At 66.0% G+C, this 56254-nt stretch carries 54 protein-coding genes (1 of these 54 cut by a window edge); 18 read left to right on the top strand and 36 right to left on the bottom strand.

Annotated elements, in window-relative coordinates; genetic code table 11:
• A protein-coding gene (locus ACN0WF_RS07660; protein WP_417772218.1) for a DNA recombination protein RmuC crosses the window boundary here: on the top strand, positions 1 to 557 show its 3' portion. 661 nt of this gene lie to the left of the window's left edge; only the last 557 of its 1218 coding nucleotides appear in the window; its start codon lies beyond the left edge, outside the window; its stop codon occupies positions 555 to 557.
• Positions 558 to 593: 36 nt separating this feature from the next.
• Here the strand turns inward: ACN0WF_RS07660 and ACN0WF_RS07655 are convergent, their stop codons facing one another.
• Positions 594 to 914, bottom strand: coding sequence for a hypothetical protein (locus ACN0WF_RS07655; RefSeq protein ID WP_417772217.1), 321 nt, complete (start codon positions 912 to 914; stop codon positions 594 to 596).
• 180 nt (positions 915 to 1094) lie between these two features.
• Here ACN0WF_RS07655 and ACN0WF_RS07650 point away from each other — a divergent pair, with 180 nt between their 5' ends.
• Positions 1095 to 2039 (top strand): 2-hydroxyacid dehydrogenase, encoded by a 945-nt coding sequence (locus ACN0WF_RS07650; RefSeq protein WP_417772216.1) that lies wholly within the window; start codon positions 1095 to 1097, stop codon positions 2037 to 2039.
• A gap of 20 nt (positions 2040 to 2059) precedes the next feature.
• Here ACN0WF_RS07650 and ACN0WF_RS07645 read toward each other — a convergent pair whose 3' ends face one another.
• The 4 genes from ACN0WF_RS07645 to ACN0WF_RS07630 form a co-directional block, all read right to left on the bottom strand.
• A complete protein-coding gene (locus tag ACN0WF_RS07645; RefSeq protein ID WP_417772215.1) occupies positions 2060 to 2488 on the bottom strand; it encodes a response regulator in 429 nt (142 codons plus the stop codon).
• A 354-nt stretch (positions 2489 to 2842) separates the two neighbouring features.
• Positions 2843 to 3739 carry a C40 family peptidase gene (locus ACN0WF_RS07640; RefSeq protein ID WP_417772214.1) on the bottom strand — a complete coding sequence of 299 codons (897 nt, stop codon included), beginning with the start codon at positions 3737 to 3739 and terminating at the stop codon, positions 2843 to 2845.
• A gap of 17 nt (positions 3740 to 3756) precedes the next feature.
• The gene (locus ACN0WF_RS07635) at positions 3757 to 4107 is read right to left on the bottom strand and encodes a MarR family winged helix-turn-helix transcriptional regulator (RefSeq protein ID WP_417772213.1); all 351 of its coding nucleotides are present in this window, start codon (positions 4105 to 4107) and stop codon (positions 3757 to 3759) included.
• 113 nt (positions 4108 to 4220) lie between these two features.
• Positions 4221 to 5624 (bottom strand): leucyl aminopeptidase family protein, encoded by a 1404-nt coding sequence (locus ACN0WF_RS07630; RefSeq protein ID WP_417772212.1) that lies wholly within the window; start codon positions 5622 to 5624, stop codon positions 4221 to 4223.
• 213 nt (positions 5625 to 5837) lie between these two features.
• Here ACN0WF_RS07630 and ACN0WF_RS07625 point away from each other — a divergent pair, with 213 nt between their 5' ends.
• Entirely contained in the window at positions 5838 to 6665 is an 828-nt protein-coding gene (locus ACN0WF_RS07625; protein ID WP_417772211.1) for a tetratricopeptide repeat protein, read from the top strand.
• Between the two features lie 133 nt (positions 6666 to 6798).
• Here the strand turns inward: ACN0WF_RS07625 and ACN0WF_RS07620 are convergent, their stop codons facing one another.
• From ACN0WF_RS07620 to ACN0WF_RS07580, 9 genes are all read right to left on the bottom strand, one after another.
• On the bottom strand, positions 6799 to 7776 hold the full coding sequence (locus ACN0WF_RS07620; protein WP_417772210.1) for a type II secretion system F family protein: 978 nt from the start codon (positions 7774 to 7776) through the stop codon (positions 6799 to 6801).
• A 13-nt stretch (positions 7777 to 7789) separates the two neighbouring features.
• Positions 7790 to 8809 carry a type II secretion system F family protein gene (locus ACN0WF_RS07615; RefSeq protein WP_417772209.1) on the bottom strand — a complete coding sequence of 340 codons (1020 nt, stop codon included), beginning with the start codon at positions 8807 to 8809 and terminating at the stop codon, positions 7790 to 7792.
• A complete protein-coding gene (locus ACN0WF_RS07610) occupies positions 8802 to 10307 on the bottom strand; it encodes a CpaF family protein (RefSeq protein WP_417772208.1) in 1506 nt (501 codons plus the stop codon). The genes ACN0WF_RS07615 and ACN0WF_RS07610 overlap by 8 nt, the downstream gene beginning before the upstream one ends.
• Positions 10308 to 10359: 52 nt before the next feature.
• Positions 10360 to 11679: an AAA family ATPase gene (locus ACN0WF_RS07605; protein ID WP_417772207.1), complete on the bottom strand. Its 1320-nt coding sequence runs from the start codon at positions 11677 to 11679 to the stop codon at positions 10360 to 10362.
• A gap of 20 nt (positions 11680 to 11699) precedes the next feature.
• Positions 11700 to 12476, bottom strand: a complete 777-nt coding sequence (locus tag ACN0WF_RS07600) for a CpaD family pilus assembly protein (RefSeq protein ID WP_417772206.1) — start codon at positions 12474 to 12476, stop codon at positions 11700 to 11702.
• Between the two features lie 11 nt (positions 12477 to 12487).
• Positions 12488 to 13957, bottom strand: coding sequence for a type II and III secretion system protein family protein (locus ACN0WF_RS07595; protein ID WP_417772205.1), 1470 nt, complete (start codon positions 13955 to 13957; stop codon positions 12488 to 12490).
• Positions 13958 to 13998: 41 nt separating this feature from the next.
• Positions 13999 to 14775: a Flp pilus assembly protein CpaB gene (gene cpaB, locus ACN0WF_RS07590; protein ID WP_417772204.1), complete on the bottom strand. Its 777-nt coding sequence runs from the start codon at positions 14773 to 14775 to the stop codon at positions 13999 to 14001.
• A gap of 253 nt (positions 14776 to 15028) precedes the next feature.
• A complete protein-coding gene (locus tag ACN0WF_RS07585; RefSeq protein ID WP_417772203.1) occupies positions 15029 to 15535 on the bottom strand; it encodes an A24 family peptidase in 507 nt (168 codons plus the stop codon).
• 239 nt (positions 15536 to 15774) lie between these two features.
• Positions 15775 to 15960 carry a Flp family type IVb pilin gene (locus ACN0WF_RS07580; protein ID WP_417772202.1) on the bottom strand — a complete coding sequence of 62 codons (186 nt, stop codon included), beginning with the start codon at positions 15958 to 15960 and terminating at the stop codon, positions 15775 to 15777.
• 408 nt (positions 15961 to 16368) lie between these two features.
• Between ACN0WF_RS07580 and ACN0WF_RS07575 the strand changes: the two genes are divergently transcribed.
• From ACN0WF_RS07575 to ACN0WF_RS07555, 5 genes are all read left to right on the top strand, one after another.
• Complete coding sequence (locus ACN0WF_RS07575) at positions 16369 to 16854, top strand: pilus assembly protein N-terminal domain-containing protein (protein ID WP_417772201.1); 486 nt, start codon at positions 16369 to 16371, stop codon at positions 16852 to 16854.
• Positions 16855 to 16910: 56 nt separating this feature from the next.
• Positions 16911 to 17477 (top strand): TadE/TadG family type IV pilus assembly protein, encoded by a 567-nt coding sequence (locus ACN0WF_RS07570; RefSeq protein WP_417772200.1) that lies wholly within the window; start codon positions 16911 to 16913, stop codon positions 17475 to 17477.
• 9 nt (positions 17478 to 17486) lie between these two features.
• Positions 17487 to 18140, top strand: a complete 654-nt coding sequence (locus tag ACN0WF_RS07565; RefSeq protein ID WP_417772199.1) for a TadE/TadG family type IV pilus assembly protein — start codon at positions 17487 to 17489, stop codon at positions 18138 to 18140.
• A gap of 175 nt (positions 18141 to 18315) precedes the next feature.
• Positions 18316 to 19827: a bifunctional enoyl-CoA hydratase/phosphate acetyltransferase gene (locus ACN0WF_RS07560; RefSeq protein ID WP_417772198.1), complete on the top strand. Its 1512-nt coding sequence runs from the start codon at positions 18316 to 18318 to the stop codon at positions 19825 to 19827.
• The gene (locus tag ACN0WF_RS07555; protein ID WP_417772197.1) at positions 19824 to 20996 is read left to right on the top strand and encodes an acetate/propionate family kinase; all 1173 of its coding nucleotides are present in this window, start codon (positions 19824 to 19826) and stop codon (positions 20994 to 20996) included. Before ACN0WF_RS07560 ends, ACN0WF_RS07555 begins: the two co-directional genes overlap by 4 nt.
• Before the next feature lie 18 nt (positions 20997 to 21014).
• Here the strand turns inward: ACN0WF_RS07555 and ACN0WF_RS07550 are convergent, their stop codons facing one another.
• On the bottom strand, positions 21015 to 22004 hold the full coding sequence (locus ACN0WF_RS07550; RefSeq protein ID WP_417772196.1) for a phosphate/phosphite/phosphonate ABC transporter substrate-binding protein: 990 nt from the start codon (positions 22002 to 22004) through the stop codon (positions 21015 to 21017).
• 279 nt (positions 22005 to 22283) lie between these two features.
• On the opposite strand from ACN0WF_RS07550, the gene ACN0WF_RS07545 reads away from it, so the two are divergent.
• Positions 22284 to 22901, top strand: coding sequence for an HAD family hydrolase (locus ACN0WF_RS07545; RefSeq protein ID WP_417772195.1), 618 nt, complete (start codon positions 22284 to 22286; stop codon positions 22899 to 22901).
• 24 nt (positions 22902 to 22925) lie between these two features.
• On the opposite strand, the gene ACN0WF_RS07540 is transcribed toward ACN0WF_RS07545, so the two are convergent.
• The 18 genes from ACN0WF_RS07540 to ACN0WF_RS07455 form a co-directional block, all read right to left on the bottom strand.
• The gene (locus ACN0WF_RS07540) at positions 22926 to 23957 is read right to left on the bottom strand and encodes a histone deacetylase family protein (RefSeq protein ID WP_417772194.1); all 1032 of its coding nucleotides are present in this window, start codon (positions 23955 to 23957) and stop codon (positions 22926 to 22928) included.
• A 30-nt stretch (positions 23958 to 23987) separates the two neighbouring features.
• The gene (locus tag ACN0WF_RS07535; protein WP_417772193.1) at positions 23988 to 24983 is read right to left on the bottom strand and encodes an aldose epimerase family protein; all 996 of its coding nucleotides are present in this window, start codon (positions 24981 to 24983) and stop codon (positions 23988 to 23990) included.
• A 76-nt stretch (positions 24984 to 25059) separates the two neighbouring features.
• Entirely contained in the window at positions 25060 to 25590 is a 531-nt protein-coding gene (locus ACN0WF_RS07530; protein WP_417772192.1) for a retropepsin-like aspartic protease family protein, read from the bottom strand.
• A gap of 116 nt (positions 25591 to 25706) precedes the next feature.
• Complete coding sequence (locus ACN0WF_RS07525; protein ID WP_417772191.1) at positions 25707 to 26633, bottom strand: ribokinase; 927 nt, start codon at positions 26631 to 26633, stop codon at positions 25707 to 25709.
• A 53-nt stretch (positions 26634 to 26686) separates the two neighbouring features.
• Entirely contained in the window at positions 26687 to 27460 is a 774-nt protein-coding gene (locus ACN0WF_RS07520; protein ID WP_417772190.1) for an SDR family NAD(P)-dependent oxidoreductase, read from the bottom strand.
• Between the two features lie 47 nt (positions 27461 to 27507).
• A complete protein-coding gene (gene upp, locus ACN0WF_RS07515; protein ID WP_417772189.1) occupies positions 27508 to 28137 on the bottom strand; it encodes a uracil phosphoribosyltransferase in 630 nt (209 codons plus the stop codon).
• Positions 28138 to 28331: 194 nt separating this feature from the next.
• Entirely contained in the window at positions 28332 to 29348 is a 1017-nt protein-coding gene (locus ACN0WF_RS07510) for an adenosine deaminase (protein ID WP_417772188.1), read from the bottom strand.
• 48 nt (positions 29349 to 29396) lie between these two features.
• Complete coding sequence (locus tag ACN0WF_RS07505) at positions 29397 to 30617, bottom strand: phosphopentomutase (protein ID WP_417772187.1); 1221 nt, start codon at positions 30615 to 30617, stop codon at positions 29397 to 29399.
• A gap of 65 nt (positions 30618 to 30682) precedes the next feature.
• Positions 30683 to 32005, bottom strand: a complete 1323-nt coding sequence (gene deoA, locus ACN0WF_RS07500) for a thymidine phosphorylase (RefSeq protein ID WP_417772186.1) — start codon at positions 32003 to 32005, stop codon at positions 30683 to 30685.
• Positions 32006 to 32010: 5 nt separating this feature from the next.
• Entirely contained in the window at positions 32011 to 32787 is a 777-nt protein-coding gene (deoC, locus tag ACN0WF_RS07495; protein WP_417772185.1) for a deoxyribose-phosphate aldolase, read from the bottom strand.
• Positions 32780 to 33592 (bottom strand): purine-nucleoside phosphorylase, encoded by an 813-nt coding sequence (locus ACN0WF_RS07490; protein WP_417772184.1) that lies wholly within the window; start codon positions 33590 to 33592, stop codon positions 32780 to 32782. Before ACN0WF_RS07490 ends, deoC begins: the two co-directional genes overlap by 8 nt.
• Positions 33589 to 34014 carry a cytidine deaminase gene (cdd, locus tag ACN0WF_RS07485; RefSeq protein WP_417772183.1) on the bottom strand — a complete coding sequence of 142 codons (426 nt, stop codon included), beginning with the start codon at positions 34012 to 34014 and terminating at the stop codon, positions 33589 to 33591. The genes ACN0WF_RS07490 and cdd overlap by 4 nt, the downstream gene beginning before the upstream one ends.
• A complete protein-coding gene (locus ACN0WF_RS07480) occupies positions 34011 to 34979 on the bottom strand; it encodes an ABC transporter permease (protein ID WP_417772182.1) in 969 nt (322 codons plus the stop codon). The genes cdd and ACN0WF_RS07480 overlap by 4 nt, the downstream gene beginning before the upstream one ends.
• A gap of 10 nt (positions 34980 to 34989) precedes the next feature.
• Positions 34990 to 36096: an ABC transporter permease gene (locus ACN0WF_RS07475; RefSeq protein ID WP_417772181.1), complete on the bottom strand. Its 1107-nt coding sequence runs from the start codon at positions 36094 to 36096 to the stop codon at positions 34990 to 34992.
• Positions 36093 to 37628 (bottom strand): ABC transporter ATP-binding protein, encoded by a 1536-nt coding sequence (locus ACN0WF_RS07470; RefSeq protein ID WP_417772180.1) that lies wholly within the window; start codon positions 37626 to 37628, stop codon positions 36093 to 36095. Before ACN0WF_RS07470 ends, ACN0WF_RS07475 begins: the two co-directional genes overlap by 4 nt.
• Entirely contained in the window at positions 37625 to 38647 is a 1023-nt protein-coding gene (locus ACN0WF_RS07465; protein ID WP_417772179.1) for a BMP family lipoprotein, read from the bottom strand. The genes ACN0WF_RS07470 and ACN0WF_RS07465 overlap by 4 nt, the downstream gene beginning before the upstream one ends.
• Positions 38648 to 38726: 79 nt before the next feature.
• The gene (locus tag ACN0WF_RS07460; RefSeq protein ID WP_417772550.1) at positions 38727 to 39707 is read right to left on the bottom strand and encodes a BMP family lipoprotein; all 981 of its coding nucleotides are present in this window, start codon (positions 39705 to 39707) and stop codon (positions 38727 to 38729) included.
• A gap of 49 nt (positions 39708 to 39756) precedes the next feature.
• A complete protein-coding gene (locus tag ACN0WF_RS07455) occupies positions 39757 to 40734 on the bottom strand; it encodes a sugar-binding transcriptional regulator (protein ID WP_417772178.1) in 978 nt (325 codons plus the stop codon).
• Between the two features lie 591 nt (positions 40735 to 41325).
• Between ACN0WF_RS07455 and ACN0WF_RS07450 the strand changes: the two genes are divergently transcribed.
• The 4 genes from ACN0WF_RS07450 (at position 41326) to hrpB (ending at position 46365) form a co-directional block, all read left to right on the top strand.
• Positions 41326 to 42186: a DUF1194 domain-containing protein gene (locus ACN0WF_RS07450; protein ID WP_417772177.1), complete on the top strand. Its 861-nt coding sequence runs from the start codon at positions 41326 to 41328 to the stop codon at positions 42184 to 42186.
• A gap of 194 nt (positions 42187 to 42380) precedes the next feature.
• Positions 42381 to 42827 carry a methylglyoxal synthase gene (locus ACN0WF_RS07445; RefSeq protein WP_417772176.1) on the top strand — a complete coding sequence of 149 codons (447 nt, stop codon included), beginning with the start codon at positions 42381 to 42383 and terminating at the stop codon, positions 42825 to 42827.
• Positions 42824 to 43882, top strand: coding sequence for a glucokinase (gene glk / locus ACN0WF_RS07440; RefSeq protein WP_417772175.1), 1059 nt, complete (start codon positions 42824 to 42826; stop codon positions 43880 to 43882). The genes ACN0WF_RS07445 and glk overlap by 4 nt, the downstream gene beginning before the upstream one ends.
• Entirely contained in the window at positions 43879 to 46365 is a 2487-nt protein-coding gene (gene hrpB, locus ACN0WF_RS07435) for an ATP-dependent helicase HrpB (RefSeq protein WP_417772174.1), read from the top strand. The genes glk and hrpB overlap by 4 nt, the downstream gene beginning before the upstream one ends.
• Before the next feature lie 7 nt (positions 46366 to 46372).
• Here the strand turns inward: hrpB and putA are convergent, their stop codons facing one another.
• Positions 46373 to 49519, bottom strand: a complete 3147-nt coding sequence (gene putA, locus ACN0WF_RS07430; RefSeq protein ID WP_417772173.1) for a bifunctional proline dehydrogenase/L-glutamate gamma-semialdehyde dehydrogenase PutA — start codon at positions 49517 to 49519, stop codon at positions 46373 to 46375.
• 181 nt (positions 49520 to 49700) lie between these two features.
• Here putA and ACN0WF_RS07425 point away from each other — a divergent pair, with 181 nt between their 5' ends.
• The 4 genes from ACN0WF_RS07425 (at position 49701) to ACN0WF_RS07410 (ending at position 54004) form a co-directional block, all read left to right on the top strand.
• Positions 49701 to 50213 carry an Lrp/AsnC ligand binding domain-containing protein gene (locus tag ACN0WF_RS07425; protein WP_417772172.1) on the top strand — a complete coding sequence of 171 codons (513 nt, stop codon included), beginning with the start codon at positions 49701 to 49703 and terminating at the stop codon, positions 50211 to 50213.
• A gap of 104 nt (positions 50214 to 50317) precedes the next feature.
• Entirely contained in the window at positions 50318 to 51568 is a 1251-nt protein-coding gene (locus ACN0WF_RS07420; protein ID WP_417772171.1) for an ABC transporter substrate-binding protein, read from the top strand.
• A 34-nt stretch (positions 51569 to 51602) separates the two neighbouring features.
• Positions 51603 to 53333 (top strand): ABC transporter permease, encoded by a 1731-nt coding sequence (locus tag ACN0WF_RS07415; RefSeq protein WP_417772170.1) that lies wholly within the window; start codon positions 51603 to 51605, stop codon positions 53331 to 53333.
• Complete coding sequence (locus ACN0WF_RS07410; protein WP_417772169.1) at positions 53330 to 54004, top strand: ATP-binding cassette domain-containing protein; 675 nt, start codon at positions 53330 to 53332, stop codon at positions 54002 to 54004. Before ACN0WF_RS07415 ends, ACN0WF_RS07410 begins: the two co-directional genes overlap by 4 nt.
• Here the strand turns inward: ACN0WF_RS07410 and bfr are convergent.
• Both bfr and ACN0WF_RS07400 read right to left on the bottom strand, forming a co-directional pair.
• Positions 54001 to 54486 (bottom strand): bacterioferritin, encoded by a 486-nt coding sequence (gene bfr / locus ACN0WF_RS07405; RefSeq protein ID WP_417772168.1) that lies wholly within the window; start codon positions 54484 to 54486, stop codon positions 54001 to 54003. The genes ACN0WF_RS07410 and bfr overlap by 4 nt on opposite strands.
• Positions 54476 to 54736 carry a (2Fe-2S)-binding protein gene (locus ACN0WF_RS07400; protein WP_417772167.1) on the bottom strand — a complete coding sequence of 87 codons (261 nt, stop codon included), beginning with the start codon at positions 54734 to 54736 and terminating at the stop codon, positions 54476 to 54478. The genes bfr and ACN0WF_RS07400 overlap by 11 nt, the downstream gene beginning before the upstream one ends.
• 334 nt (positions 54737 to 55070) lie before the next feature.
• Between ACN0WF_RS07400 and ACN0WF_RS07395 the strand changes: the two genes are divergently transcribed.
• Positions 55071 to 56254: Cache 3/Cache 2 fusion domain-containing protein (locus tag ACN0WF_RS07395; protein WP_417772166.1), on the top strand; the 1184-nt coding region annotated here is incomplete at its 3' end.

The following is a 56254-nucleotide window of genomic DNA, read 5'->3' as shown; positions in this document are numbered from 1 at the left end:
GCGATGCCGAGGCGACGAAACAGGCCCAGGCCCGGTTCCGGCGCGACATCGGCAAGCACCTGTCAGATATCCGCGAACGCTATCTCGTGCCGGGTGAGACGCTCGACACAGCTTTCATGTTCGTTCCCTCGGAGAGCGTCTTTGCCGAGATCCATGAGCAGTTCGACGATCTTGTCCAGCGGGCGCATCGCCTGCGGGTGGTGATCGTCTCCCCGTCCCTGCTGCTGCTCTCCATCCAGGTGATCCAGTCGGTGCTGCGCGACGCGCGGATGCGCGAGGAGGCCCACCGCATCCAGGCGGAGGTCGGCCATCTGGTGCAGGACGTGACGCGCCTCGACGAGCGCGTTCGCAAGCTCCAGTCTCATTTCGGCCAGGCGGAACGGGATATCGAGCAAATCCTGATTTCCAGCGAAAAGATCACCAAACGCGGTCGTGGCATCGGCGAGCTGGATCTGGCACCGGAGGCAGCACCTGTCGCCTCCAGCCCCGACACCGGGCTGCGCCCGAACGGGTCCGGTCTTCCGCCGCTCCGCGACCACCCGGGGCATCAGGGCTGACGTCGGCCCCGCCGTCGCCTCGACGACAGGCCCGGATCAGCTCACCTCTTCGATATCGACAAGCAGGCTGTCCTTTTCCGAGATCACCCTGACCTGCCGCGCGTCATCGGCATAGTTCTCGAGGACGAAGCGAAAGTCGATGGCATGCAGCACCTGCAGGCATCGCCCCGGAAGCGGATGCACGGTCACCTTCACCACATAGACAGGCGGGTTCGATTTCTCGATCGCATCAAGCACGGCTTTCGCCTCGTGACAGGGCGTCGGCGCGACGACCCGACCAATGACGACGAGCCTGCCCGGCCTCGGAGGCATGGTATCCACCCATGCCTTGACCTTCTCCAGATCTCCAACACCCATGACAACCTCCTTTTTGGAAAACACCCGATTTGCTATCGGCCGCGGCCAGAAAGCTGACAGGTCGACACACACCATAAATTGCATTTTTATTTAAAAGCAACTCAATCGCCGCCTCCCTCCCCTTTGCTTGCGCTGGCGCAAGCGGTTAAGAGGGAGATCCCACCCAAGCGGAGCTGCCCGATGTCCCTCCTGATCGCCGTCGCCGGATGGAATTCCCTGCCCTGGGTCGAGAGGCTGTCGTCGCGGCTGCCAGGCCATACGGTGCGCAGCTATCCCGATGACCTTGGGGACCTGTCGGAAATCCGCTATGCACTCGCCTGGAAGCCGGAAGCGGGCTTGCTGGCGCGCTGCCCCAATCTGGAAGTGATCTTCTCGCTGGGAGCCGGCGTCGACCATCTGCTCGCGCAGCCGGATCTACCCGCAGCGCCGCTCGTGCGAGTGGTGGATCCCGATCTGACGGCTCGCATGAGCGAATGGGTGGCGCTGCAGGTGTTGCTCCATCATCGCCAGCAACTGACCTATCTCGCCCAGCAGAAGGCACGGCTCTGGAAGAGCCTGGACCAGCCTGCTGCACGGCGCGTGCGGGTGGGCATCCTCGGTCTTGGCGTTCTGGGGACGGATGCGGCGCGCGTGCTCGCGACGCTCGGCTTCGAGGTCGCCGGCTGGGCGCGCAGCCGCAAGACACTCGACGGGATTGCCTGTTTCGCGGGATCCGACGAACTCGATACCTTCCTCGGACGAACCGACATTCTGGTGAACCTGTTGCCGCTGACACCAGACACCCGGCACCTCATCGATCACGCCCTGCTGTCGAAACTCGCTCGCGACGGGGCGCTCGGCGGTCCGGTCTTCATCAACGCCGGCCGCGGCGGCAGCCAGGTCGAGGCGGACCTGGTGCGCGCGCTGACGGACGGCACGCTCACGGGGGCAAGCCTTGACGTGTTCGAGACCGAGCCGCTGTCGCCGGACAGCCCGTTGTGGGGACTTGAGAATGTCGTGGTGACACCGCATGTGGCGGCCGACAGCGATCCGGAGACGATCTCGGACTATATCGCCGCGCAGATTGCCGCGCATGAGCGCGGCGAGAAGCTCGAGAATGTGGTTGACCGGACGGTCGGCTACTAGGAGCAGCGACGCTCCGCTGCTCAGCAATGGTAGCGGCGGGCCTTGGTGAACCAGAGATCTACAATCGCCTGGACGACGGGGCGCAGGCCCCGCGACGTATCCGGCTTCTGGAAGAGCGCATCGAACCAACCGGCACTGGCTTCGTTTACCGGCGCATCGCGCGTCAGTCCGATGATCGGAAGCGATGCGGCATCGAACCGCTGACGCAGCCGTCGTGCCAGGTCTCCGCCATTCAGCCCCGGAAGGCGAACCGCGGTCACCACGCAATCGAACGGCGGACCATCCGCCTCATCTGTATCCGCCAGCAGATCAAGCGCCGTTTCCGCCAGGCTCACCCTGCGGATGCGCACATTCCCGGTCAGGGCTTCAAGCGTTTCGCGAAACAGACGCGCGTCGTCCGTGTTGTCCTCCACATGAAGGAAAACGGCATGGGGTATCGCATGCAGCATTCAGAGCTGTCCGTCCGAGGCTGGAACGCCAAATATCCCGTCGTGCCAAAGGCAGGAAGCGGGTATCGGGGTCCGGAAATGCAAGAGGGCAGCGGACGGGATGAGGCAGGAGCCACCGGAGACCGACCGCGCAAGCCGACTGGCACGCGAAGATACGTGCGTCGAATTTGCGCGGAAACTATCCCCATCAATATGTAACTACAAATGCAATTCGTGCATATCTGGTGACGACTTGGAGCATAAAACAAACAACAAGAATGAATACTTATTCAATTTATAAATTTCGCAGCGGGAGTTTTTTCGAGCGTTTTATTTCGCTTCCCAAAAAAATAGACAATCACGGCGACCACGACGTCAGGCGAAGCGCCTCCAGCCGGTCAGGCGTCCCCACTCGCTGCGTGCAATACGGGCGAGCGCTGTCTCCACCGGCTCACGCGCGACGGTCATCGTGAACCCGTTGGCGTGAAGCAGTGTGGCCGGGTCGCAGATGATACCGACGTGCCCCTTCCAGAACAGCAGATCGCCCCGGCGCAGATCGGACGGAACGCCATCGCCCGGCTCAAGGGCGACGCCCGCCTCGACTTCCAGCATGTCGCTGTCCCTCGGCAGGGCGATCCCCGCCTGCTGGGCGGCAAGCTGGACAAGAGCCGAGCAATCGAGGCCAAGCGAGGTCCGACCTCCCCAGAGATAGGGCGTTCCCAACAAACTTTCGGCAACCGCAACCCAGTCCCCAGCGATATGGTCGAGCCGCTCCAGATGACGGGCCACCATGGCCGAGCCATCCTCGAGAACGGCATAGTCGAGGCCGCGCGTCGTTGCGTTCCCCGTGACACGAACACGGGCGCCGAGCGACAGAAGGCCGACCGGCGGCAGCTTCAGTTCCGCCCCGGGATAGCGATAGCTGCGCGGCACGGCCACCCGATGCGTGGCCGGAGCACCCGCTTCCGACACCGCCTCTGCCGGCAGATATCCGACGTATCCGTCGGTCTCGAGCTGCCCCCAGGCCCAGCCGTCATCGCGGATCTCGTAGACGGTGAAAGTCTCCCCGAAAAGCGCCTGGGTGTCGATCGGTCGCGCCTGATCGGCAACCGGGCGAATGTCGGCGAAGTCGGCGGAAATCCGCATCGCGCGTCCCTCGACGAACTGCCTGGCCGACACACTTCCAGCGTAGCTTGCAGCGGCGAGATCGGCGCGCACGGGATGGCGGCGCCTGTCGAGGGACGAGGCAGGAATGGAAGAGGAAGCGGCCATGTCATTCTCCACACGGCCTAGCGCGTGATCGCGGCCGCCTTTTCGGTGATCGTATCGCCGATCCGCTCCAGGTAAAGCGCACCGGCAACCGTGCGCGTCACGACGACATTGCGGCGGTCCGCCTCGTCGCGGCGACGCGAGAGAAGCTTCATCGCCCCCAGCGTGTCGAGCGCGCGGGTGATCACCGGCTTGGTGACATCGAGCCGCGCGGCCAGGCCGCGCACCGTGTGCGGCGGCGGCTCCAGATAGACCGTCAGCAGGATCGCCATCTGGCGAGATGTCAGGTCCTGGTCGCCGTCGGTGACCAGGGACATGGTGACGTCGTGCCAGAGCCGGAGCGCCTGTGCCGGCCGGATCTCGATCCCCATCCCTTCGAAACCTTCGCTCTTCACCCGGACCGCGTGCCCAGGACCTCGGATGAGGGCACTCTAGGGCGATATCGTTTCGGATCCGTTATACGCGAGGCGACAGATCCGCTTCCTTACGCAGGCGGGTAGCGGTCCTTCAGACAGGCGAACAGGGCCCGCACCGTCTGAGCCTCTCCGCCGGCCGGGCGTCCCGGCCGATCGGACGGGTTCCAGCCATAGATGTCGAGATGCGCCCAGGTCTTCGCCTTCCCGACAAACCGCGACAGGAACAGGGCTGCCGTGATGGAGCCAGCAAAACCAGCGCCACTCGTGTTGATGTGGTTGATGTCCGCGATACGGCTGTCGAGATAGCTCTCGTAGGGACGCCACAATGGCAGGCGCCAGAGCGGATCGTTCACCGCCTCGGCGCTTGCTGCAAGGTCATCGGCGAAGGCATCGTCATCGGTGTAGAGCGGCGGCAGTTCGGGGCCGAGCGCGACACGGGCCGCACCCGTCAGCGTCGCCATGTCGATCAGTAGCTCCGGTTCCTCCTCATCGGCAAGCGCCAGTGCGTCTGCGAGCACCAGCCGGCCTTCCGCGTCGGTGTTCCCGATCTCGACGCTCAGGCCCTTGCGGCTTGCCAGCACATCGCCCGGACGGAAGGCATCGCCGGAAATCGCATTCTCCACCGCGGGAACGATGACGCGCAGGCGAACCGGAAGGCGCGCCTCCATGATCATCGCGGCAAGGCCGAGCACGTTGGCGGCCCCACCCATATCCTTCTTCATCAGCGCCATGCCGCTTGCCGGCTTGATGTCGAGGCCGCCGGTGTCGAACACGACGCCCTTGCCAACGAGAGTGACCTTGGGATGCGCCATCTCTCCCCAGGTGGCGTCGACCAGTCTCGGAGCGCGCGCGCTGGCGCGGCCGACGGCGTGAACCATGGGAAAATTCGCTGACAGCAGAGCATCGCCCTCGATGACGTTGCCCTGGCCGCCGTTGCGGGAAAAGAGCGCGAGCATCGCGTCCGCCAGTTCGGCCGGCCCAAGGTCGTTGGCCGGCGTGTTGATGAGATCGCGGGCGATCTGCACGCCGGAAAGGATCACTCCGATTGCCTCCAGGTCGACCCCGGCGCCAACCATCAGGCGTGGCCGCGGCTTGTCGGAAGGCTTGCTGTAGCGCTCGAAGCGGTAGGCCCCGAGCGCGAAGGCCAGTGCGGCCTCATCCTCGGCTCCCGCCGCTCCGCCATCACCGAGATCGAGACGATAGTCGCCAGGCGCGAGTTTCTTCGGCAGGTCACCTGCCGCAAACCCCGGCCTTCCCGGCGAGGCGACGCCGTAGAGCACCGCCTTGAACGATCCATCCGGCGCGGGAACGGCCAGCAATTGGCCCGCCCCCCCGTCGAAGCCACTCGCCTCGGCGAAACGCACGGCAGCCGGGCCAAGGTCCGCAAGCCGGCTCGCTGCCCTGTCCTTGTCGACAAGACAGACGGTGACGGTGGATGCCGAAACATCATGGGCGAGAAGCGAGGTGAGCAAGGGAGGCTCCTTCCGAAGAAAACGGGACGGATTTGCCATAGCTTAAACCACGTTCACCGAAAGACGGCAAACCTCCGGAACGCGCATCGCCGACCCACCTGGGCGGTCGCGGCGGTTCCTCCGCCGACGATTTAACGAAGCATTAGGGTTAACGCCCTATTGCTTGATGCAAGCAATTTGCGAATCCCACAGGCGCTTCGAGGAGCCCCTTTCATGGCCGCCACACGTCGCTCCACCTCCCGTCCGGTCGCGCTGCGTCTCACCCTCGCGGTGTCGCTGGCGGCAATGCTGGCGGTCAGCGGTTGCGCCTCGTCGAAGCGCAGCATCGGCACCCATGCCAGTGCCACACAGGGCTATGTGACACCCGGGTCCGATGCCGCCCGCCAGGCGGTTGGCTACTGGGGGCAGGCTTACGAGCGGGACCCGGCCAACCGCGACAACATCCTCAACTACGCCGCGGCACTTCGCCGAAACGGCCAGGTCGAGCAGGCGGAGGCCGTGCTCCGCAAGGCGGTGATCTCGCATCAGTCCGACCGCGATGTCGCGGCCGCCTATGGCAAGGTGCTGGCGATGGGCGGCAAGCTGCCGGAAGCGCTTCAGGTCATCAACGGTGCCCAGACCCCCACCAATCCGGACTGGCGCCTGATGTCGGCCGCCGCCGCAATCAACGACCAGATGGGCAACACCGCGGAAGCCCGCGATCTCTACAATCAGGCCCTGAAGATTGCCCCGGGCGAGCCGAGCCTGCTGAACAATCTCGCCATGTCCTACCTCCTGTCCGGCGACGTGAAGGAGGCGGAAAAGGTGCTGCGCGGCGCGGCCGCCAGCCCCAAGGCCGACAGCCGCATCCGCCAGAACCTGGCGCTCGCCATCGGGCTTCAGGGCCGCTTCGAGGAAGCCGAGACGGTCGCCCGCGCGGAAATAGATCCGCGTCAGGCCAACGAGAACATCGCCTACCTGAAGTCGATGCTGGCCCAGCGCAACTCCTGGGCGGAAATCTCCGCGGCCGACAAGAAGGGCAAGAAGAAGAGCGGCGGCTGATCCGGCTGCTTTTCCGCTCTGCGCGTCCCCTGGCTTGGTTCATGCACGTCATTTGAAAAACGAAAAGCCCCGGCCGATGCGGCCGGGGCTTTTTCGTATCCGCAATCCGCAGACGGGCGGCGCGGACCCGCAGCTATCGGAAGGTTGCCATCGCCTGGATGATCACCGGTCCGATGATGACGGCAAGCAGCACCGGCAGGAAGAACACGATCATCGGCACGGTCAATTTCGGCGGCAGGGCGGCCGCCTTCTTCTCCGCCGCCTGCATGCGCTGAGAGCGGCTCTCGTCGGCCATGACACGTAGCGCCTGCGAGACCGGCGTGCCGTAGCGTTCAGCCTGGATCAGGGCGAGCGAGACGTTCTTGACGTTCTCCAGCCCGGTCCGCTTCGAGAGATTCTCGTAGGCCAGGCGACGATCGCCGAGATAGGACAGCTCGGCATTGGTCAGCGTCAGTTCCTCGGCAAGCGCGACCGACTGAACGCCAATCTCTTCCGCCACCTTGCGGAAAGCGACCTCGATCGACATGCCCGATTCCACGCAGATCAGCATCAGGTCGAGCGCATCGGGCCAGGCTCGGTTGATGGAGGTCTGCCGGTTCTGGATCCTGTTCTTCACGTAGAGGTCTGGCGCGTAGTAGCCGATGAAGGCGATGACGCTGGCGATCAGCACCTTGACCATCGGCGGCTGCTCGAGCTGCAGCACAACGAAGGTGTAGAACAGCGCCACGACGAAGAGGATCACCGGCATCACCAGCCGGGCGAACAGGAAGGTGTAGAGCGGCCGGGGACCGCGAAAGCCCGCCTGCACCAGATGGAACGCGGTCTTCTCGTCCGACATCAGGTTTCGCAGGTTCAGCCGATCGACAAAGGTCTGCAGTCGCTTCTTGGGCTGATTTCGCAGCGAAACACGCGAGTTCTGCTTCTCGTTGGCAAGGCGTGCGCGCTCGCGGGCGCGCAGCTTGTCGCGCTCCAGAGCCACGGTCTTCATCCGCGTCTTCAGCCGATCGCCCTCGATCAACGGCATCACCAGGGCAAAGACCGTTCCGCCGACAGCGAGTGCGGTCAGCCCCATGATGATGTTCTGCTGGGAGAGTAGACTTGTGAAATTCATGCCCGTCTCCCGCTCAGAAGTCGAAGTTGATCATCTTCTTCATGATCACCATCCCGGACACCATCCACACTCCGCTGAAGGCGAGGATCATGTTGCCGGCCGGATCGGTGAAAAGAAGCATGATGTAGGACGGGCTGGTCAGCGACAGGATGCCGACGACGATGAACGGCAGCGAACCGATGATGGCGGCGGAGGACTTGGCCTCCTGGCTCATCGCCTTGATCTTGCCCTTCATCGCGCGGCGCTCGCGCAGCACCTTGGAAAGGTTGCCGAGCGCCTCGGACATCGATCCGCCCGCCTGCGACTGGATGGCGACGACGATGGCGAAGAAATTCGCCTCCGGCACAGGCATGCGTTGCGGCAGCTTGGCGACTGCTTCCGACAGGGTGACGCCCATGGACTGCGCCTCGATGATACGGCGGAACTCGGTCTTGATCGGCTCGCGCGCCTCCTGGGCAACGATCGAGATGCACTCGGCCAGCGGAAGGCCGGCCTTGGTGCCGCGCACGATCACATCGACGGCGTTCGGCAGTTCTGCCAGGAAGGCCTCGACCCGGCGCTTGCGGAGAAACGACAAGAGATAGCGCGGCAGGCCGAAGAACCCGACGAATGCAAGACACCCGAGCAACAGGATCGAGGAGGTGATGAAAAGCCCGACAAGCAGAAGCACAACGCCGCTGACGATCGAGAAAACATAGAAGGTGCGCTTGCTCCACGACAGGCCGGCCTGCTCAAACCGCTCCTCGAGCGAGGGGTTCGACGCCTTCTGCACCTTCTTTCGTTCCCGCAGCTCGAACTCGCGGAGCTGGTCCTGCACGGACTTGCGGCGCTTGTCCGCATCCTTGATCTTTCGGACACCGTCAACCGTCGCCGGACGGGAGGCGACCGTCTTCAATCGCTTGTCGCTGCGCGACCCACCGCTCATCAGCGGCTGGAACACCGCGTAGACGACGCCGACGACCGCGAACATCGCCAGCACGGCGGCGGCGAGGCGTGTCATCTCCGGTGTCAGGAAAGCCTGGAGGTCAACCACGCGCCTCCTCCATCACTTCCGCCGCATCGAGAGCGGTCGCAAGGCGCTGTTCCTCTCCGAAATAGCGGGCCTTTTCCCAGAATTTCGGCCGGCCGATACCGGTGGAGCGATGACGGCCAATCAGGCGGCCGTTCGCGTCCTCGCCGAGGATGTCGTAGAGGAACACGTCCTGGGTGATGACAACATCGCCTTCCATGCCAACGATTTCAGTGACATGGGTGATACGGCGCGAGCCGTCGCGCAGGCGCTGAGCCTGGACGATGACGTCGATCGAGGACACGATCATCTCGCGCAACGTCTTCGACGGCAGCGAGAAGCCACCCATGGTAATCATCGATTCAAGACGCGACAGCGCCTCGCGCGGGCTGTTGGCGTGCAGCGTTCCCATCGATCCGTCGTGGCCGGTGTTCATCGCCTGCAACAGGTCGAAGGCCTCCGGGCCGCGCACCTCGCCGACGATGATGCGTTCGGGCCGCATACGCAGGCAGTTCTTGACCAGATCGCGCATGGTCACCTCGCCCTCTCCCTCAAGATTGGGCGGGCGGGTCTCGAGGCGAACCACATGGGGCTGCTGGAGCTGCAGCTCGGCCGCATCCTCGCAGGTGATGATCCGCTCAGTGGAATCGATATAGGCGGTCAGGCAGTTGAGCAGCGTCGTCTTGCCCGAGCCGGTGCCGCCGGAAATGAGGATGTTGCAACGGGAGCGGCCGATGATCTCGAGGACGGTCGCGCCCTCCGGGGAGACAGAGCCGAACTGGACAAGCTGCTTCAGTGTCAGCTTGTCCTTCTTGAACTTACGAATGGTGAGCGTCGGGCCGTCGATGGCGAGTGGCGGCGCGATGACGTTGACGCGCGAACCGTCGGCGAGGCGTGCGTCGCAGATCGGGCTCGATTCATCGACGCGCCGGCCGACCTGGCTGACAATGCGCTGGCAGATGTTCATGAGCTGCCGGTTGTCGCGGAAACGCACACCGGTTCGCTGCATCCTGCCCTCGGTCTCGATGTAGACCGTGTCGGCGCCATTCACCATGATGTCGGCGATGTCGTCTCGTGCCAGCAGCGGCTCGAGCGGGCCGAATCCGAGCACATCGTTGCAGATGTCCTCGAGCAGGTCTTCCTGCTCGGAAATCGACATGACGACATTCTTGAGCGCGATAATGTCGTTGACGACATCGCGAATTTCCTCGCGCGCCTCTTCGGCAGAAAGTCGCGTCAGCAGCGAGAGATCGATTGCCTCGACCAGCGCATTGAAGATCGAGGCCTTGGTCGCATAATACTCGGGTGAGCGCTCACGCTCCTTCGCCGCCGCAGGCGCGGCCTGCGGACGGGAGGCGGCGGGCGGCGGAGACGGTGGCGCAACGGGAGGCGCGACAGGGGCGGCCGGCTGGGATGAAACCGCCGGAGGCGGCGTCGGCGCAACAGCCGGCGTGGCCGGCGAAGGCGGTGCCTTCGGGCTGGAAATCGGCGTTCCGGATGTTGCCCCACGTCGACCGAACATCGTTACCTGCTCTCGGTTCGTCTATACGGGCGCTCTCGACACAAGCTCACGCTCACGCCGCGCCCTTCTTCAGGAAACGGTTGACCAGCGCACCGAGCGCCAGTCCTTTCCGCCTCTGCACCTCACCCCGTCCGGTCACCACCTGCGAGATCCTGTCGAACATTTCCGCGGTGGCATGGCGCTCGTCCTGCTCGCCGATCATCTGACCGTTGTTGGCCGCGACCCCGAAGAGCTGCGGCTCGAACGGGATGGCGACGACGGCCTCAACGCCAAGCGCATCGGCGAATTCCGCCGCCTTGATCTCCGGCCGCTTGGGAACGCCGACCCGATTGAGAACCAGCCTGGGAGGAGCGTCGTTCGGACGGAGCTGGCGCAGCGTATCGATCATGTTCTTGGCATTGCGCAGGTTGGCGAGGTCCGGCTCGGCGACGATGACCACGTCGTCGGCGGAGGAAAGCACCCGCCGCACCCAGCCCGCCCAGCTGTGCGGAACGTCAAGAACCACAGAGGGCGCACCCTGGCGCATCACGTCGACCAGTCCGTCGAAGCCCGTCTCGCCGTAATCGTATGTGCGCTCCAGCGAGGCTGGCGCGGCCAGGAGGCTCAGCTTGTCGGCGCATTTGGACAGGAGCCGGTCGAGCATGGTCTCGTCGAGACGCTCAGGCGTGGAAATGGCTTCGTAGACGCCCTGAAGCGGATCCTGGTTGAAGTCGAGGCCAGCGGTGCCGAAGGCAAGATCGAGATCCGCGAGCAGCACGTCCTTCTCGAACAGCCGGGCAATCGACCAGGCAACATTGTGCGCCACCGTCGAGGCTCCAACGCCGCCCTTGGCACCAACAAAGGCAACCGCGCGGCCAAGCGGATCCGTATCCGGGTTCGCATAGAGCTCGCCAATCGCACCGATCACATGGAACAGGCTTACCGGGGCGACAAGATAGTCGCTGATGCCGCGGTGAATGAGCTCGCGATAAAGCAGCACGTCATTGACGTGGCCGATGATCATCACCTTGGTGCCCGCATCGCAGACTTCCGCAAGGCGCTCCAGTTCCTGCAGCAGGCGCGCCGTCTCCAGACGGGTCTCGATCAGGATCAGGTTCGGCGTCGGGGCGGAACCATAGAAATCGACCGCAGCCGAAATCCCGCCGCGGTGAACCTTCACATGCGCCTTGGCCATGCGGCGGTCCTGCGACGCATCCTCGATGGCGCGGGCAACTCCGTCGGTCTCGCAAAACGCCTGGACGGCGATGCGCGGGACCGCCTTCAGATCGAGCGTGTCGATCGGCGCGGTCACTTCCGGAGCGGTGTGGTGCGACACCTCCTCCCGGATGCCCCCTTCCTCCGGGGGTTCGCTTCCATATGAAAGGCTGCTCATCCTTTAAACTCCCAAGAGGATCAGTTGCCCACCGCGTCGGACACCTTGGCGCCAACGCCTTCCTTGTACTCGGACGACGTCTTCTCGCCCTTGCGGTACTTCTCGTACACGGTGCCACGGCGGTTCTGGTCAGCCGGCGTGGAGGCGCGCGGATAAAGAAGGTCGGTCGGATTCTCGACCATCGCCGCCAGGTTCGCCTGGCTGGAACAGCCGAAATTATAATATTGCGTGTTGTTCAGCTCCGGCTGGTGGTAACGGCCATTGCCACCGCCGGCGATGTTGTCCGGCCATTGTCCGCACGGTCCGGCACTCGCCTGGATGCCCGAATAGGCAAGGCGGACCGGGGCGGAAACATTGGGATCGGAGACGGGATAGCTGCGGGTCACAATGCGCTTGGACGAGATGCCCCCCCTGGCGATGGCCGAGCGGATCTGCGGCAGAACCGCATGGACGGCCGCCTCGTTTCCAGAGCCGGACGGCACGACCACCTCAACGGCGTCGCCGCCGCGCGAGCGGGCCTCGCCGGCAAAGCTCGACACCACGGCGGCGAGTTGCGGCGACAGCTTTCGAGTGCCGCTTCCAATCGGCAGGTCGAGCGTCTTGGTGCCTTCCGCGACAACAATCGGGTGACGCAGACGATAGTCGTTCAGCGCCAGAACATCGGTCGTCGGGCGCTGGGTCTGACAGCCGGCGGCAAGCAGTGCCGAGGCAAGGGCGAGCGCCAGCGGAGCGGCGCGGACGACCTGCCGCATCTGCCCCTTGGGGGCGGGACGGCGAATGGCGGGACGGGGCGGCATGGCTGCGTACCTCACTCGTAGATGTAGCCGACCTGGCCGTGATAGGAGCCTTCACCCCGCGCACCGGAAACCCGATACATGCGGTTGAGGCGGTTCAGGAAAATGGTATCGCCGTCCGTCGCGGGAGCGAGATTCTTGGTGGGTGCGACCAGCTCGGAGCGGGCGACCGGACGGACCGTATAGGGCGTCACGAAGACCACCAGCTCGGTTTCCTGGCGCAGGAAGTCGCGGCTCTTGAACAGCGCGCCGAGGATCGGCACCTGCATCAGACCGGGGACGCCGTTGAGGTCCTGCTTGTAGGTTTCCTTGAGCAGGCCGGCCATCACCAGCGTTCCGCCGGACGGCAACTCGACGGTCGATTCCGCGCGGCGCACCTTCAGCGCCGGGATCGTCAGAGTACCGATATTGACAGCGCCTTCCTGGGTGATCTCGCTGACCTCGGTCTTCACGCGAAGCGAGATCCGCCCGGAGCCGAGCACCACCGGAGTGAAGTCCAGACCGACGCCGAACTTCTTGAACTGCACGGTGACCTTGTTGTTTTCCTCGGCAATCGGGATCGGGAACTCGCCACCGGCCAGGAAGCTGGCGTTCTCGCCGGAAATCGCCGTCAGCGTCGGCTCGGCAAGCGTGCGGATCACGCCGTCGCGCTGCAATGCCTCGATGTTGGCCTTGAGCTGGGTGCTGCCCGCGATGAACCCCGAGGTGCTGTTCGGATTGGTCGGGTCGAACAGACCGCCGGCGGCACGGTTCACGACGTTCGAGTTCACCGTGTAGCTGGGAGAATTGTTGAAACCGACGTTGTAGTTGCCGATGCCGATGTTGCCAGCGAGGTTGACGCCGAGCTGCTTGATGATCGAGCGCTCGACCTCGGCCACGGTCACCTTCAGGTGCACCTGGTCGGAGCCGCTGACGGAAATCATGTTGAGGACCGGCTTTGCCCCCTCCCCGGACGTCTGCGAGAAGCGCGCCGCAAGATCGGCGGCACGCTGCGCCATTTCCGTACTGGAGGCCGTTCCGCTCAGCACGATATTGCCGTTGACCGATTCCGCCCGGATCTCGGCGCCGGGAATGGCTCGGCGCATCATGGCGTTGAGGTCGGTGGTGTCCGTCTCGACGGCAAGGTCGTAGCTGGCGATCTGGTTGCCGGCGCGCCCGAACAGGAAGAGGCTCGCCTGTCCGGCCTTGTTGCCCATGATGAACACGCGGCGGGAATTGCGCACGACCGCGTCTGCGACCGCCGGGCTGGAGACGATGACGTCGCTCACCTCCTCGCCGAGGTTGATCACGACGGAGCGACCGAGGCCGACGCGAAGCAGGCGTCCGGCGACCCGCTCTCCAGCGGAGACCGTCACCGATTTCGGAAAGCCGTCAGCCATCGCCCTCGACGACCCGCCAAGCCCGCCACCCAGGGCAAGGCCGATGGCAAGCGCCAGGCCAAGGGCGCAGCGTGCGCCAGTGCCTTGAAAACGTTGAGCCAACATCAGACTTCTCCTTGCCGTCGTCTCCGGACCCACATGCAGTCTCACTTCTGGGTCTGCATCTGCCCGGACACGCCGAACTTCACGAAATTCACACCGCCGCCGACTTCTTCCGTCTCGGCATTGTCCGCGGAATCCTCGGCGGAGCGGAGCACCAGCGAGATCGTCCCGAGCTGCGAGGCCTGGGCAACGACCTCCGCCTGCGACGGCAACAGTTCCAGCGTCGCGGTCTGGCCGGGCGGAAGCGACTTCTCGTTCTGTTCGCCCGCCGTCGTGGTGTCGATGGCCAGGACGCGGACGTTCTGAAGGATCGTTTCGCTGAGGAACGAGTTGCTGCCCCGATTGCCCGACTGGCGGGTCAGGATCACATCGACCTTGTCGCCAGGAAGAATGAAGCCACCGGCGGCGGTCAGCGCCTCGACCGACACGGCAATGGCCCGCTTGCCCTTGGGCAGGATCGACGACATGAAACCGCGGTCGCTGTTGATCAGGCGCTCCTCGCGCAGCGGCTCGCCCTCGTAGACAGGCGCCTTGGCGATGCGACCGACGAGTTCATCAAGCGCCCCGGGACGCTCCGACCGGAGGATGGCGCTCTGTGGCGCAAGTTCCTTCGGCCATTCGGTCCAGCGCAGATCTCCGCTGCTGACCGACGAGCCCAGAGCGATGTCGCGATCGGCGACGAGCACCTCATCCTTCGGCGTCTCGGAGACGACGGCGACAGGCTCGGCCACGGGCTCGGGCCCGGTGTTCATCACCATGCGCGCCACCAGCAGGCCTGCCGCGAGCGAGATACCCAGAATGGCCAATCGTGCGATCTTCATTACCAATACCCGTAGAGATCGAGACGGGACCGGATTCAGTGAACTGACCCGATCATGTTGCGCCTACTGTTGCGGGTAAATGGTCAAGACATGGTTAATCAGGGGTGAGCAACTTTGATGAATATACGTTAACCTTCTTGCATTTCGGGGAATGAACCGAGTCCTTTACCATCCGTTAACGCAAGAATGCCGGAGAGCACATCCGGCCTCCGGCAAGCAAACGACAGAAGGGAAATGAGGAATGCGCGAAGGCTCAGCTCAGCGCATGAAACCAGACCGACTGCGGATAGATCTCCAGTGCGGCCAGCGACAAAGCGATCCCGTAAGGAATGCCCGTCACCCGATCATGCAGACGCAAGATCCATTCGCCCCGCCCGGCCGGTAGCGGCAGGAAGGGCACCTGCCGGAAGAACAGGATCGCGAGCGTCAACACGCCGCCATAGATCCCCGCGAGCGCCAGAAACGCCACGGAGGCCTGGCTAAAGCCGAACCACAGGGCGATCACCGTCGCGATCTTGGCATCGCCGCCGCCCATCCAGCCGAAAGCGAAGAAAGAGAAACAGACGCACAAGGTGAGACCGGCGGCCAGCAGATGCCAGCCGATATCGGCGATGCCGATGCCGATCATCGGGGCGAGCACGGCAAAGCCCGCCACAAGCAACAGCGAAACCCGGTTGGGGATCGTCATGGTGAAGAGGTCGGAGGCGCCGGCGAAGGCGACCAGCGTCGGAAACACGACCAGAAGTGCGGCGTCGAGCATATCCCATGTCCTCTTCCCCGGGGCACCGGGCAATCGGCATCCCGCTTCGGCGCGCCATGCCGCGTGAACGCGAACGGCAACGCGGCCCAGTCTTGCCGCAGACGCTTAAGACCGGGTTGACGCCGGCAGAAGAAGCCGGCGCAAAAGAATACGGGCGGCCGAAGCCGCCCGATCATCGGAAGGGGTCTCCGCAACGCGGTTGCGTGCCGGAGACCCTGTCCCTCGTGTCGCGTTGCGACTTACTTGACGGCAGAGTTGGCCGTGGTCAGCTTCGTCGAAACGGTCGTGAAGATCGCGGAGATCTGCGTACCGGCCGTGGTCACGGCGGTGACGATGCCGATGGAGATCAGGCCAGCGATCAGGCCATACTCGATCGCGGTCGCGCCGGATTCGTCCTTGGCAAAACGAGCAAGAATATTCTTCATGATTGGCTCCTAGCTTCCACTTTATTTGACTGCGCCATCTCGGCGACCTTTGTTTTCTAAATGTTGGCCGCTCGAAGATGAGATCACTATAGGAAGCACACCTTGCTACAAGGTTAAGCCGATCATAGAGCGACATACCGTTTTCACTCGGAGGAGTTATTGGTTAACAACTAGCAAATACATTCACTCCAACTTTAGCTGCAACAGGCTCAAGACGGCACCGCGCTGCGGCCGCAACCCGCTGGAACCACCGATACATCCTGAATCCGCTACGTCAGGTGTTCAGGCAACCCGCGCGGCCCAGGTGGATCGCCTCTTCCAGCGCAACTGCATCCTGACGACCGTTAGCGCTTCCTTCACCAATGTCGTTCACCTTCGGGTAGCCATTCTCGTAGGGAGCCGTATGTCATGCCGCCCTTTCGCGCGTTCACAAGCGCCGCTCTTTCCATCGCAGCGCTGCTTTTTTCGATGATCGCGGCCGGCGATGCCGTTGCATCCGAAGACGGCCCCGTGCACGTGATGACCGATCGCGCCAAGGTTTTTCGCATCGACGCACCGGCTGACACCGTCATTGTCGGCAATCCGGCCATTGCCGACGTGACGATGTACGACCGCCAGACGGTCGTCGTCACCGGCAAGCTCTACGGCACCACCAACCTCGTGATCCTCGACAAGAAGGGGGAGCCGATCATCGATGAGGTGATCACGGTCGGCTCCGCGCCATCCGATGTCGTCACGGTCATGCGCAACACCGCGCGCAGCTCCTATTCCTGCTCTCCGGTCTGCGAGCCCGTACTCAGGGTCGGCGATGTCGAGGCCTCCTACGACGCGACGGCCAAGCAGGCTCAGGCGCACACAGAGATGTCCGAGAAGGCAGCCGGCCTGAACAATTGACCGGCCAGGGGCCGGGCAAGGTTTCTCAATGGCGAGGACGGGCGGAAAGCCGCGACATGTCGAAAGCATTCAAATTCCTCCCGACGGTCATCAGACGGCGGGGCCGCGAGATCGCCGCCAATCGCGAGGGAACGGCTGCAATCGAGTTCGCTTTCGTCGCGATCCCCTTCATGCTTCTTCTTTTCGGCATCATCGAAATCGGCCTCGCCTTCTTCGCGAACCAGATCCTCGGCAACGCCGTGATGGACGCCGCACGCCTCATCCGCACCGGCCAGGCCCAGGCGGAAGGCTTCAACGCGGCGGAGTTCAAGAAGGTCATCCTCGAGAATATGAGCGGCTTTCCCGTCTCCGCCGACAGGCTGACGATCGACGTCGAGAAGCTCGACAATTTCTCCAGCTACAAGCCCAAGCAGCTTATCGACGACGGCAAGCTGACCAACGACGTGGGCTACAACCACGGCGAGGCCAACCAGATCGTCATCGTGCGGGCCATGTATCGCTGGCCGATGTTTTCCTCGCTGATGCAGACCAACTTCGGCGACCTGGCCTCCGGCGACCGCCTGCTTGTGGCCACCGCCGTGTTCCGAAACGAGCCCTTCCCCTGGTCGACAAAGACTAACTAGGTCCCCACGATGCAACGCCCGACCGCGGAAACGCGCGCTCACGCACCGGAACGCTCCAACGACAATGCATCGCCCTCCGGCGAGACAGGTCGTGCGCGCCCGGCCGCCTTCGGGAGGCTCATCAACCGCCTGGGGCGCGAGACCCGCGCTGTCGCGGCGGTGGAGTTTGCGCTCGTGCTGCCCTTCATGCTGCTGCTTCTTCTCGGCATGATCGAATTGGACCAGGCCATGACGGTCGATCGCAAGGTGAGCCAGGTGGCAAGCTCCATCGCCGATCTCGTCGCCCAGACCGACAAGCTGAAGGAAAGCGACATCGCGGACCTGCTCAAGATCTCCGGAGCGATCCTCGAGCCCTACCCCGAAAACAACCTGAAGCTCGTCGTCGCCAGCATCTGGATCAAGGACGTGAACCAACCCCGGGTGGTGTGGAGCCGGGCGCTCAATACGTCGCGGTGGAACGCGAACAACACGCCACCGATCCAGATCCCCGAAGGGCTGACACAAGACAAGGACACCTATCTGATCGTCACCCGGGCAGTCTATTCGCACCGGCCGACCTTCGCGGCGCTGCTCAAGGATGTCTTCAGCACGGATACGATCGAGCTGTCCGACACCTATTACATGCGCCCGCGGGTCAGCAGCGAGGTCGAGTGCTGCTCCTGACCCCTGTCATTGCAATCCGGTACGTGGCAAAGTGGCGCATCCGTGCCCCAACGGATAGAGCTAACTCCTTCTCCTATTTCATTTTCCGTTCCGGTTGACGGTGTATTCGCGCCGTCGCCCGACGCAAAATCGCGACGGGAAAACGGAGCTGGAAAGCAGGGAACAGGCGAGATCGATGGCAAGCAACCGCACATTCGACGAGATCGAAATCGGCGAAAGCGCCGAGGTGGAGCGCACCCTGACGGCGGATGACCTTTTCGTCTTCGCCCATGCCTCCGGAAACATCAATCCAACTCATCTCCCCGATATCGACTGGAGTGGCGACGGTGTGATCGATGCACCGGTGGCCCCGTTCATGTGGGTCGGCTCGCTGATTTCGGCCGTGCTCGGCAATCAGCTCCCCGGACCGGGAACCGCCTACAAGAGCCAGACCTTCCGTTTTCTCGAGCCCGTCGAGGTCGGTGACCGGCTGACCGTGCGCGCCACCGTCACGGCCAAGGAGGACGGCCGCGTCCTTCGCCTTTCCACAAGGGTGACCCGAGCTGATGGCGTCTGCGTGACCGAGGGAGAAGCCATCGTGGTCGCGCCCGACCGGCGCATCACCTTCGACGCCAGCGCGCTTCCCGGCATCCTCGTCGAGCGCCACCAGCACTTCGACCGGCTCGTCGGCTTTGCCGCCGGCCTGCCGCCGTTGCCGGTCGCTGTCGTTTCTCCCGACGACGCAAATTCCCTTGGCGGAGCGCTGATGGCGGCCAGCCACGGGCTGATCACGCCGATCCTCATCGGGCGCGCCGAGGCCATCGCGCACACTGCCGCCGAAATCGGCGGCGTCCTCGACGGGATCGAGATCATCGACCTGCCGACCGACGACCAGGCCGCACGGCGCGCGGTCGAGCTCGTCCACGAAGGTCGGGTGCGGGCGTTGATGAAGGGGCATCTCCATACCGACACGCTGCTTCACCACGTCGTCAAGCGCGACGGCGGGCTACGCACGGGCAAACGACTGACCCACTGCTTCGTGATGGACATTTCCGGCCGGCCGACCCCGGTGATCATCTCTGATGCGGCGATCAACATCGCCCCCGACCTGACCGCCAAGGTCGATATCGTGCAAAACGCCATCGACCTGGCCCGCGCCATCGGCACCGAGGTTCCCAAGGTCGGCGTGTTGTCTGCGGTGGAAACAGTCAATCCGGCCATGGCGTCGAGCATCGACGCGGCCGTTCTTTCCAAGATGGCAGAACGCGGCCAGATCACCGGCGGCATCGTCGATGGCCCGCTGGCGATGGACAATGCCATCGACATCAGGGCAGCCCGCAGCAAGGGCATCTCGTCGCTGGTGGCCGGTCAGGCGGATGTGCTCATCGCCCCGAACCTGGAGGCCGGCAACATGCTGGCCAAGGAGCTCACCTTCGTTGCCCATGCGGAAGCTGCCGGACTGGTGGTCGGCGCCAGCGTGCCAATCATCCTGACCAGCCGGGCGGACCATGCGCGGTCGCGGCTCGTCTCCTGCGCGCTTGCCCTACTGCACGACCACTGGCTCAAGACCGGCGCTTCCGTTGTCGTCCCCCATGAGGACGGCGAGGCGGCGGAGGAACGCGGCAAGCAGATCGCCCGGGAAACGGCTACGGACGCGAGCGGCAAACCCGCGCAGAGTGCCCGCGACGCATCGGGGTCCAACGCATGACGGCCGCCGCTCCCGTTCTGGTAATCAATGCCGGCTCGTCCTCGATCAAGTTCCAGCTCTTCGACGGCGAAACCTCGCGCCTGCGCGGCAAGGTCGACGGGCTCGGTGCCCATCCCCGGCTGACCATCGACGCGGTCGGCGGCCAGGAACGTGCGACGCGCGCGCTTTCTCCCGCGGAGGCCGCCTGTCACGACAGCGCGCTTGCCGTCGTCGTCGCCTGGCTCGACACGCACATGCCGCAGCTTGCCCTTTCCGCCGTCGGGCACCGCGTCGTCCACGGTGGCGCGGAGCATACCGAGCCGCTCGTCATCGACGACGCGGCCCTGGAGGAACTGGCCGGACTGATCCCGCTGGCGCCGCTGCATCAACCGCACAATCTCGCCGGCATCCGGGCAGCGCGCGCGGCTTTTCCCGACGTCCCACAGATCGCCTGTTTCGACACGGCCTTTCATCGCGGACACGGCCGGATCGAGGACACGTTCGCCCTGCCCGCGCACTTCTACGATGACGGCGTGCGCCGCTACGGCTTTCACGGACTGTCCTACGAGTTCATTTCCGGCGAGATTGCCCGCACGCACCCGACGCTCGCGCAAGGCCGCGTCGTCGTCGCCCACCTCGGCAACGGTGCCTCGCTCTGCGCGGTAAAGGCCGGCCGCAGCGTCTCAACGACGATGGGGCTTTCGGCGCTGGACGGACTGCCGATGGGAACCCGTTGCGGCCAGATCGACCCGGGCGTCCTCCTCTATCTCCTGGAACACGGCATGGATGCGACGGCACTTGCCGAACTGCTCTACCACAAGTCCGGACTTCTCGGCCTGTCGGGGATCTCGCACGACATGCGCGTTCTGGAAGCCTCCGACGACCCGGCGGCAGCCCTTGCCATCGACCACTTCGCCGCGCGCATTCGCCGCGAGATCGGGGCGCTGTCCGCCGTCATGGATGGCCTCGACGGCATCGTCTTTACAGCGGGCATCGGCGAGAACTCGCCCCTGCTGCGCAAGAAGGTGTGCGCCGGACTCGGATTTCTCGGCGTCGACCTCGACGAGGAGGCCAACCTGCGCCAGGAGACAGGGATATCCGCGCCGGGCTCGCGTGTCACCGTGCTGCGCATGGCGACGGACGAGGAGCGGATGATCGCACGCCACGCACGCGCGCTCGTGAGCACCTAGGAGAGGCAATCGCCTCTGTCAGTCGGCATTCTCGATGAGCGGACGCAGCCGGCCGGGCAACGCCCGCCGCCGCTGTCGCGTGAGTTCCACAAGCGGCTCGAAGTGTGCCGCATCGGCAGGCGCGAGACCATGCGGAGCCAGCAGGTTCACCGGCGTTTCGCCGGCTTGCTGCGGGTCTCCGCTTTCGCCCGCCGCCACCGTCAATAGGTTGGCGAGATCGCGGCGGATCGCGTCGGGCACGCTGTCGCGCACGACCTGCGGAGCGTTCGCGATCTCATCCGAAACCCAGATGATCCTGAGCGGCGGGCGGGAACCGTCCCTTGCCAGCAGGTCCTGCAGGGTCCCGCGCCCGCCTTGCGCGTCAACGCTCGACGACCAGCCGAAGGCGACATCGGCACGGCCCGACAGGACAGCACGCGCGGCAGCGAGCGGGCCGGCGACCTCGACGAGATGCTCTGGCGGCGGCGTGATGCCAATGCCGGCCAGCGCTGCAAGCGGAAGCTCACGCCCCGCCGTCGAGCCGGGCAAGGCGACCGCAAGACGCGCGTCCGCGAGATCCTGAAGTCCGGCGAAGGGCGCGTCCTCCCGGACCAGCGCCAGGGCATGCCAGCCAGTCCCCCCCTCGCTGTCGCGGGCGACGGCCAGAACTTGGAGACAGGCGCATTTGTCTTGCGCATCGGCAAAGGCGGTCGCCGACAGGGGCGCATAGTCGACCTCTCCGCGCATCAGCGCATCCCGCAGGTGCGAAAGATCGCGGTAGGCGACAATGATCACGGGCAGCCGCATGCCCTCCTCGAGCATGGCGCGCAAAGGCTCGATGCGGGAAAAATCGCCCCCGCCGGGATCGAGCACCAGGCCAACCCGCAAAACCGGAAGCAGCGCGAGGCGCGCCGGATCGAAGCCGGGTTGTTCCGCCAGCTCGTCGGCATCGGACACCAGATCCTCTCCGGTTTCCTCGGCCTCCCCGGAAAGTCCCTCCTCCGGCCACGGCAGAAAGGCCGGGCCCACCGTCGTGCCCGTGTCATCATCGTATTGCGCAGCGCTTTTTGACGCCGACGATTGCGCCCGCTCCTGCGCGCGAAGCGGGGTGCCGCCCGACAGGACCACCAGCGTCAGGCAGGTCGCAAGGACGCACGGGAAATACGCCAGTGTCCGCCAGCCATGCCAACGCTGGCGTTCCCTCCAGTGCTCGCGCCTGTCCAAACCGTCTGGAAACCTTCGCAATTGCGCCCTATCCAGTTGGAGGGTCGAGCTCCGCCTCGCCCGACTCACACGCAAGGAGCCATCATGCCACGCAGTCCCGATACGGTCGTCTTCGATGTCGGCAACGTTCTCATCCAATGGGACCCGCGTCATCTCTACAGCAAGCTCTTTCCCGAGCCGGCCGCGGCCGAGCGGTTTCTGAGCGAGATCCTCCCTCCGGAATGGAACCTGGAGCAAGACCGCGGTCGCAGCTTCGCCGTCGCCATCGAGGAACGCCTTTCCGTCCACCCCGAGCACGAGGAAGCGATCCGCGCCTGGGACGAGCGCTGGCACGAGATGGTGCCCGGCGCGATCGAGGGCACCGTGGCGCTGCTCGATGAGCTCAAGGACGCCGGGGTGCCGCTCTACGCGATCACCAATTTCAGCGCCGAGAAGTTTCCCGAGTGCATCGAGCGGTTCCCCTTCCTGGGCAACAGCTTCCGCGACACGGTCGTTTCCGCGCATGAGAAACTGGTGAAGCCCGATCCCCGGATCTACGAGGTGCTGCTCGAGCGCAACGGCCTCGAGGCCGCGCAGACTGTCTTCGTCGATGACAGTCCGGCCAATATCACCGGCGCGCGCGGCGTCGGCATGCACGCGGTGCATTTCACCGGTTCGGACGCGCTTCGCCTGGCCTTGCGCGACCACGGCTTCCCGGTCTGACCCACCCTGTTTCGAGGGAGCCGGTCAGCCTCCCTCGAAACCTGCGAGCGTATTGACACAATTGACGCCCAGCGCCTCCACGGCGTAGCCGCCCTCCATGACGAAAACCGTCGGCAAGCCGAGGCCGGCGAGCGCGGCGCCCATGCGGGTGAAGTCCTCCGAGGCCAGCCGGAACCGCGAAATCGGATCCTTCTCATAGGCGTCGAGCCCGAGCGAGATGACGAGCGTGTCGGGTGCGAAATCGCGAATGCGCGCCATCGCGGCAGCGAGTGCGTTCGACCAGGTTTCCCAGTCCGCCCCGAGCGCCAGCGGATAATTGGCGTTATACCCCTCGCCCGCCGCCGCGCCCGTCTCGCCGGCGTGGCCAAGGAAGTAGGGATATTCCTCGCGCGGATCGGCGTGGATCGACAGGAACAGAACGTCGGAGCGCTCGTAGAAGATCGACTGGGTGCCGTTGCCGTGGTGATAGTCCACGTCGAGGATCGCGACCCGCTCTGCTCCAGCATCGCGCAGCCACTGGCCGGCGATAGCGGCATTATTCAGGAAGCAGTAGCCGCCGTAGTAGCCGGCGGCGGCATGATGCCCCGGCGGGCGGCAGAGCGCGAAGGCGGAGCGTTCGCCGCCGGCGACAAGACGCGCCGCCGTCAGAGCCGAGTTGGCGCTGGCACGTGCGGCCGCGAAACTGTACTGGCCGAGCGGCGTGCCCGCGTCGAAGGAATAGCGGCCAAGCAGGCCATCGATGTGATCGGGCTTCGGCTCGAGAGACAGACCGCGCACCGGCCAGACAAAGGGAAACGCCTCGCCACCGCGTCCGGCGTTGGTCCACCGCGTCCAGAAGCTGTCGAGGAAGTCCAGATAGTCGCCGTCATGGACGCGCGCGAGCGGGCCCCGTCCGAAATCCTCGGGCGTGAGCACCTCGCCCAGCTCCGTTTCGAGGATACGGGCGCGCACCATCTCGGCACGCGCGGGAATTTCCACTGCCGGCCGCAGTTCGCCGTCCGAGATCTCGTGCTTGGGATCGTGGGCGAGCTGACCGGGCGAGAATACGGTCTTCATGCTGTCATGCTCCAGATGAGCGCCCGCCCGTCATCGAGCAGGCGGAAACGCGTAGTCGGTGATCTGGCGGTAGGTATCGCCGGGCCGCAGCACCGCGCCGGCGAACTCCCGATGATGGACCGCATCCGGCCAGCGTTGCGGCTCCAGGCAAAGGCCAGCGTAAGCCCCATAGCGCCGACCGTGCGGCCCTGCAACCGGAACGGCGATCTTGGCTCCGTCGTAAACCTGCAGGCCGGGTTCGGTAGAGGACACCTCCAGCGCGAGCCCGCCCGAGGCAGCTTCCAGCCGCGCCACGAGCCTCGGGTCGCACAGCGGCGCGTCCGTGATACAGAAATTGTGGTCGATCATCGTCGCATCGCCGATCCGGCGCATGCGGCGAAAATCGAAGGGCGTCTCCCTAACGGGACGCAGCTCTCCGGTCGGGAGACCATCCGCGTCGACGGGAAGATAGGTATCGGCATCAACGCGCAGGCCGTGGCCGCGGACATCGCCTCCGCCATCCAGATTGAAATAGCTGTGGGTCGCGAGATTCAGCAGCGTCGGTCGGTCCGCTTCACCGCGCAGCACGATGCGCATCCGCCGGTCGGCGTGAAGCTCGTAGCGGCAGAAGACGACAACCGCGCCCGGATAGCCCTGGTCGCCATCGGGGCGTTCCAGTTTCAGCTCCGCGAAATCGGGCCCGGCATCCGCGAGCGCCCACACACACTTGTCGAAGCCCCCAGGCCCGCCGTGCAGATGCGTGCGTCCCTTCTCGTTGAGCTCGAGATGGAAGGTCTCGCCATCGAGTGTGAAGGAGCCTCCGGCGATCCGGTTGGCGCAGCGTCCCACCACAGCGCCGAAATAAGACGAATGAGCGACATAGTCGGCGAGGGTCGCAAGTCCGAGAACTACCGGCTGTCCGGCGACGCGCAGGTCCTGGATGACCGCGCCATAGGTGAGGATCGTCGCCTCCAGATCGCCAAGCCCGATCAATATGCGCTCGACGCGCGCACCGTCCGGCAGCGCTCCGAATTGCGTGACGTTCATCCCACCCCACAGCATCTTGATCGACGGATCAGCGCCGAAAGGCGATCCGCACGCCCCGGACTATCGCGCTCTTTTCCTATTGAATCAAACGCATCGTGCCGGAGCGTATGTCGACCTTGGAAAGCCTGTTGAGCGCGGACATGCCGATAAGCGGCACCTGCAGCGCTCCCTCCGGGAGCACCAGCGCCTTGACGTTGACAAGCCGGATGCTCCCGAGCCGCATTTCACGCAGTGTCACGGGTGCGGCAAGAACCGTTCCGTTGGCCGTGCTGACGCGGGCGGTATAGTCGGCGCGCGATGGATTGAGGCCGGAGGCGCGCGCGACATCCGCCGGAAGGGCGACCACGGAAGCACCGGTATCGATCAGCGAGTGCACCGGGCGCCCGTTGAAATAGGCGTCGACCTCGTAGTGTCCGTTTCGGCTGACGGACAGAACGAGCGTGCGCGGACCTCGCTGGACCGCCTTCGGGGCAGCGGGATCGCCCGAACGGGCCTCCGCGGCGGTCTGGTCCGCGTTCAAAAGCTGCCGCATGAGATCAGGCGCGAAGCGCGGCGCCAGCGCGGCGGCGATGACAACGACGCCGGCAATGAGAAGATATCGCAACATCCGTCGCCCTTTCCTCCTGCGCCCGGGCTTCAGAAGCTAGCAGGAGCGGCTTTCCGTTCGCCTAAACGCAGCGCCCCATCGGGGGAAAGGGTTAGCCGGTGGTGAACGGCTTGCCGTCAGCCGGCCGTGACGAGCGTGACCGTGATGCGCTCGGCGAGAGCGGCAATGGAGGCGGTATCGGGAGAGGAGGACTGCGCGCCCGTCGCGGTACAGGCCAGCGCGCCGGCGGCCGTGCCTTCGGCAAGCGCCCGCTCCACGTCGGCACCCCGGTCAAGCGCCGCGGCCAGAGCGCCGACGAAGGCATCTCCAGCGCCGGTGGTGTCGACCACCTCGACCTCGGGAGCCGCGACGTGCCAGCGTTTCCCGCCCATCTGGGCAACCAGGCCGCGTGCGCCGAGGGTGACGACGGCCAGCCTGTCCGGTCCGCTCAACGCGGCGCAATGGAGGTCGGCGACCGGCGTCTCGCCCGCGCCGAGTGCAAGCGCCAGCTCCGCTGCTTCCGAGGCGTTGGCAACGATCACATCCACCCCCTCGACAAGCCGGGCAAGCGCCGCATCCCCGGACGGCGCGGCATTGAGCAACACGCGGGTTCCGCAAAGCCTCGCCCGCGCAACCGCCTCGGCGATAGGCTCGGGCGACAACTCGCGCTGAAGGACCAGAAGATCGCCCCTTGCCAGCCGCCCCTCGAGCCAGTCGGCGCTCACCCGGGCATTGACCCCGCTCGCGCACATGATCAGGTTTTCGCCGGCCTCGTCGACGCCGATCATGGCGATGCCGGTCGTGCCGTCGAGATGACGCACGTCGGAAAGGTCAACGCCTGCCCTTTCGAGATTGACGAGAGCAGCGGCGGCATGGACGTCCCGCCCAACGGCCCCGACCATCCTCACCCGTGCCCCGGCCCGCGCGGCGGCGAGCGCCTGGTTCGCTCCCTTGCCGCCGGCAAAGAGCTGATGGTCAGGCCCGACAACTGTCTCGCCCGGCGCAGGCAGGCGCGGCAGGACAACGACGAGGTCCAGATTGATCGAGCCGAAGACGGTGATCATGCGACTTCACTCCCTGCCATGCGGCTTGCCGGGTGCCCGGCGCGGCAGTGGGATCAGACCCAGCCACCGTCGACGATATAGGTCTGGTTCGTGCAGGCGCCGGCCGCCTCGGAGGCAAAGAAGGTCACGACCGAGGCGACGTCCGACGGCATCAGCTTGCGCTTGAGGCACTGGCGATCAAGGATTTCGCGCTCGCCTGTCTCGTCAAGCCAGAGCTCGATCTGGCGCTCGGTCATGATCCAGCCCGGGGCGATGCAATTGACGCGGATGTTGTCCGGCCCCAGGTCGCGGGCAAGCGAACGGGTCAGGCCGACGACGCCGGACTTGGAGGCCGTGTAGCCCGCCATGCCGCCCTTGCCGATCATCCAGGAGATCGATCCCATGTTGACGATGGCGCCACCGCCGAGCCCGCGCATGTCGTCGACCACCGCCTGGGCGCAGAAGAACTGATGCCTGAGATTGACCGCGATGCGGCTGTCCCAATACTCCGGAGTCACCTCCTCAAGCTTGTGGCGCTCGTCGTGGGCGGCGTTGTTGACGAGCACCGCGACGGCGCCAAGCGCCTGGCGCACCTCGGCGATGGCCTCGCGCGTCGCCGGGATGTCGGTCAGATCGGTCTCGACAAAGTGAATCTGCGCGCCCTTTGCGGACAGTTCATCGACCAGTGCCGTGGAGGCTTGCGCGTCGATGTCGAGAAAGCCGACCTTGCAACCCTGGGCGGCAAAATGGCGGACGATCTCGGCACCGATGCCGCTACCGCCACCGGTTACGAGCACAGTCTTGTCGCGCAGACCCGGATAGATCGCGAGGGTCGATGCGTCGGACATGGTATTTCCTCCTCCTGAGCGGCTTCCGGCGTAGCCTTTAACAGATCCTATTTGGTGCCATACATCCGGTCACCCGCATCGCCGAGGCCGGGGACGATATAGCCCTTTTCGTTCAGCTTTTCGTCGATGGCGGCGGTGAAGATCGGCACATCCGGATGCGCCTCGTTGAACTTTGCAATGCCCTCAGGGGCTGCGAGCAAGCAGAGGAAGCGCAGGTTGTTGGCGCCGCGCTCCTTGAGCCTCTGCACCGCGGCGATGGCCGAATTCGCGGTCGCCAGCATCGGATCGACAACGACGACGAGCCGCTCGGCCAGATCTTCCGGCGCCTTGAAGTAATATTCCACCGGCTGCAGGGTCTTGGGATCGCGATACAGGCCGACATGGGCGACGCGGGCGGCCGGCACCAGTTCGAGCATGCCTTCCAGAAGGCCGTTGCCGGCGCGCAAGACCGAAGCGAAGACCAGCTTTTTGCCCTCGATGACCGGGGCCGACATGGGCTGAAGCGGCGTGTCGATCTCGACGCTGGTGATCGGCAGATCGCGCGTGACCTCATAGGTTAGCAGCACGGAGATTTCCCGCAGCAGCCTGCGGAAACCTTGAGTCGAGGTGTCCTTCATCCGCATGTGCGTGAGCTTGTGCTGCACCAGCGGATGATCGATTACCGTGGCTCCAGTCATGGCGCGTTCCCCGTCTTGTCAGTTGACCCAATCGCGGCAGAGCTGGTCCCGCGCCTTCCGACGGCACGGCGGAAGCGGCCCTGCCCGTCCAAAACCGCATATCCCACTGTTAGAACATGCCAGGCGGAAGCGGAACCTGCAGCGAGCACCTGGCGGGGCACGATCCACCGCTGTGAGCGGCCGCGAACGGGTCGTCAGGTCCCGGCGTTGGCGGAAACGAAGCCTGTGATCCGGCCCATCAGGCGGGCGCGTGTGGTCTCGTCGCAAAAAGCCGCCTTCACCGCGTTGCGTGTCATCTCGATCAGATCCCCGCTCTTCCAGCCGAAGGTGCGCGCGCAGCTTTCGTATTCCGCTCCAAGCGAGGTCGCGAAGAACGGCGGATCGTCGGAATTGAGCGTCACCCGGCATCCAGCCCGCCTCAGGTGATTGACCGGATGGAAGCGCAGGTTCGAACAGACCCCGAGCGCGACATTGGACGCCGGGCAGATCTCGAGCGCAATGCCGTCCTCCACGATACGCGCGACCACCTCCCGGTCCTCGAGCGCCCTGACGCCATGGCCGATGCGGCCTACGCGCAGAAAATCGAGGGTCGCGGTGATGCTTTCGGGACCGCAAAACTCACCGGCGTGGGCGGTCAATCCCAGCCCCGCGTCCCCGGCCATGCGGAAGGCGCGGGCGAAATTCGCCGGGTGACCCTCGCGCTCGTCGCCGGCAAGCCCGAAACCCGTGACGAGCGGATGGGGCGCGGCAAGAACCTGTGTCACCACCTGCTCGACAGCCCGCGCGCCGAAGTGGCGCACGCCGATGGCGATCATCCGCGCCTCGATGCCAACGGCCTTGCGCGCCCGCGCGATGCCTTCGGCAAGCCCGGCCACATAGTCGCGATAGGACAGCCCCGCGCCCGCCGCATGGTCGGGCGAGATCGTCAGCTCGGCATAGATCGCCCCCTCTGCGGCGATGGAAAGGAGATAGGTCTCGGCGAGATCGGCATAGTCCTCGGGTGCGCGAAAGACACGCGCGGCGCGATCATAGGCGTTGAGGAACCCGGTAAAGTCGGACCACACATAGCGTCCCTGCCCGTCAAGCAGCCCGTCGATGTCCAGTCCGTGGCGCTCGGCAAGCCGCTTGACCAGAGCAGGCGGCGCGGCGCCCTCGATGTGGACGTGCAACTCCGCCTTGGGCAGCGCAGGGGTCTCGGCTTTCAGGACCATGTTTCTCCCACGACTTCACTGACGCCGCCGGCAGGCGGCGAACCATGCCTAGAGGAACGTGACCCCTTTGTCTCCAGGAGCAAGCCCCAGATGCGCGGCGACGGTCTCGCCGATGTCGGCGAATGTGTCCCGGATGCCAATGGCATGAGCCGCGCCGTCCGGCGCAACGCCGATCACCGGCACGCGTTCGCGGGTGTGATCGGTGCCACGCCACGTCGGGTCACACCCGTGATCGGCGGTGAGGATCAAAAGGTCGCCAGCACGCAGCCGGGAGACCAGCTCAGGCAAGCGGCGATCGAAGGCCTCCAGCGCCGCCGCATAGCCCGCCACGTCGCGGCGATGCCCGAAAAGGCTGTCAAAGTCGACGAAATTGGCAAAGACCAGATCGCCGTCCCGAGCCATGTCGACGGCCTCCAGCGTCTTGTCGAAAAGCGCGTCGTTGCCAGCGCCTTTCAGGATCAGGCCAATGCCCTGGTGGGCGAAGATATCGCCGATCTTGCCGACCGTCAGCGTGCGTGCCCCGGATGCGATCACCCGGTCGAGAAGGGTCGGAGCCGGCGGCAGAACCGAGTAATCCCGCCGATTGGCGCTGCGCTCGAAGGTCTCCGCGCTCTCACCAAGGAAGGGACGGGCGATGACACGCCCGATCCGGTAGGGATCGACCAGATCGCGCACGGTCTCGCAAAGCGCATAGAGCCGTTCGAGGCCGAAATGGGTCTCATGGGCGGCGATCTGGTAGACAGAATCGCCACTGGTGTAGCAGATCGGCTTGCCTGTCCTGACATGCTCCTCGCCCAGTTCGGCGATGATCTGGGTTCCCGAGGCATGCCGGTCCCCGAGAATTCCAGGGAGATTGCCCTCGCGAATCACCGCTTCGGTGAGCTCGGCGGGGAAGGTCGGCGCCGTATCGGGGAAATAGCCCCAGTCGAAGGCGACCGGAACGCCAGCGATCTCCCAGTGCCCCGAGGGCGTGTCCTTGCCCCTCGAAGCTTCGCTTGCGGCACCCCAGATGCCTTGCGGGTCCACGCTTGTGTCAAACCCCGCCGGAACCTGGCCGCAGGCGAGTTCCCCGGCATGACCGAGGCCGAGCCGCGCCATGTTCGGCAACGCCAGGGGCCCTTCGCGAAGGCCGCTCTTGTCGCCGAGGCCTTTTGCGCAGGAAGCGGCGATATGGCCGAGCGTGTTCGCTCCCTCGTCGCCGAAGCTTGCGGCATCCGGGGCACCGCCGATCCCGAAACTGTCGAGTACGCACAAGATAGCGCGCGCCATGGGATTCCTCTTTCCTCTCCGCCGCGCACATCCGCCCGCGGTCCCGATTGCGGCCGTTCCTGCCCTCAGGAGGCGGCCGTCACACGTTCCGCCACGACCGGCCGGTCCTCGACGTCGATCGGCTTGCCGATCCGGTAAGCGGCGCGAATGGCCTTGGTGGCACGCGCGGCCGCCGCTTCATCGGCCGCATGGACAATGGCAAGCGGCCCGTCGCTGTCGACCGTATGGCCGACGCCGGCAAGATGGGTGAAGCCGACAGCCGGATCGATTGCCTCGTCCGACGTATGACGGCCGCCGCCCAGCTCGACGACGGCGATGCCGACCGCGCGGGCATCGACGCCGACGACGGTGCCCGGTGCATCCGCATAGATCGCCCGCTCCACCGGCGCCGTGGCGAGATAAATCTCGGGCCGCTCAATGAAATCGGTCGGACCGCCGAGGCCGGCAACCATGCGCGCGAAGCGTTCGGCCGCCTGTCCGCTTGCGAAGGCGCGACGCATCCTGTCGGCGCCCTCGTCCGCATCCGTGGCAAGCCCACCGATGACAAGCGCCTCGGCTCCAAGCGCCACGGTGACGTCAAAGAGGCGGTTGTCGATTTCCCTGCCCGTCAGAAAGTCCACCGCGTTGCGCATTTCCACCGCATTGCCGGCGGCGGAGGCAAGCGGCTCGTTCATATCGGTGAGAAGCGCGGTGGTCCGGCATCCCGCCCCATTGGCCACGGTCACGAGGCTCTCGGCCAGCGCCTTCGCCTCCTCGTAGCTGCCCATGAAGGCGCCTGTTCCCCATTTGACATCGAGGATCAGCCCCTGAAGGCCGGCGGCGAGTTTCTTCGACAGAATGGACGCGGTGATGAGATCGAGGCTCTCGACCGTGCCGGTCACATCGCGGATTGCGTAGAACCGCTTGTCGGCCGGGGCGAGGTCGGCGGTCTGGCCAATGATCGCGCACCCCACCTCCTTCACCACCTTGCGGAAGAGCGCATTGTCCGGTTGCGTCGTGTAGCCCGGAATGCTGTCGAACTTGTCGAGCGTACCGCCGGTGTGGCCAAGGCCACGGCCGGAGATCATCGGAACCGCCGCCCCGCAGGCGGCAAGCGCCGGCGCCAGCATCAGCGAGACATTGTCGCCGACGCCGCCGGTCGAATGCTTGTCGAGAACGGGTGCATCGACATCGCTCCAGTCGAGCACGCTGCCGCAGTCGCGCATGGCAAGCGTCAGAGAGACGCGCTCCTCCAGCGTCAGTCCCTGGAAGAAGACCGCCATCGCCAGCGCCGACACCTGCTCGTCACGCACGCTGCCGTCGACAAGCCCCTGGACGAAGAAAGCGATCTCCTCGGCATCGAGAGCACCGCCGTCCCGCTTCTTGCGGATAATTTCCTGGGCCAGCATGTCGGTCAGTATCCTTCCCCAGACGCTGCCGCCGTGCCGTCGAGAACAGCGAGAAGCGCGTCGAGCAGTCCGCTCGCGCCAAAGCGGAAATGCGCCGCGGACACCCAGTTCTGGCCGAGCAGGCGGTCGGCAAGCGCCAGATACGCGCCGGCATCCTCAAGCGTGCGGATGCCGCCGGCCGGCTTGAAGCCGACCTCGCGTCCGTCCTCGCGACGACGCTCCTCGATTGCCGTCAGCATGATCTCGGCCGCCTGCAGGGTGGCATTGACCCGCACCTTGCCGGTCGAGGTCTTGATGAAATCCGCTCCGGCCGCGATCGCCATGTTGGAGGCGACATGGATCAGCAGAGCGTCCTCGATCTCGCCCGTTTCGAGAATGACCTTGAGCAGCCGGTCTCCGCAGGCCTCGCGAACGCGCGCGACCTGCGTTTCGGCAAAGCCGCGCCTGCCGCTGACAAAGGCGCGCCAGGGCATGACGAGGTCGATTTCGTCCGCCCCCTCGCCCACCGCCTTGCGCGTCTCCTGCAGGACGGCGTTCGTGTCCTCGCCACCATCCGGGAAGTTCACCACGGTGGCGACCCCAACGCCAGAGCCGGCCAGATTGGAGGCGGCCTGAGCGACAAAGCGCGGCCAGACGCATACGGCGGCAACCGTTCCATGCGGCGTGACGGCGCGCGCGCACAACGCGTCGATGTCCGCCTTGCCACAGGCTTCGTCGAGATTGGTCAGGTCCACGAGAGGAAGCGCCCGCGCGGCGATATCCATTTGTGTGGTGTCAGTCATTGCCAAGATCCTTCACGAAACCGCGAATGAGCGTTTTCAATGCGCCAACGGCGGTCAGCGCCGTCGACTTGGTTTCCGCGTGCGACAGCGCATGCGGGTGAAGCCCCGCGCCATAGTTGGTGATGGTGGAGATCGCCGCCACCCGCAGACCGAGATAGCGCGCCAGGATCGCCTCCGGCACGGTCGACATGCCGACGGCATCGGCGCCCAGCAGCTTCGCCATGCGGATCTCCGCCGGCGTCTCGAAGGAGGGGCCCGAGAACCACATGTAGATGCCCTCGCCCATGGCGATGCCGGCCGTCTCGGCCTGTGCGCGCAGGCGTGCCCGCAGGTCGGCGTCATAGGCCGCGCTCATGTCGAGGAACCGGTCGTCGCTTTCCTCGCCGATCAGCGGATTGATGCCCGACCAGTTGATGTGATCACAGATCAGCATCGGCGTTCCCGGAGCGAAGTCCTCACGCAGCGAGCCGGCCGCGTTGGTGAGAAGCACCGTGTCGCAGCCAAGCTCCTTCAGCGTCTCCAGCGGCGTGCGCATCACTGTCGCGCCACCGCCCTCGTAGTAGTGCGCGCGCCCCGACAGCACCACGACGGACACACCCTCGAGCGTTCCCGCGACAAGCTCGCTGCCATGTGATGAGACGGTGGAGATCGGAAAGCCGGTCAGGCGGGTGTAGGGCACCCGCACCGCGTCCTCGATGTCATCGGCCAGCGCGCCGAGCCCCGACCCAAGCACCATCCCGATGCGATAGTCGCCCGGCCGCGCGGCCCGCACGATCGATGCGCATTCCGAGCCGTATCCACTCACGAAGTTTCCTTTCGGTTCTCGCCCGACGTCGCCTCATGCAGCACGAACCTGTGCGGCAGGAGTTCGCCGAGCGTGAATGTCGCGCGCACGCCACGCGTGTCGCAGATGTGAACCGGCGTATCGTCGCCAGCAAATTCGGCAAGACGCTGGCGGCAGCCGCCACAGGGCGTGCAAAGGGCCGCGTCGGCCATGACGAGAACCTCGACAACCGAGGCTTTTCCTTCGGCCGCGACCATCTTGCCAAGCGCTGTCGTCTCCGCGCACCAGCCTTCAGGGAAGCTGGCGTTTTCAACATTGCAGCCGGAATAGATCCTGCCACTTGCCGAACGCACCGCCGCGCCGACGGCAAAGCTCGAGTAGGGAGCATGAGCGTTGGCGCGCGCCGCCTTGGCTTCCTCGAACAGCCTTGCGATATCCGTCATGTCCTCTCCTTCACATAAGCCGTGCCTCCGGCCCGCGGCGGCACGGCCTTGCCGATGAACCCGGCGAGCAGCACCACGGTGAGGATATAGGGCAGTGCCTGTATCGCCTGTACCGGAACCTCTCCGATAACCGGAAGCTGCTGCCCCTGGAGCCGGATCGCCGCCGCGTCGAGGAAGCCGAAAAGCAGGCAGGCGAACATCACCGGCAACGGCTTCCACTTGGCGAAGATGAGCGCGGCCAGCGCGATGAAGCCCTTGCCCGCGGTCATGTCCTTGATGAAGCCGGCTGACTGGGCAATCGACAGATAGGCTCCGGCGAAGCCGCAAAGGATGCCGGTGCAGATCACAGCCCGGTATCGCAGCCAGGCGACCGAAATGCCGGCCGTGTCAACGGCGGCCGGGTTTTCGCCGACCGCGCGCAGCCGCAGTCCGAAGCGGGTGCGAAAAAGGATCCACCACGACAGCGGCACGGCCACGAAGGCAGCGTAGACGAGGATGTTGTGACCGGACAGGAGTTCGGAATAGACGCCTCCGATCACCGGCACATCGCGCAGCTCCTCGGCGAACGGCAGCGTGATGTCGCGGAACCGGCCGCCGCCGCCGAGCGGCGGCGTGCGCCCACCCTGGCTGAACCACGCCTGCCCCAGCAATGCCGTCAGTCCCATCGCCAGAAAGTTGATCGCAACGCCGGAGACGATCTGGTTGCCGCGGTTGGTGATGCAGGCGAAGCCGTGGACAAGGGCGAGGCCGATCGAGACGCCAACACCCGCCAGAAGCCCGAGCCAGGCTGACCCGGTGACGCCGGCGGCGGCGCCGGCGGCGAAGGCGGCGCCGAGCATCTTTCCTTCCAGACCGATGTCGAACACGCCGGAGCGTTCGGAAAACAGCCCGGCAAGGGCGGCAAGCAGCAAGGGCGTTGCGAGGCGCACCGTGCTGTCGAGGACGAGGATCACCGTTTCGAACATGGTTCCGCCCTCACGCCGTCTTTGCCGATGGTTGCGACAACACACCGAAGATCCTGACGAGCGCCGGCCGGAACATGTGCTCAAGCGCCCCCGCGAAGAGGATCACCAGCCCCTGGATCACCACGATCATGTCGCGCGTGATGGCCGGCATTTCGAAGGCAAGCTCGGCGCCGCCCTGATAGAGCATGCCGAAGAGGATCGCCGCCAGCACGATGCCAACCGGATGGGCGCGTCCCATAAGCGCAACCGCGATGCCGACAAAGCCGTAACCGGAGACGAATTCGATCAGCAGCCGGTGCTGCGACCCCATGATCTCGTTCACCGCCATCAGCCCGGCAAGACCGCCGGAGATCAACATGGTGATCACCGTGATCCGTTCCCCCGAAATGCCGGCATAGGCGGCCGCCGTCGGGCTCGCGCCGAAGGTACGGATCTCGTAGCCGAGCCGTGTGCGCCAGATCAGCACCCAGCAGAGCACGCAGGCAAGAAGCGCGATGATGAAGGTGACGTTGACCGGCGCGGAGCCGAAATCCGCGCCGGGGATCACGTCCTGAAGCAGCGGCAGCCGCCCGCCGGCCTCGAAGGTGCGGGTTTCCGGCTGCATCGAGGCCGGCCGCGCCATGACGTTGACGAGCAGGTAGACCATCAGCGATGCGGCGATAAAATTGAACATGATGGTGGTGATGACCACATGGCTGCCGCGCTGGGCCTGCAGCACCGCCGGAACCAGCGCCCAGAGCGCGCCGGCGGCAGCCGCACCCGCCACGGCAAATGGCAGCGTCACCCACCAGGGAACATAGCGGTCGAGGGCAAGGCAGGCCAACGCGACACCGAGGCCGCCGAGGTAGGCCTGCCCCTCGCCGCCGATGTTGAACAGTCCGCCGTGGAACGCGATGGCAACGGCAAGCCCGGTGAAGATGAAGTTGGTGGCGTAGAACAGCGTGAAACCGATGCCCTCGTTCCAGCCGAAAGCCCCCCACACAAGGATCTTGACCGCCTCGATCGGATTTTCTCCGATCAGCAGGACAACCAGTCCCGAGACGATGAAGGCTGCGGCCACGTTGAGCGCTGGGATGAGAACGAAGTCGACCCAGCGCGGAAGATTTCCCGCGTTCATTCCGCTGCCTCCTGGCTTGCCCCGGCCATCAGCATGCCGAGCTCGCCTTCTTCCGCTTCCGGCGACCTTTCGCCGACGATGCGCCCGTCGAACATGACCAGCACGCGGTCAGCGAGCGCCCGGATCTCGTCAAGTTCGACAGACACCAGCAGCACCGCCTTGCCGGCGTCGCGCAGCGCGACAAGCCGCTTGTGAATGAACTCGATGGCGCCGATGTCGACGCCACGGGTCGGCTGGCCGACGAGCAGCACCGCCGGATCGCGCTCGATCTCGCGGGCAAGCACGATCTTCTGCTGGTTTCCGCCGGAGAAATTGGCGGTCTTCAGCATGCAGTCCGGCGGGCGGATGTCGTATTTCTCGATCTCGGCGCGAGCATGCGCGCGCGCTGCCTCCACGTCGAGCATCGCGCCAGGCCCGAAGGCACGGTCGCGGTGATAGCCGAGAATGGCGTTCTCATATTCAAAGAAGCGGGTGACGAGCCCCATGCGGTGACGGTCCTCGGGCACATGGGCAAGGCCAAGCCCTCGCATTTCCGCCGCATCCGGCTCGCGCGCGGCAAGGTCGACGGTCGTTCCGTCGACCGTTACGCGCCCCGAAAGCGCCTTGCGGATGCCGGCCACCGCCTCGAGCAACTCCGACTGACCATTGCCGGAAACGCCCGCGATGCCGACGATTTCGCCGGCGCGCACGGACAGCGAGACGTCCTTCACCACATCGACGCCGCGCCCGTCGCGCACCGTCAGCCGATCGACGACCAACACCGGGCGTCCCGGCTCGGCCGGACGCTTCTCCACTTCCAGCAGCACCCTGCGACCGACCATCAGTTCGGCCAGTTCGCCCATGGAGGTCTTTGACGTCTCGCGCGTGGCGACGATCTCTCCGCGCCGCATGACCGACACCTCGTCGGTCACGGCCATGATCTCGCGCAGCTTGTGGGTGATGAGGAGCACCGTCTTGCCCTCGTCCCGCAGCACCTTGAGGATGCGGAAGAGATGGTCGGCCTCGGCCGGGGTCAGAACGCCTGTCGGTTCGTCGAGAATGAGAACGTCGGCACCGCGGAAAAGCGCCTTGAGGATTTCCACCCGCTGCTGAAGGCCAACGGGCAGGTCCTCGGTCACCGCATCCGGATCGACCTTGAGGTCATAGTCGTCGGCAAGCCGCTTCAATTCGGCGCGCGCGCGCGCCACGCCAGCCCCCAGAAGCGCGCCGCCCTCAGCGCCCAGGATGACGTTCTCCAGCACGGTAAAGTTCTGCACCAGCATGAAGTGCTGGTGCACCATGCCGATTCCCTTGGCGATGGCGGCCTGACTGCTGGATAGCGACACCGCCTCGCCGTCGATGCGAATTTCGCCGGCGTCGGCATGATAGAAGCCGTAGAGGATCGACATCAGCGTCGACTTGCCGGCCCCGTTCTCGCCAACGATGCCGTGGATCGATCCCTTGCGGATCTTCAGGTTGATGTCCTTGTTGGCGTGGACAGCGCCGAAACTCTTGTCGATGCCGACAAGCTCGATGGCGAGCGTCTCGGTCATAGCGGGCACTCCCCTTGCGTCGCCACATCGTGCACCACAACGCGGCCGTCGGCGATGGCGGCTTCCGCCGCGCGCGCCGCCTTTTCCATTTCGTCGCTGACGAGCGCACGGTTGTCGTCGTCAAGCACCCAGTCAACGCCCCCCTCCTTCAGGCCCAGTTCCTCGATGCCCGGAGTCCAGCGCCCCTCCCGCGCATCCATGAAGTTGGCGAGGACGGCCGTGTCGACGCGCTTGCGGATCGAGGTCAGCACATGCCCTGGATGCAGACCATTCTGATTGCTGTCGGTGCCGATGCCGAGCACGCCCGCATCGGCGGCGGCCTGCAGCACGCCGATACCGGTGCCGCCGGCCGCCTGGATGATCACATCCGCGCCTCGCGTGATCTGGGAACGGGCGAGTTCCGCCCCGCGCGCAGGATCGGCGAAGGCCGCCGGGGTGTCACCGGCCATGTTGTAAAGCACGCGAACGTGCGGCGAGACGGCGGCAGCGCCCTGACGGTAGCCGCACAGGAACCGGCGGATGATGGGAATGTCCATGCCGCCGACGAAGCCGATGGTGCCGGTCTTCGACGCCATCGCCGCGAGAAGTCCGGCGATGTAGGAGCCTTCATGCTCGCGGAAGATAACGGAGCGCACGTTCGGCGCGTCGACCACCATGTCGACGATGGAGAAAGACGCATCGGGAAAGCTCTTCGCCGCAGCCGCGACGGCGCTTGCCTGGTTGAAGCCGATGGCGACGATGGGAAACTCGCCGCGCTGGGCGAACCGTCTGAGCGCCTGGAGGCTGTCGGCGTCACGTGCGATCTCGAACTCGCGATACCGCCCGCCGGTCTCTTTCGCAAAGCGCTCCGCGCCGCGATAGGCGCTCTCGTTGAAGGAGCCGTCGAACTTGCCGCCGACCGAATAGACGAGCGCCGGCTCGGCCATGGCGGCGGTGGCGGAAAAGAGCAGGGCGGCCAGTGTCCGCAGACCCTGAAGGGGCAGGCGGCGAGGCGTCTGTTTCGAAAGATATCGGGTCATCACGCCTCCCCGGCCGCCCAGGCGCGACCGGCCTCGATCAGACGGGCGACGGCTGTTGCGCCGCCGCCCGTACGCGGCCTCAGAACGGGCAACTGTCGGTGGAGTTGTAGTCGTGCACCTTGACCGTGCCGGCGATGATGTCGGCCTTGGCCTTCTCGACCGCGTCCTTCATCTCGGGCGTGATCAGGTCCTTGTTATTGTCGTCCAGGGCCCAGTCGACGCCATTCTCCTTGAGGCCGAGCGAGTAGATGCCCGAGGTCCAGTTGCCGGTGCGTGCGTCCTCGAAAGTGGTGTAGATCGCGGTATCGACGCGCTTCAGCATCGAGGTCAGCACATGCCCCGGGTGCAGGCCGTTCTGGTTGCTGTCGACGCCGATGCCAAGCTTGCCCTCGTCGGCCACCGCCTGCAGAACGCCAAGACCGGTGCCCCCGGCGGCGTGGAAGATCACATCCGCGCCGCGGTCCATCTGCGACTTCGCCAGTTCGCCCCCCTTGATCGGGTCGGTCCAGGCTGCCCCGGTGTTGCCGGTCATGTTCTGGAACACCGTCGCCTGCGGGTTGGTCTCCATCACACCCTGCTTGTAGCCGCAGGCGAACTTGCGGATAAGCGGCACGTCCATGCCACCTACGAAGCCGACCTTGCCGGTCTTCGAGGCCATCGCCGCGAGAAGCCCGACGATGTAGGAGCCTTCCTGCTCCTTGAAGACGATCGAACGGACGTTCGGCAGGTCGACCACCATGTCGACGATGGCGAACTTGGTGTCCGGAAACTCCTGGGCGACCTTCTTCAGCGCACCCTCATAGGAAAAGCCGATGGCAACCACAGGGTTGGAGCCGCGACGGGCGAAGTTGCGCAGCGCCTGTTCGCGCTGGCTGTCGTTCTGGATCTCGAAATCGCGATAGTTCGTGCCGGTGTCGGCCTTGTACTTCTGGGCGCCGACATACGCCGCCTCGTTGAAGGACTTGTCGAACTTGCCGCCGAGGTCATAGACGACCGCCGGTGCGAAATCCTCGGCCATCGCCGTTCCCGCAAGAAGCGTCGCAGCCGCGACACCGAGCATGATCCGTTTCAACACTGCATTCACCTCCAACTATGCGGCCGCTTCGGCATCATGCCGAGCGCGCCTGTCCTGTTCTGCCGGCGGCCGCAAGAGCCCGGCCCAGACTTTCATCGACGATCAGGTCGGTCACGAGGCCCGAGCGCAGGGCCGCGCGGGTCGCCTCGAGCTTGCCGAGACCGCCGGCGAGCGCGACCACCCGCGCGCCGCTGACAGCCTCGAAAGGAAGGCCGACGGCCTTGTCTCCGAGCTTCGCCGATACCAGCCGCCCCGTGCTGTCGATGAAGCGGCCCATCAGATCGCACACGGCCCCCGAGGCTATGAGATCGCGCTGCTCGTCGCGCGAGATCAGGTCACGGCGGATCAGGTGGCCATCATCCTCGACGGAGCCAATGCCGATGACGAAAAGGTCCGACTTGCGTGCGCGCTCAAGCAACGCCTGCACGCTGCGCTGGCCGAGGAACATGTCGCGCTCGCCGACGCTGTCGGCGAGATAAGGCACGGGAAGATAATAGCCCTCGCCGCCGGTGCGCTCGGCAAGTTGCTGCACCACGTCGAAGGGATTGGCCGACAGTTTGCGCGTCAGCGAGCCCGAAATGGAGACGATGGACAGATCCGGACGCAAGACGCGCGGCATGCGCTCGACCGCCGCGCGAAGCGTGCGCCCCATGCCGACGCCGACTTGGGAGACCGTCGGCGCGCCGAGCAGGCTCGCAAGATGCGGCCCGGCAACCTCTGCGATGGAGCGAATGTCGCCATCGTCCTCCGTCCCGCCGATGTCGGGAGCGATCAGGCAGGACGAGAGCTTGTGCTCGGTAACCAGGTCCGCCTCGACCGCGAGACAATCCGCCGGGCGACCGACGATCTGGAAGCGGACGAGGCCGGTGCGTTGGGCATGGGCGATCAGGCGGTGAACCTTGGCCGTCGAAATTCCGAGCCGCGTGGCGATCTCACCCTGCGTCGCGCCGCCAACGAACGACATCCAGGCGGCGCGGATGGCCATGTCGGTGGTCCAGTCGACCTGAGGCATGAAGTGCCGTCCCCTCGCCATCGGGCAGCCCCGGCTGCCGCATGCACCGGCACTCCCGCCAGAGGAGGAAGATCAGCCGGCTAGCCCGAAAAATTCTTCAACCTTTGCGGTTTCTTTCATTCAGACTGCATGAGCGGCCCCGCAAGGTCAAGCCTGTTTACGCCGCGTTCCCGGCAAGAAATCGCATCACCCGGCAAATTTTGCCGACCACCCGGCAACATCTGCCGTCTTCGCGGGCACAACACTCGATTGCGCACAAACAGCAGGCAGAGCGCCACCGCGCTCCGGCCACGTCCGCCGCGCTGGCCACGCCAGGGCACGCTCCTTAACCGGCTGATCTGACACGGGTATCAGAAAACGCAAATAGTGCGCTTATTTTAATTGATGACGTAGCGTCTGCAAGACATCTCACTCACTCAGGCTCGCCCGCAACTGGCATGCCTCTTGCTGATTTTCACTGTCGCCAGACCAGTCGTTCTTGGCGCGGGCGCGGTGCCCAACCGGGACGGCAGGAAGATAAGGCGGGAGGGGACTGGGAAGAGAAGCGTCTGACAAGGCAGGAGCCCTTCAATCGGTTGAAGGAGTTCGACCATGTGCGTGTCAGTCCCCATCAGTCGGCGCGGCAAGACCCCGCCGGCGATTTTCAAGTCTCTGGGCCTCGCCGCCGCCATCGCGCTCGGCGGCGCTGCCGCATCCGGCCACAAAACGCTCGCCGCAGGCACCCCGCCGGTTGTGGGCTATGGCTATGCCCCCGACCGCGAGGTCGACGTCGAACTCGTCCTTGCCGTCGACATCTCCCAGTCGATGGACGTGGACGAGCAGGAGGTGCAGCGTGCCGGCTACGTCGCGGCGCTGACCTCGCCGCAGGTGCTCGACGCCATCCGCTACGGCCCGACCGGACGCATCGCCGTCGCCTACATGGAGTGGGGCGGCACCGGAGAGCAGTTCGTCGTCGCCGACTGGTCGGTGATCAGCGACGCGTCGACGGCCGCCGCCTTCGCCACCAAGATCGCCGAGGCGCCACTCAACCACCGACAGCGGACCTCCATCTCCTCCGCGCTCGCCCAAGCGACGCTCATGGTCGGGAGCAACAGCTACGAGGGCCTGCGCAAGGTCATCGATATTTCCGGCGACGGGCCGAACAATCAGGGCGGCGCTGTCACCGCCATCCGCGATCGGACGGTTTCCGCCGGCATCACCATCAACGGCCTGCCGCTGATGATGAAATCCGACAAGGACACCTGGCAGTCGATGATGAACATCGACAACTATTATGAGGACTGCGTCATCGGCGGCCCGGGGCATTTCTTCATACCCGTCCGCTCCAAGGGACAGTTCGCGGATGCGATCCGCATGAAGCTGGTTCTGGAGATCGCCGGTCTCGTGCCAACGCAGCCGCAGGTGATACGTGCGGCCGGCCGCAAGCCGGTCAATTGCAGCCTCTATGACTGAGGCAAGGCCACGCTGCGCGACGGCCCACCACGGCACAGACACCGGGACGGGTTCCAACACGCTCCGGAAACGGGTAATTCTTGGGGGAGCCCCGCCGGGCGGTCGGCCATGCTCCCGCGAGCGGAGACCGCACCCGATGGCTCGACGACCAGGGCTCCTGGCCAAAAGCCAGGCCCCATGAGCAGGAATGCCCCGTGACTCAGTCAGACCAGGCAGTGAAACCGGCGCTCGCGCTGATAGCCCATGACGCAAAGAAGGAGGACATGGTCACCTTCGCGCGCGCCCATTATGATAAACTGCGGGCCTACCGCCTGTTCGCCACCGGAACCACCGGCGGGCGCATCATCGAGGCCTGCCCTGAACTGGACGTGACCCGCCTGAAGAGCGGCCCGCTCGGTGGTGACCAGCAGATCGGCGCGATGATCGCGGAAGGCCGGCTCCAGGGCATGATCTTCCTGGTCGACCCGCTGTCGCCGATGCCCCATGACGTCGACGTGAAAGCCCTGATGCGGCTTGCTCTGGTCTACAACATCCCCATGGCGCTGAACCGGGCCACCGCCGACATCCTGCTGCGCAGCGCCCGCCTTGCTGGTCTGGCGACAACGTCCCGAACGCCCGAAATCCAGTTGCAGACGACATGAGTATCCCTGCCAGGCTCGAGAGCGCCCCCTCGCTTCGTCATTTCCCCTTTCCCGTGCTGGTCGCCGACATCGGCGGCACCAATGCGCGTTTCGCCATTATCTCGGACGCCCACGCGCAATCGCGCGTCTTCGGGTCGGTCGCAACCGCCGACTACCCGGACCTTTCACAAGCCGCCCGGGCGGCCGTGCTCGACCACACCTCGGTAATGCCGCGCACGGCGGTGATCGCGGCGGCCGGTCCGATCACGGGAGAGAGGATCTCGCTCACCAACGCCGACTGGGTCATCGAACCGCGCGGGCTTTGCGCCGAGTTCGGCCTTGAACGGCTTGTCGTGCTCAACGACTTCGAAGCCCAGGCGCTTGCGCTGCCGGGCCTTGCCGACGATGCCGTCCACCAGATCGGCGGCGGCAAGGCGCTGGCCAAGGGCGCAAGGGTCGTGCTCGGCCCAGGCACCGGCCTCGGCGTCGCCGCCATGGTTCATGCCAGCGACACCTGGGTGCCCATCCCCGGCGAGGGCGGGCATGTGGAACTCGGCCCCGTTTCCGAGAGCGACTACCGGATCTGGCCGCACATCGAGCGGATTGGCGGGCGCGTCAGCGCCGAGCGGATCATCAGCGGCAGCGGTCTCTTGCACCTTGCCCGGGCCGTCGCCAGCGAAGCCGGCCTCGACCGGCGCTTCACGGAACCCCGCGACGTGACGCTGGCTGCCGACGCGGGCGACGAGGTCGGCCTGCGCACCATGGACGCCTTCGTGCGCGCGCTCGGTCGGGTCGCTGGAGACTTCGCCATCACCTTCCTCGCCCGCGGCGGCGTGTTTCTGGGGGGCGGCATCGCGAAGCACATCGAGACCTATCTGGCGCATCCCGCGTTTCGCACCTCCTTCGAGGCCAAGGCCCCTCACGCCGGACTGATGAAGACCATTCCCACATTCCTCATTCGCCACGAGCAGCCCGCGCTCGAGGGCCTCACCGCCTTCGCCCGAATGCCGACGCTCTTCGCCGTCGAGCTTGCCGGCCGCTCCTGGACGGCCGAGGCCGGCGGCCCGGACGAATGACCGCCGGCCCGGTCACCCGGGTCTCGGGACTGCCGATCGACGCGGCGCTGCCAGACCTCCTCGCAACACTCGAGGCGCGGAACGCCGCCGTGCTCGTCGCCGAACCCGGCGCCGGCAAGACGACCGTCGTGCCTCTCTGCCTCCTCGATGCCACCTGGCGGGGTGACAACCGCATCGTGCTGCTGGAACCCCGGCGGCTGGCGGCACGCGCAGCAGCCGCCCGCATGGCATCGCACCTCGGCGAGCAGGTCGGCGGCACCATCGGTCTGCGCGTGCGCATGGAAACGCGCGTGTCGGCCCGCACCCGGATCGAGATCGTCACCGAGGGTGTCTTCACCCGCATGATCCTGGACGACCCGGAGTTGTCCGGCATCGCCTGCGTGATCTTCGACGAGTTCCACGAACGCTCTCTCGAAGGCGACCTCGGCCTCGCCCTGGCGCTCGACAGCCAGGGCGCGTTGCGTCCGGACCTGCGCATCCTGCCCATGTCGGCGACCCTCGACGCAGGGGCCGTTTCCCGCCTGCTCGGCGACGCACCCGTGATTGCCTGCCCGGGCCGGACCTTCCCCGTCGAAACCCGCTATCTCGGCCGCGATCCGCAGGCCCATGCCGCAGATCAGATGGCAACTGCCATCCGCCGGGCGCTTGGCGAGGAAGCCGGCTCCCTCCTTGCCTTCCTGCCGGGCCAGGGCGAGATACGGCGTTGCGCGGAACGGCTGGAGGACCGCCTGCCCGCCGACACCGATCTTGCGCCGCTGTTCGGCGCCATGGACGGCAAGGCGCAGAGCGCGGCGATCCGTCCGGCCGCGCCGGGACGCCGCAAGGTGGTGCTCGCCACCGCGATCGCACAGACCTCCCTCACCATCGAGGGCGTGCGGGTGGTCATCGACAGCGGACTTGCCCGCGTTCCCGTGTACGAGCCGGGCACGGGCCTGACCCGGCTTGAGACCGTGCGCGTTTCGCGCGCCTCGGCCGACCAGCGACGCGGGCGCGCGGGGCGAACGGAACCCGGCATCTGCTACCGGCTCTGGGACGAGGGCCAGACAGCGGCGCTCGCGGCGGCCGACCGGCCGGAGATCCTAGAAGCCGATCTTTCCCGCCTCGTTCTCGACCTCGCCTCCTGGGGCGTCACCGATCCCTCTGCGCTCGGCTTCCTCGATCCTCCGCCGCAGGCCGCCTGGCAGGAGGCCTGTTCGCTGCTGCGGGACCTGGATGCACTCGACGGCAACGGGCACCTGACGCAGACCGGCCAGCGGATGATGCGGCTCCCGCTCGCGCCGCGCCTTGCCCACATGCTGATTGCGGCGGGCGAGCATGACGCGGGCCGCCTTGCCAGCGAAATCGCAGCGCTCCTGTCCGAGACGGGCCTCGGGGGACGGTCCAGCGACCTGCGCGCACGCCTTGCCGACTTCCGCCGAGCCCGCGACCCGAGGTCGAAGGCGGCCGCCGGTCTTGCCGCGCGCTGGCGCGAGATGGCCGACATCGCCCCGGGCTCGACCGGCGACGAAGCGGCGGGCCGGGTGCTGGCGCTCGCCTATCCCGACCGGGTGGCACAGGCGCAGGACGGACGCGGCGGCTTCCGCATGGCGAATGGCCGTGGCGCGCGCCTGGAGGAGAGCGACGCGCTCGCCCGCGAGCCCTTTCTGGCTATCGCCGAGGTGCAGGGGACGGCGGCGCGCGGACGTATCCTGCTCGCCGCGCCGATCGCGCGCTCGGAGATCGAGGAACTTTTCGACGCTCATATCGAGAATGGAACAGAGGTTTCCTGCGATGGCGAAGGCAAGGTGCGGGCACGGCGGATCACCCGGCTGGACCGGCTTGTGCTTGCCGAGACAGCAGACCCCTCGCCTGCCCCGGAAGCGGTCGCGCGCGCGCTTGTTGCCCACGTCCGCAAACGCGGGGTCGACAGACTTGCCTGGTCGAAGGCGCAGGCCGCGCTTCGCGCCCGCGTGACGACGCTGCGCGCGCTGCTTGGTGCCGATGACGCCGCCGCCTGGCCTGACCTCTCGGACACAACGCTTTGCGGGACCCTGGAGGACTGGCTCGAGCCCTATCTGGCGGGGCTGAGGAATGCGGCCGAGATCGACCCGGAGGTGCTCGGCTCGGCGCTGGCAGGGCTTCTCCCGCAGTACCGGCTCGCGGATCTCGACCGGCTGCTGCCGACCCATTTCGACGCGCCGTCAGGCTCCCGGGTGCCAATCGACTATGACCGCAACGAGGGACCGGCGCTGCCGGTCCGGGTGCAGGAACTCTTCGGCCTCGACCGGCATCCGGCAATCGCCGGTGGCAAGGTGCCGTTGCTTCTGGAGCTTCTGTCCCCGGCTCACCGGCCGATCCAGCTCACCCGCGACCTGCCGGGGTTCTGGCGCGGTTCCTGGACCGCGGTGCGCACGGAAATGAAGGGGCGCTACCCCAGGCATCCCTGGCCAGAAGACCCGCTCACCGCTCCGCCCACTGCCCGCGCCAAGCCGCGCGGACAGTAGCCGCTGCTCACTCCTCCTCGGCCATGGCGATGAGGCTGGCATTGCCGCCGGCGGCTGCGGTGTTGATGGAGACCACCTGTTCCAGCGCGAAACGGCCGAGGTAGGCCGGTCCGCCCGCCTTGGGACCGGTGCCGGAAAGCCCGGATCCGCCGAAGGGCTGGGTGCCGACCACGGCGCCGATGGTGTTGCGGTTGACATAGACGTTGCCGACGGACAGCCGGTCGACCACCTTCGCCACCATCGCGTCGATGCGGCTGTGAACGCCGAGCGTCAGCCCGTAGCCGGTCGCGGCGATGGTCTCGAGCATCTTCGGCAGATCGCTCGCCTTGTAGCGCACCACATGCAGGATCGGGCCGAAGGTCTCGCTTTCGAGCGCGTCCGGGCGGTCGAGCTCCACGATATGCGGGGCCAGCCAGGTGCCGCCGGCGAACCGCCCACCCGGCGCCGACCCGGCGTAGACCACCTTCTGCGACGCCCGCATGGCATCGAGATGCGCACGCAGCCTGTCGCGTGCGGCGACATCAATGACCGGGCCGATGTCGGTCGCCGGATCAATGGGGTCACCCAGCGAAAGTTCGCTTGCCGCGCCCTTCAGCATTTCCAGGTGCTTGTCGGCGACATCCTCCTGCAGATAGAGCAGACGCAGCGCCGAGCAGCGCTGGCCGGCCGAGCGGAAGGCCGACATCATCACGTCATCGCAGACCTGCTCGGGCAGCGCGGTCGCATCCACCAGCATGGCGTTGATGCCGCCGGTCTCGGCGATGAGCGGCACGATGGGGCCGCGCTTCTCGGCCAGCGCACGGTTGATCGCCCAGGCGGTCGCCGTCGAGCCGGTGAAGGCGACGCCGGCGACCCGGGGCTCGGCGACGAGGGCGGCTCCAAGCTCGCGGCCGCCGGGGGCGAGCAGGAACACGTCCTCCGGCACGCCCGCTTCGCGAAGCAGTTTCGCCGCCTCATGAGCGATCAACGGCGTCTGGTCCGCCGGCTTGGCGATCACCGCGTTTCCGGCAAGCAGTGCCGCGGTTACCTGTCCCAGGAAGATGGCGAGCGGGAAATTCCAGGGCGAGACGCAGACGAAGACCCCGCGTCCGCGCAGCCGGTAGCGGTTTTCCTCGCCCGTCGGCCCCGGCATGAGCATGCCCTCGCCAAAGAGCTTCATCGCCTCGGCGGAATAGTAGCGGCAGAAGTCGACCGCCTCGCGCACCTCGGCAAGGCCGTCCGGCAAGGTCTTGCCCGCCTCGCGCGCAAGCAGCGCCATCAGGCGCGGGCTCTCGCGTTCCAGCAGGTCACCCAGTTTCGAGATGGCGGCCGCGCGCACGTCGACCGGTGTCCGCGACCAGCGCGCGAAACCCCTGGCGGCGGCGTCGAACATCGCCGGCACCTCCGCCACCGTTGCCTCGCGCACGCGCCCGACCCGGGTGCTGCCGTCCACCGGGGAGACCACGTCGCGCAGCGATCCCGCGTCCGCCTGCGCCGCTGGGTAAAGCGGTGCGGCGTCGCCGGCCGTCGCCGGGGCTTTTTCCAGCGCCTCGACGAGCGCCAGCCGGTCGGCGGAATACCCGAACTCGAGCCCCTTCGAGTTCACCCGGCTTTCGCCGTAGAGAGCGCCGGGGAGCGGGATCTTGCGGTTGCGTGCCCGGGTGCCTCCGGCGAGCATGTCCTGCGGACGGGCAAGGAGCCTGGAGATCGGCACGGAGGCATCACCAACGGCGGACACGAACGAGGAGTTCGCGCCGTTTTCCAGCAGGCGGCGCACCAGATAGGCAAGAAGATCGCGATGACCGCCAACCGGCGCATAGATCCGACAGGGGTGGCCGTCGCGTTCGGTCACCGCCTTGTAAAGGCTCTCGCCCATGCCGTGCAGGCGCTGGAACTCGAAGCCGCCCTGGTTCCCAGCCAGCGCGATAACCTCGGCCACGGTGAGCGCGTTGTGGGTGGCGAACTGCGGGTAGAGGCAGTCACGCGCGCCAAGCATCGCTCGTGCGCAGGCGAGATAGGAGAGATCCGTCGCCGCCTTGCGGGTAAAGACGGGGAAGTCCGCAAGCCCACGCTCCTGCGCCCGCTTGATCTCGGTATCCCAGTAGGCGCCCTTGACGAGACGCACCATGAAGCGACGGTCGAGCTTGCGCGCAAGCTCGATGATCCACTCGACGGTCTCGAGCGCCCGCTTCTGATAGGCCTGGATGGCCAGGCCGAAGCCTTCCCAGCCCGCCAGCGAGGGGTCCGCGGCGACAACGGCGATGACGTCGAGCGAGATCTCCAGCCGGTCGGCCTCCTCGGCGTCGACGGTGAAGTTCAGGTCGTATTTTTTCGCCTTCTGCGCCAGCACGAGCAGGCGGGGAGCGAGCTCGTCCCGCGCCCGCGCGCCCTTCACCGCCTCATAGCGCGGGTGGAGCGCGGAGAGCTTCACCGAGATGCCCGGCCGGTCGGGCAGGGCTTTCGAGCCAGCCCCCTTGCCGATGGCATCGATCGCGTCGGCGTAGGAACGGAAGTAGCGTTCCGCGTCCTCGGCCGTGCGTGCGCCCTCGCCGAGCATGTCGTAGGAATAGCGATAGCCCTTGGCCTCCTGAGACTTGGCGCGCGACAACGCGTTCTTGATGGTCTCGCCGAGCACGAACTGGTGGCCGAGCACGCGCATCGCCTGCCGCGTCGCTCCGCGTACGGCCGGCATGCCCATGCGCTTCACGAGCGACGCGAGGATCGTGTTCGGCTCCTCGCCCGGGTGGATCAGCCGCGAGGTGACCCCGAGCGCCCAGGAGGAAGCGGAGACAAGCCAGGTGTCGGACGGCCCCGCCTGGCTTTCGTCGAAACGGGCGGCGGCGAGCTTGTCCTCGATCAGCTTGTCGGCGGTCGCCGCATCCGGAACGCGCAGAAGGGCTTCGGCAAGCACCATCAGCGCCAGACCCTCGCGCGTCGACAGTCCGTATTCGCGCAGGAAGTCCTCGACGCCGCCAAGCCCGCCGATCGCCGAACGGATCGAGTGGATGTAGCCGGTGGTGAGATCGTCGACCCGGGCCTCGGTCGTGGCGTCGAACTCGAGCCGCCCGAGCAGGCGGCGCACCGATGCCTCGTCGGAAGGCGCGAAGGCGGCGCGGAAGGGCGCGATGTCCGCTCCGGACGTCGTTGCTGGCTGGCGGTCCATGGACAGGCTCATGCGGAAAACTCCCCGGTCGTCGAAGGTGATCGCGGCCGCCGCCGGGCCTTGTTCTGGTCCGTCCGTCAGCCCGGTCTGCCCGCCCTGCCCCTGTCATGAAATGTAAGGCGGACAGGCTGCGCGGCAAATTCACGAGATTTTTCCAAGTATATTCGCTAGCCTTCCGGCATTCTCACGAAAGATGGATGCATTATCCGTGAAAACCTCGACAGAAAGACAAAATTCCGTGATTTCCACGGACCTAGATCGCACCGACCGGCGCATCCTGGATGTGCTGCAGGAGGACGGACGCATCACCACCACCGACCTTGCCGCGCGCGTGAATCTCTCGCCGACGGCGACCGCCGAGCGGATGAAGCGCCTGATGCGGGAGGGCTACATCCTGCGCTTCTCCGCCGAGCTCGATCCAGACCGGCTGGGCCAGTCGCTGCTGGTCTTCATCGAGGTAAAGCTCGACCGGACCACTCCGGATGTCTTCGACACGTTTGCCGAAGCGGTGAAGCACGTTCCGCAGGTTCTGGAATGCCACATGGTGGCCGGCGGTTTCGACTATCTGGTCAAGGCGCGGGTCTCCGACATGGCGGCCTATCGGCGACTCCTCGCCGACGCGGTGCTCGATCTCCCCGGCGTGCGCGAGACCCACACCTACGCCGTGATGGAAGTGGTGAAGGACACGCACATCCTGCCGCTGTGACCGGATGGAGCGCGGACGCGGTTCGCTCACCGCGCGTCACGAAGCCGTGTCTTGACCGGGTCCCCGCCATCCGGCACGACAAGGCAAAAGGGGAAGGTAACTCAATGATCCATCGTCTCTCCCGGCCATTCCGCCTGCCACTTGCCGTGGCCGCTCTCGGTCTCGCGTCCGCGCTTTTCTGCGTCCATCCCGCCCGGGCGGACGCAACCCCCGATCCGACCGACTGGCAGGGCGTTCTGGAGGCCGCGAAGGGACAGACGGTCTACTTCCACGCCTGGGGCGGCGAACCGAGGATCAACGCCTTCATCGACTGGGCGGGTGAGCAGCTTTCCGCGCGTCACGGCATCACCGTCAAGCAGGTGAAGGTTGACGACACCGCCTCGGTGGTCTCGCGCATCGTCGCCGAGAAGGCTGCCGGCAAGGATGACGGCGGCGCCGTCGACCTCGTCTGGATCAATGGCGAGAACTTCACCGCGCTCAAGAAGGCGGGACTGCTGATGACGCCCGGCTGGGCGACCAAGCTGCCGAACTGGCAGTATGTCGACACCACCGACAAGCCCGCCGTGCTGACCGATTTCACCGAGCCGACCGACGGGCTGGAAAGCCCGTGGGGGATGGCCAAGCTCGTCTTCATGTACGACACGTCCCGCATCGACACGCCGCCGCGCACGCTCGAGGCGCTTGCCGACTATGTGAAGGAACATCCCGGCAGCTTCACCTATCCGCAACCGCCCAACTTCCACGGCTCCACATTCCTGAAACAGGCGCTGGCCGCAACCATCGACGATCCGGCGAAGCTCTCCCGCCCCGTGGATCCCGCAAGCTTCGCGCAGGACACGGCACCGCTCTTCGCCTGGCTCGACAAGCTGCACCCGAACCTCTGGCGCCAGGGGCGGGCCTTCCCGGCGAACCAGCCGGCGATGCGCCAGTTGCTCGCCGACGGCGAGATCGACATCGCCTTTACCTTCAATCCCTCCGGCGCCTCCGCCTCGATCGCTGCGGGTGAACTGCCCGACACGGTGCGAACCTTCGTCCTCGACGGCGGCACCATCGGCAACGCCCACTTCCTGGCCATCCCCTACAACGCCAGCGCCAGGGCCGGCGCGCTGGTGCTTGCCGACTTCCTGCTTGGCCCCGAAGCTCAGGCCCGCAAGCAGGATCCGGCAATCTGGGGGGACCCGACCGTGCTGGCCCTCGACAGGCTGCCGGCGGATGACAAGGCCCGTTTCGACGCGCTCGACCTGGGCGTCGCCACCCTTTCTCCCGACAAGCTCGGCCCGGTGATCGACGAGCCGCACGCCAGCTGGATGACGGAGCTCGAGCACGCATGGATCGCCCGCTACGGCGTTCAGTGAGACCTTCCGGCCCTTGCCGGTCGCGGCGCGCGCCGTGACGACGCGGGTGCAAGGTCCTGCACGGCCCCGCGGCGCCGGTCCGCTGCTGGCCCGCGCGCCGCTGATCACACTGGCGCTGATGATCGGGCCGGTCGCCGCCGGCCTTGCGGGGACCGCGCTTCCCGCCTTCGGCTATTTTCCAGCACTTGGGAGCGCAGAGTTCTCGCTGGCGGCCTTCGACCGGCTCGCCCGGGAGCCCGGATTGCTGACGTCGGCCCGGCTCAGTCTCGGAACCGGGCTTGGTGCAACCCTTCTGGCGCTGGCAACGGCGCTGGCGTTTACCGCCGCTTTCGAGGGCACCCGCGGTTTCGCCGCGATGCGCAACGCCCTTTCGCCAGTTCTTGCCGTTCCCCATGCCGCGGCCGCCTTCGGACTTGCCTTCCTGATTGCCCCTTCGGGCTTTCTTGTGCGGCTGCTGTCGCCCTGGGCGACCGGATCGGCGCGACCTCCGGACCTGCTCATTCTCGGCGATCCGGCCGGCATCGCCATGATGTTCGGACTGGCGCTGAAGGAGATGCCCTTCCTGTTCCTGATGATCCTGGCCGCCCTCCCCCAGGCCGACGCGGAGAGGTCCCGGCAGGTGGCGGCAAGCTTCGACTATGCCCGTATCGCCGGCTGGGCGAAGACAGTGCTGCCGCGCGTCTATCCGCAGATCCGGCTGCCGCTGTTCGCGGTGATTGCCTATTCGACCTCGGTCGTCGACGTGGCACTCATTCTCGGTCCGACCACGCCGGCCCCACTTGCCGTGCGGCTCGTCGGCTGGATGCACGACCCCGATCTTTCGCTCCGGTTCATGGCCTCGGCCGGCGCGCTGCTCCAGCTCGTCCTGTCGCTGTTCGCGATCCTTGCCTGGATCGCCGGCGAGCGTCTCGTCCGCCGCGCCGGCCTCGGATGGATCCGCCGTGGCGGGCGCAGCGCCGCCGACCGGCCGCTTGCAGTGGTCGCCGGCGGCGGCGTCGTCATCGCGCTCGGCGCGCTCCTCGGCGGGCTGGCGCTGCTCGCCCTGTGGTCCGTCGCCGGTCCCTGGCGCTTTCCCGATGCCCTGCCGAGCGGCCTCACCCTGGCGACCTGGACACGCCACCTGGGCGATGCCCGCTCCGCCGTCGCGACGACGCTGACCATTGGCCTTCCCTGTGTCGCCGTCGCCCTTGTTCTGGCTCTTGCCTGCCTGGAGGGCGAGGTCCGCGCCGGTCGCAGCCTTCGGCACCGGACCTTGCCGCTTCTCTACGTGCCGCTGATCGTGCCGCAGGTCGCCTTTCTCTTTGGCCTGCAAGTCCTCTTCCTGAGCGTCGGCCTGCACGACACGCTGTTCGCCGTGGGGCTCGCCCACATGGTCTTCATCCTGCCCTATGTGTTTCTGGCGCTGTCCGACCCGTGGCGGGCAGTCGATCCGCGCTACGGGCAGATCGCCGCCGCCCTCGGCGCCTCACCGGACCGCGTCTTCTGGCGGGTTCGCCTGCCGATGGTCGCACGCGCCGTCGCAACGGCAGCCGCCCTCGGCTTCGCGGTGTCCGCGGCGCAGTATCTGCCGACACTGCTTGTCGGCGGCGGGAGGATCTCGACGGTGACAACGGAAGCGGTGGCGCTGGCAACCGGCGGCAACCGTCGGCTGGTCGCCCTGCATGCCCTGCTGCAAATGGCATTGCCGCTCGTCGCCTTCCTGCTGGCCGCGCTGCTGCCGGCGCTGCTCTACAGAAACCGCGCGGCACTGAGGACCACGACATGACCTGCCCCGGCACGGCCCCGGGCCTTGTCTTCGACAAGGTCGCAATCGACAAGGATCATGCACCGCTCATCGCGCTCGACCGCCGTATCGCACCGGGCGAGGTGCTGACGGTGATGGGTCCCTCCGGGGTCGGGAAATCGACGCTGCTGGCCTATGCGGCGGGTTTTCTGGCGCCGGCGTTCCAAGGAACGGGACGGGTTCTCGTCGACGGAGAGGACGTCACCCGCCTTCCCGCTCATCGTCGCCACATGGGATTGCTGTTCCAGGATCCGTTGCTGTTTCCGCATCTGTCGACCGGCGACAACATCGCTTTCGCCCTGCCAGCCGAGGTGCGCGGGCGTGCGGCGCGCCGGCAGGCAGTGCGCGAGGCACTTCGTCAGGTCGATCTGGACGGCTATGAGGACCGCGACCCGGCAACGCTCTCGGGCGGTCAAAAAGCGCGTGTCGCGATGATACGGGTACTGGTCAGCCGGCCGCGCGCGTTGTTGCTCGACGAGCCTTTTTCCAGGCTCGATGCAACGCTGCGCGACCAGATCCGCCGGCTGGTCTTTTCCATGGCGCGGGAAAGGAACCTCCCCGCGCTGCTGGTGACGCACGATTGCGCCGACGCACAAGCCGCCGGCGGGCCAATCGTCGAACTGCCCGCATCAGGCGGGCTGTCCACGCTTTAGCCGGCGGCGGAAGCAGCCTGCGACTGCAGCAGGCCATAACGCTCGATGCCGATATTCTCGATGAGCTGGAGCTGGGTCTCCAGATAGTCGATGTGCCCTTCCTCGTCGGCGAGCAGGGTCTCGAACAGCTTCATGGAGACATAGTCCGAGGCGGCATGAGTGACCTCGCGGGCCTCGCGGTAGAGAGCGCGCGCGGAATACTCGCCGGCGAGATCGGCCTCGACAACCTCCTTGAGCGAGGTGCCGATGCGCAGCGGGTCAAGCGTCTGCATGTTCGGGAAGCCGCCGAGAAACAGGATGCGCTCAATCAGCCAGTCGGCGTGCGTGCGCTCCTCATCAGCCTCTTCCTTCTCCTTGGCGGCGAGGCGCGCGTAGCCCCAGTCGTCGAGCAGGCGGGCGTGCAGCCAATACTGGTTGACCGCGGTCAGCTCGTGCCGCAGCGCCTTGTTGAGGTATTCGATAACTCTCTCGTCACCCTTCATTGCCCGCCTTCTCCTTCTTTTCCGGCGCTTGCGCCTGTTGTTTCGCGGCCGGCGCGGCCGCCTCGTCGGTGGCTTCCTCGTGGATCATCGGAATGATCGTGCTGAAGCATCCGCCACAGCGCGGGCGCTTTCCAAGCGCGCGGAAAACCGCGCCCGGTGTCACCACCGAGCGTTCGGGTCCGGACTGAAGTTCGCGCGCGGCGCGGCGAAGCTCCTTGTCGGTCAGCACGTTGCAAGAGCAAACGATCAAGAGGATGCCCGTCTGTCACAGGTGTCGGCGGGCCTCCCGGCCCCGCCCCGGTTCCCGTCTACATATGGGAGAGCGCATCGGGTTTCAACGCGCTTGCGCATGCCAACCGGGATACGACCGCACGCATCAAGACCGCGGGCCGGGCACTGGAAAGTTGCGCGCAACGCCAGCTCGCCTTCAGGATGTCGGACCGAACCTCCTCGCGCCGCGTAAATGTAGGCTCACGGTTATTTAGATAAATTATCCGAAATAACCCTGGGTTTACGTATTGACCGCAAGATCCTCCCAAACAGCCAATCCGGAATGATGCGGAGAATCCTCAGGGGAAATGCAAATGCGTATCTTGTCTCGCCTCAACCTGGTCTCAATCGTCTCGCTTGCCTCTGCGGCGATCCTCACGCTCGCTCTCGCAACAATGGGAACCGTCGTCTATCTTGTGCTCAAGGACCGAACCCAGAGCGAGGCGGTGAGCCGGCAGAACAGCAGCTTGCGCGTTGCCGCGACGATCGTCGAGCGTGACATGCCCGGCACCCGGATCGACTGGACTAAGGATGGCAACGTCGCCCGCGTCGAGATGAACGCCATCCCCGACGAGGTGAGCGATCACACGATGATCGACACCATCGGCCGCATGACCGGCGAGACGGTCACCGTGTTCAAGTGGGACGACGAGACCCGCGATTTCTGGCGCAAGACGACCAACATTATCAAGCCGGACGGAACCCGCGCGGTCGGCACCAAACTTGGCCAGACCGGCGCCGTCTATCCCCTCGTCACGAAGGGAGAGACCTTCCGCGGCGAAGCCGTGATCCTGGGCAAGCCCTATTTCACTATCTATGCGCCGATCTTTTCGCCCGAGGGCAAGATCATCGGCATTCTCTATGCCGGCGTCAGCAAGGCGGCGATCACCGCTGTCATCAGCAACATGACCCGCACCCTGGCCTTGGCTTTCTTGCCGATCCTCGCCATCGCCGTCTTCGCCATGGCCTATCTGGCGCGCCGGCTGCTGCGTCCGATCCCCCAGCTTGCCGATGTCACCCATCGCATCGCAGACAACGACCTGAGCGTCGAGGTTCCCTATACGGAGCGAACGGACGAGATCGGCCAGCTCGCCGGATCCGTCGCGGTGCTGCGCGAGAACGCGCTCGAGCGGAACACGCTCGCCTCCCAGCGTGACATGACCGACGAGGAGACACGCCAGCGCCAGATCGCGGTCGATGCGCTGATCGCCGAGTTCCGTGAGACGGCCCGGAACATGGTCGGCGCCGTGAGCGAGACGGCGACGGGCCTCGACGCAACGGCCCGCCAGTTGAGCGACATGGCCCGCGAAAGCGCCGACAGCGCCAGCGAGACCACCAATGCAAGCTCGCAAGCGACCGACAGCGTGCAGACGGTCGCCTCCGCCGCCGAGGAGCTCTCCGCCTCGATTGCCGAGATCTCCCGCCAGGTCGGCCAGACCACCCAGGTCGTCAGCCAGGCGACCCAGGGCACCCATTCCACCAACGAGAAGGTCGCAGG

Origin of the sequence: Stappia sp. (assembly GCF_048268045.1) — a bacterium.
GTDB lineage: Bacteria > Pseudomonadota > Alphaproteobacteria > Rhizobiales > Stappiaceae > Stappia.
This window is presented reverse-complemented; position numbering and strand designations above follow the sequence as displayed.

What these genes read in the sequence shown, in the direction of transcription:
- ACN0WF_RS07655 (WP_417772217.1), bottom strand. Translation starts at nt 914, where the DNA reads ATGGGTGTTGGAGATCTGGAGAAGGTCAAGGCATGGGTGGATACCATG.
- ACN0WF_RS07650 (WP_417772216.1), top strand. Translation starts at nt 1,095, where the DNA reads ATGTCCCTCCTGATCGCCGTCGCCGGATGGAATTCCCTGCCCTGGGTC.
- ACN0WF_RS07645 (WP_417772215.1), bottom strand. Translation starts at nt 2,488, where the DNA reads ATGCTGCATGCGATACCCCATGCCGTTTTCCTTCATGTGGAGGACAAC.
- ACN0WF_RS07640 (WP_417772214.1), bottom strand. Translation starts at nt 3,739, where the DNA reads ATGGCCGCTTCCTCTTCCATTCCTGCCTCGTCCCTCGACAGGCGCCGC.
- ACN0WF_RS07635 (WP_417772213.1), bottom strand. Translation starts at nt 4,107, where the DNA reads ATGGGGATCGAGATCCGGCCGGCACAGGCGCTCCGGCTCTGGCACGAC.
- ACN0WF_RS07625 (WP_417772211.1), top strand. Translation starts at nt 5,838, where the DNA reads ATGGCCGCCACACGTCGCTCCACCTCCCGTCCGGTCGCGCTGCGTCTC.
- ACN0WF_RS07620 (WP_417772210.1), bottom strand. Translation starts at nt 7,776, where the DNA reads ATGAATTTCACAAGTCTACTCTCCCAGCAGAACATCATCATGGGGCTG.
- ACN0WF_RS07610 (WP_417772208.1), bottom strand. Translation starts at nt 10,307, where the DNA reads ATGTTCGGTCGACGTGGGGCAACATCCGGAACGCCGATTTCCAGCCCG.
- ACN0WF_RS07605 (WP_417772207.1), bottom strand. Translation starts at nt 11,679, where the DNA reads ATGAGCAGCCTTTCATATGGAAGCGAACCCCCGGAGGAAGGGGGCATC.
- ACN0WF_RS07600 (WP_417772206.1), bottom strand. Translation starts at nt 12,476, where the DNA reads ATGCCGCCCCGTCCCGCCATTCGCCGTCCCGCCCCCAAGGGGCAGATG.
- ACN0WF_RS07595 (WP_417772205.1), bottom strand. Translation starts at nt 13,957, where the DNA reads ATGTTGGCTCAACGTTTTCAAGGCACTGGCGCACGCTGCGCCCTTGGC.
- cpaB (WP_417772204.1), bottom strand. Translation starts at nt 14,775, where the DNA reads ATGAAGATCGCACGATTGGCCATTCTGGGTATCTCGCTCGCGGCAGGC.
- ACN0WF_RS07585 (WP_417772203.1), bottom strand. Translation starts at nt 15,535, where the DNA reads ATGCTCGACGCCGCACTTCTGGTCGTGTTTCCGACGCTGGTCGCCTTC.
- ACN0WF_RS07580 (WP_417772202.1), bottom strand. Translation starts at nt 15,960, where the DNA reads ATGAAGAATATTCTTGCTCGTTTTGCCAAGGACGAATCCGGCGCGACC.
- ACN0WF_RS07575 (WP_417772201.1), top strand. Translation starts at nt 16,369, where the DNA reads ATGCCGCCCTTTCGCGCGTTCACAAGCGCCGCTCTTTCCATCGCAGCG.
- ACN0WF_RS07570 (WP_417772200.1), top strand. Translation starts at nt 16,911, where the DNA reads ATGTCGAAAGCATTCAAATTCCTCCCGACGGTCATCAGACGGCGGGGC.
- ACN0WF_RS07565 (WP_417772199.1), top strand. Translation starts at nt 17,487, where the DNA reads ATGCAACGCCCGACCGCGGAAACGCGCGCTCACGCACCGGAACGCTCC.
- ACN0WF_RS07560 (WP_417772198.1), top strand. Translation starts at nt 18,316, where the DNA reads ATGGCAAGCAACCGCACATTCGACGAGATCGAAATCGGCGAAAGCGCC.
- ACN0WF_RS07555 (WP_417772197.1), top strand. Translation starts at nt 19,824, where the DNA reads ATGACGGCCGCCGCTCCCGTTCTGGTAATCAATGCCGGCTCGTCCTCG.
- ACN0WF_RS07545 (WP_417772195.1), top strand. Translation starts at nt 22,284, where the DNA reads ATGCCACGCAGTCCCGATACGGTCGTCTTCGATGTCGGCAACGTTCTC.
- ACN0WF_RS07540 (WP_417772194.1), bottom strand. Translation starts at nt 23,957, where the DNA reads ATGAAGACCGTATTCTCGCCCGGTCAGCTCGCCCACGATCCCAAGCAC.
- ACN0WF_RS07535 (WP_417772193.1), bottom strand. Translation starts at nt 24,983, where the DNA reads ATGAACGTCACGCAATTCGGAGCGCTGCCGGACGGTGCGCGCGTCGAG.
- ACN0WF_RS07530 (WP_417772192.1), bottom strand. Translation starts at nt 25,590, where the DNA reads ATGTTGCGATATCTTCTCATTGCCGGCGTCGTTGTCATCGCCGCCGCG.
- ACN0WF_RS07525 (WP_417772191.1), bottom strand. Translation starts at nt 26,633, where the DNA reads ATGATCACCGTCTTCGGCTCGATCAATCTGGACCTCGTCGTTGTCCTG.
- ACN0WF_RS07520 (WP_417772190.1), bottom strand. Translation starts at nt 27,460, where the DNA reads ATGTCCGACGCATCGACCCTCGCGATCTATCCGGGTCTGCGCGACAAG.
- upp (WP_417772189.1), bottom strand. Translation starts at nt 28,137, where the DNA reads ATGACTGGAGCCACGGTAATCGATCATCCGCTGGTGCAGCACAAGCTC.
- ACN0WF_RS07510 (WP_417772188.1), bottom strand. Translation starts at nt 29,348, where the DNA reads ATGGTCCTGAAAGCCGAGACCCCTGCGCTGCCCAAGGCGGAGTTGCAC.
- ACN0WF_RS07505 (WP_417772187.1), bottom strand. Translation starts at nt 30,617, where the DNA reads ATGGCGCGCGCTATCTTGTGCGTACTCGACAGTTTCGGGATCGGCGGT.
- deoA (WP_417772186.1), bottom strand. Translation starts at nt 32,005, where the DNA reads ATGCTGGCCCAGGAAATTATCCGCAAGAAGCGGGACGGCGGTGCTCTC.
- deoC (WP_417772185.1), bottom strand. Translation starts at nt 32,787, where the DNA reads ATGACTGACACCACACAAATGGATATCGCCGCGCGGGCGCTTCCTCTC.
- cdd (WP_417772183.1), bottom strand. Translation starts at nt 34,014, where the DNA reads ATGACGGATATCGCAAGGCTGTTCGAGGAAGCCAAGGCGGCGCGCGCC.
- ACN0WF_RS07480 (WP_417772182.1), bottom strand. Translation starts at nt 34,979, where the DNA reads ATGTTCGAAACGGTGATCCTCGTCCTCGACAGCACGGTGCGCCTCGCA.
- ACN0WF_RS07475 (WP_417772181.1), bottom strand. Translation starts at nt 36,096, where the DNA reads ATGAACGCGGGAAATCTTCCGCGCTGGGTCGACTTCGTTCTCATCCCA.
- ACN0WF_RS07470 (WP_417772180.1), bottom strand. Translation starts at nt 37,628, where the DNA reads ATGACCGAGACGCTCGCCATCGAGCTTGTCGGCATCGACAAGAGTTTC.
- ACN0WF_RS07465 (WP_417772179.1), bottom strand. Translation starts at nt 38,647, where the DNA reads ATGACCCGATATCTTTCGAAACAGACGCCTCGCCGCCTGCCCCTTCAG.
- ACN0WF_RS07460 (WP_417772550.1), bottom strand. Translation starts at nt 39,707, where the DNA reads ATGCTCGGTGTCGCGGCTGCGACGCTTCTTGCGGGAACGGCGATGGCC.
- ACN0WF_RS07455 (WP_417772178.1), bottom strand. Translation starts at nt 40,734, where the DNA reads ATGCCTCAGGTCGACTGGACCACCGACATGGCCATCCGCGCCGCCTGG.
- ACN0WF_RS07450 (WP_417772177.1), top strand. Translation starts at nt 41,326, where the DNA reads ATGTGCGTGTCAGTCCCCATCAGTCGGCGCGGCAAGACCCCGCCGGCG.
- glk (WP_417772175.1), top strand. Translation starts at nt 42,824, where the DNA reads ATGAGTATCCCTGCCAGGCTCGAGAGCGCCCCCTCGCTTCGTCATTTC.
- hrpB (WP_417772174.1), top strand. Translation starts at nt 43,879, where the DNA reads ATGACCGCCGGCCCGGTCACCCGGGTCTCGGGACTGCCGATCGACGCG.
- putA (WP_417772173.1), bottom strand. Translation starts at nt 49,519, where the DNA reads ATGAGCCTGTCCATGGACCGCCAGCCAGCAACGACGTCCGGAGCGGAC.
- ACN0WF_RS07425 (WP_417772172.1), top strand. Translation starts at nt 49,701, where the DNA reads ATGGATGCATTATCCGTGAAAACCTCGACAGAAAGACAAAATTCCGTG.
- ACN0WF_RS07420 (WP_417772171.1), top strand. Translation starts at nt 50,318, where the DNA reads ATGATCCATCGTCTCTCCCGGCCATTCCGCCTGCCACTTGCCGTGGCC.
- ACN0WF_RS07410 (WP_417772169.1), top strand. Translation starts at nt 53,330, where the DNA reads ATGACCTGCCCCGGCACGGCCCCGGGCCTTGTCTTCGACAAGGTCGCA.
- bfr (WP_417772168.1), bottom strand. Translation starts at nt 54,486, where the DNA reads ATGAAGGGTGACGAGAGAGTTATCGAATACCTCAACAAGGCGCTGCGG.